Source organism: Stenotrophomonas sp. PS02298, assembly GCF_029959445.1.
In the GTDB taxonomy this organism is placed as follows: domain Bacteria; phylum Pseudomonadota; class Gammaproteobacteria; order Xanthomonadales; family Xanthomonadaceae; genus Stenotrophomonas.
Genome location: NZ_JASCOR010000014.1, coordinates 1 through 46,651 on the forward strand (window position 1 = coordinate 1; position 46,651 = coordinate 46,651).

Here is a 46,651-nt window from a genome sequence, read left to right on the forward strand (position 1 = left end):
CCCCGGGCCGGCCGCCCCCCCGCCCCCCCCCCCCCCCCCCCCCCCCCCCCCCCCCCCCACTACAGGTGAAGCCTAAGCCGCGAAGCTGATGGATCAACAGCGCAAAGCTGCCCTCATCCGCCCTTCGGGCACCTTCTCCCGTAAACGGGAGAAGGGAGCGACTCCGGCAAACTCGGCCCCACCGCCTCAGCCCCGCGCAGCCCACCAGCTGCGCCACAGCAGGCCCGCCGGGCTCGGCTGGTACTCACCGCCGCGAATGCGCGCCTGCTGGCGGCCACGCGCCAGCACGGCATAGACGCGACGTGGACGTGGGCCGGCAACGCGCGACGGCCAAGCCGCCTGCAGGGCCTTGTCCCATTCCATTTCATTGCTGAAGGCCTGCGGCACCGAAGCCGCCTGTTCCTGCACGCGCAGCGCCAGCATCTGCGTGGTCAACGCCTCGGCAGCAGACGGTGACGGCTTGCTACCAAACATCGCCGCCTCCACCGCCGCCGCCGCCGCGGCGTACTGCGCCAACCCCTTGCGCGCCTGCGCGGCATCGGCCACAGGATCACGCGCGTCGATCAAGCTCGGCAAGGCATCGGCCAACTGTGCCCACGGTGCACGCACCGGCTCCAGCACGCGGCCCAGCGGATGCCGCGAACGCTGCACCTCCCAGCTGCGCAGCTCCTCGCCCCACCAGGCCAGCTTGGCGTCCTGCGGCGTGGTGTCGCCACTGGCGTTCAAGATGTCATCGAATTCCTGCAACAGCGCGAACCAGGCCACGCTGCGCTCACGATCGGCCTCATCGACAAAGCGCTCCACGAAGGCCCATTCCGGCCAACGCTCACGCCACTTGTCCAGGAAGCTGTCCAGCGCACTGCTCACATCAAACCTCGTTGTTGAATCAGGCCGAAGCCGGTTGGGTAGCTGGCCATGCGGCTGGCTGCCAAAGTTCCTGCGGTAGTTCACAAATACTGTCGGCCTGCCACGTCGACGGGTCATCCCCTTCGGGACGGTAACCCCACAACACGGCCACCGACGGCATGCCCGCGGCGCGCGCAGCGATGATGTCGCGCTCGTCGTCGCCGACATAGACGCAGGCCCCGGCGGCGGTATTGATCCGCTGCGCAGCCACCTCCAGCGGCAACGGGTGCGGCTTGCGCTCGGCCAGGGTGTCGCCACCGACCAGCACTGCACAGCGCTGCTCCCAGCCCAGCTGCGGCAGGATCAGGCGCGCCAGGTACTCCGGCTTGTTGGTCACGATGCCCCAGGTGGTGCCTGCCTCTTCCAGCGCCTTCAGCATCGTTTCGACGCCATCGAACAGCGTCGCGTACTGGCCGATCAGCGCCTCGTAGATCTCAAGGAACTCCGGCACCAGCGCGTGCCGTTCGGCATCGGCCATGTGCGGGAAGGCGACCGTCAGCATCGCCCGCGCGCCCTTGGATACCGCCGGCCGCAGCTGCTCCAGCGTCACCTCGTCCATGCCGCGTGCCTGCAGCATGCGGTTGGCGGTGACGACGAAGTCCGGCGCGCTGTCCAGCAAGGTGCCGTCCAGATCGAACAGCACCGCTGTCGGGAATCTGCCCGCGCTCATGCCTGTTCCGGCTTGACCGCGTAGGCCAGGTAGTTGATGTCGGTGCGGCTGCTCAGGCGGGCACGGTTGCGCCACGGCTCGTAGGCCATGCCGCTGACGTCCTGCAGCGAGAAATCAGCAGCGCGCAGCCATGCGCCCAGCTCGGCCGGCTTGATGAATTCCTGATAGTGATGCGTGCCCTTGGGCAGCAATCGGGCGATGTACTCGGCGCCGACAATGGCCACCGCAAACGCCGCCGGGGTGCGGTTGATGGTGGACAGGAACAGCTTGCCACCCGGACGCAGCAGACGATGACAGGCAGCGATGATCGCGCCCGGGTCCGGCACGTGCTCCAGCATTTCCATGCAGGTCACCACATCGTAGCTGCCCGGCTGTTCTGCGGCCAGATCCTCAGCAGCCTGCACCCGGTAATCAACGCTGACGCCGGATTCCAGACCGTGCAAGCGCGCGACCTTGACCAGTTCCGGGGCCAGATCAATGGCGGTCACCTGTGCGCCTTCCTTTGCCAGCGCTTCGCTGAGCAGGCCGCCGCCGCAGCCGATATCCAGCACCTTGGCGCCACGCAGGGGCGCGCGATCAGCCACATACTTCAGGCGCACCGGATTCAGTGCATGCAGCGGCTTCTGCGGGCCGTCAGCGTCCCACCAGCGGGTGGCCAACGCGGCGAACTTGTCCAGTTCGGCCTGATCGAAATTGGTGGAAGTGGAAGCTGCGCTCATATCGGTTTCCTCGTGCGGCCGCGTGGGGCGGCCGGTTGCGCGGTCAGGCGCGGATGGTACGGATGCGGTCGCGCCACTGGCGCGCATTGGCTGTGATCGCGGCAATGTCCATGTCAACCAGCTGGCGCTGGACCAGCTTGGGCTTGCCGGCGATCCACACGTCGCTGACCTGGTGACGGCCAGCGGCATACACCAGCTGTGACAGCACATGGTGCAGCGGCTGGGTCTCCAGCGCGGACAGGTCCACGCAGGCCAGATCGGCCTGCTTGCCGACTTCGATCGAGCCGATGCGGTCACCGAAGCCCAGCGCACGTGCGCCGCCCAGCGTTGACGCACGCAACGTGGTCGCCGCGTCCAGGGCGGTGGCGTCATTGGCCACGGCCTTGGCGAGGATGGCCGCGGTGCGGTTCTCGCTGAACATGTCCAGGTCGTTGTTGCTGGCGCAGCCGTCGGTGCCGATCGCCAGATTGACGCCGGCCTTGACCAGCGCGCAGGCCGGGCAGAAACCCGAGGCCAGCTTCAGGTTGGACTCCGGGCAATGCACCACGCTGACACCGCGCTCGCCGCACAGGTGGATTTCGGCCTCGGTGAGCTGGGTCATATGCACCGCGATCAGGCGCTCATTGACCAGGCCAAGGCGATCCAGTCGCGCCAGCGGACGCTGCCCGTGCAGGGCGATGGAATCGGTGATTTCCTGTGCGGTCTCATGCGTGTGCAGGTGAACGCGGCTGTCGAGCTGGTCGGACAGCATCCGCACCCGCTCGAAATTGGCATCGCTCACCGTATACGGCGCATGCGGCGCGAAGGCGGTGCCGATCAGCGCATCGTCGCGCCAGGTATCGTGCAGCTCGGTGGCGCGGGCGAAATACTCGTCGTCGGTCTTGGCCCAGGCGCTGGGGAAGTCGATGATCACCGAGCCCACCAGCGCACGGAAGCCATGCTTCTTGTAGACAGCTGCCTGCACGTCGGCGAAGAAGTAGTTCTCGTTGGCGCAGGTGGTGCCACCGCGCAGCATCTCGGCGATGGCCAGGGTGGTGCCGTCGGCAACGAATTCCGGCCCGATCACCGCCGCTTCCACCGGCCAGATGTGCTCGCGCAACCAGGTCATCAGCGGCAAGTCGTCGGCAACGCCGCGCAGCAGCGTCATCGGGTTATGGGTGTGGGCATTGACCAGGCCCGGGATCAGCGCCGCTTCCGGGCGCGATACGACCTGCCTGGCGCTGAAACGCGCGCGGGCCTCGGCACGCGGCAGCACCGCGACGATGACGCCGTTGCTGACCGCTACCGCATGGTCCTCAAGCACCACTGCATGCGGCTCTACCGGCACCACGTAACCGGCTTCGATCAACAGATCGCATTGCTGGGGTTGCACTTCACTCACGGTCATCACCTTTCTGTTGCCTGGTCCGGCAAATGCCGGATGCGAACAGGCGCCGCACCCCCAGCACCGGCAGCGCGCGGCTGCGGGGTGATGGGTGGCGGCGCCTGCATCGTATTGCTTACTTGACGCGAGCCGAGTATTCGCCCGAACGCGTATCAACGCGGATGATTTCATCCTGGTTGACGAACAGCGGCACGCGCACCACGGCGCCCGACTCCAGGGTGGCCGGCTTGCCGCCGCCGCCCGAGGTGTCACCGCGCACGCCCGGATCGGTCTCGACGATCTTCAGCTCGACGAAGTTCGGCGGGGTCACGTCGATCGGGGTGCCGTTCCACAGGGTCACCACGCAGGACTCTTCGCCCTTGAGCCACTTCTCGGCGCCGTTCATGCCGGCCTTGTCAGCCTGCACCTGCTCGAAGGATTCCGGATCCATGAAGTGCCAGTACTCGCCATCGCTGTACATGAAGTTCATGTCGGTATCGACCACGTCCGCTGCATCCAGCGAATCGGTCGACTTCATGGTCACTTCCTGGGTACGGCCGTCCTTGATCAGGCGGTACTTCACGCGGGTGAAGGCCTGGCCCTTGCCCGGCTTGACGTATTCGGTGTCGATGATGACAGCCGGTTGGTTGTTGACCAGGATCTTCATCCCGTTCTTTACGTCGTTCATGCCGTAACTGGCCATGCTGAAACTCCTGAATTGGCAAAACCGCCGCGTGTTGCGGGCGGCCGGATTAGAATGGAACGCCCGCCGTCTGGTGGGCCATCTGTTTTTCTGACCGCCAATGATAACCGCAGCCCCCGTCCTCACTCCAGAAAAAGCCATCCTGACCCTGCCCGACGACCGCTGGCAGGCGCACTGGCGCCAGGCCATCCGCGATCCGGCGGAGCTGCTGGCCGTGCTGGGACTGGATGCCGAAGCGGTCGGGGTTTCGGCCGAGGCGCTGGCGCAGTTCGCGTTGCGGGTGCCGCGCAGCTTTGTCGCCCGCATGCGCCATGGCGACCCGGCCGACCCCCTGCTGCGACAGGTGCTGCCGATCACCGACGAGATGCGGATCGTACCCGGGTTCAGCTTCGACGCCGTCGGCGACGGTGCGGCCAAGAAAGCCACCGGCGTGATCCAGAAGTATCGCGGCCGCGCCCTGCTGGTGACCACCGGCAGCTGCGCGATCAACTGCCGTTACTGCTTCCGCCGCCACTTCGACTATGCCGGCGAGAACGCCGCCAAGGGCGGCTGGCGCGAGGCGGTGGCGGCGATCGCGGCCGACCCGGGCATCGACGAGGTCATCCTTTCCGGCGGCGACCCGCTGTCACTGAACACCTCCAAGCTGGCCGAGCTGACCGATGCCCTGGCCGCCATCACGCACATCAAACGCCTGCGCATCCACAGCCGCCTGCCGGTGGTCCTGCCCGAGCGCGTGGACGATGGCCTGGTGCAATGGCTGGCCAGCCTGCCCTGGCCGGTGGCCTTCGTACTGCACGCCAACCATGCCAATGAATTCGACGCCCAGGTGGATGCCGCCCTGGCCCGCATCCGCGCTACCGGCGCCCAACTGCTCAACCAGGCGGTATTGCTACGCGGCGTCAACGACGACCTGGACGCACTGGCAGCATTGAGTGAGCGCAGCTTTGCCGCCGGCGTGATGCCTTACTACCTGTACCAGCTGGACAAGGTACAAGGCGCGGCCCATTTCGAGGTCAGCGACGAGCAGGCGCTGGCCCTGCACGCCGCGTTGATGGCGCGGCTGTCCGGCTATCTGGTGCCCAAGCTGGTGCGCGAGATCGCCGGCGACACCAGCAAGCGGCCGCTCTGAGACAGAGCGGCCGGGTTTCCGCGGGCCAACCAGGCGGCCAGGTCAGCGCACCGCCGCCATCGCACCGCGTTCCAGCAGGCTCACCAGGCCAGCCGCCTCCAGCGGCCGGCCCAGCCAGTAACCCTGGACCAGATCGCAGCCACGCTGGCTGAGCAGCTCGAACTGTGCTTCCTGCTCCACCCCCTCGGCCACCACGGTAATGCCCAGCGCGTGGGCCATGGCGATGATGGCCGTGGTCAAGGCCAGATCGTCGGGATCACGCTCCATGTCGACAACAAAGCTGCGGTCGATCTTGACCCCGTCCACCGGCACCTGGCGCAGGTGGCTGAGCCCGGAGAAGCCGGTGCCGAAGTCGTCCAGCCACACCTTCACCCCGGCCCGGTGCAGCTTTTCCAACAGGGACACCGCCAGCATCTCATCGCCGATCACCGCGGTTTCGGTCAGTTCCAGATGCAGCCGCGCGGCCGCCAGCCCCGATCCGAGCAGGCTGCTTTCGACCTCCTGCAGCAGGTCACCGTTACGCAGTTGCTTGGGCGAGACATTGACCGAAATGAACAACTCCTCGCCCAGCGAATTGCGCGGCCACCGCTGGGCCTGCTCACAGGCCGCGCGCAGCACCTTGGGGCCGATTATCTGGATCAGACCGCTCTGCTCGGCCACATCGATGAACATCGAAGGCGGAATCGCCCCCAGCGCCGGGTGGTCCCAGCGCAGCAGCACTTCCACCCCACACAGCATGCGATCACGGGTACGGAAGATCGGCTGGTAAACCAGGCGCAGCTCGTTGCGTTCCCAGGCCCCGCGCAGCTCCTGCTCCAGATGCAGACGCCGCTCCACCGCATGGTCCATGGCCAGGCTGTAGTAGCGGAAACAGTTCTTGCCGGCCAACTTGGCCTGGTACATGGCGATATCGCCGTTCTTCAGCAGCGCGGTGGCATCACCTGCATCCTCGGGGAACAGGGTGATACCAATCGAACTACCGAGGAATATCTCGCGCTGCTGCACCTGCAACGGCTTGCCCAGATCGATCACCAGCCGCTCAGCCAGCTGCTTGGCGATCTCGGCGGCGCTGCTTTGGCCCTGGCTGATCAGGATGACGAACTCGTCACCGCCGAACCGGGCCAGCAAGGCGTCGTCACCACCAATCTGCTCAACGGCGCTGGAGATGTGCTGCGCAAACTGCAGCAGGGCATCGTCACCGGCCTCATGCCCCAGCGTGTCATTGACCCGCTTGAACTCATCGATATCAATGAACAGCAGCGCCAACCCGCGCCCGGCCGCCTGCGCACGCAGTAATCGGTGATCCAGGGCTTCACGGAAAGCGAGCCGATTGGTCAAGCCGGTGAGTGCATCGGTATAGGCCATCTGGCGCACGTCACGATCGTGCCGGGCGATGCTCTGGCTCATGCGGTCGAAGGTGCGCAGCAACTCCCCGACCTCGTCGCCGCGTCGGGTCGCCTGCGCCTCGATCAGGTAATCGCCGCGCTCGATACGCTGCGCCGCCGCGCCCAGCCAGCGGATCGGCCGCACCAGCGTGTACTGCACGTAGAACGCCATCACGCAGACAAAACCGAGCAACAGCAGCATCAGGCCCAAGGCCCAACCCAGCTCCCGTCGCTGCGTCTCGCGCATGCGCTGCTCCAGGGCCTGCATGGACTTGGCCTCCTGGGCACGCACCGGCGCCAGATTCATGCCCACGCGCAACCCGCCCAGCGGCTGGTCACCAATCGCCAGCGGCACATCCACCTCGAGTATCGACGGCGACTCTTGTACCAGCGACTTGCGCGAACGCACCGCCGCCTTGGCCAACGGATCATTCATCGGCTGGCCATAGCCGGCCACATCGAACGAACCGTCGTGGATCAGCCGACCATCCGGGTCGTACACCAGCACGTAGCTGACCGATTTCTGCCGTGCGGTATTGCGCACTGCCGCACCGATGGCAGCAAAATCGGCGTAGTAAAGCGGATTTATCAGCGTGTCGGCCAAGGCATTGGCCAGGGCGGTACCACGCTCACGCACGCCCTGGTCGAACACCTGGCTCAGCACCTCGCCACTGTTGCGCAAGGCCTCGCGCTGGGCGGCAGCCTGGCGCACCAGCATCAGTCCGACAATCGCCACCACCACCAGCAGCACCACGGCACTGGCGGCCAGGAAGCGGGCCTGCAATCCAAAACGAGGCGTGCTCATTCCACCTCCATCCGGATACGGACCAGACCACGGCGCAGACGCTCCAGCGCGCGCAGGTTGTCCGGATCGACGGGGTGAAAGCCCGTGGTACCAAAAAACTTGGCCAGCGCCGGCCCGGCCACCGGGTCGCTACTGGCCTGCAGCAACACCTGCTGCAGGCGATCACGCACCGCCGGATCGAGGTCGGCGCGCACCATTTCCACTGCACGCGGGATCGGCTCGCTGCGGTACAGCACCCGCATGTCCTGGCGGAAGGCTGGCGGCATGGCCTGGTCGTCACTCCAGTCGATGCTGCTGATCACCCCGGCATCCACCACCCGCTTGTGTACATAGGTGGAGATGTTCAATTCCGTGCGCACGAACACGTACCCCACCGAATCCTCGACCGGGGTGTCGCGCGGGTCCAGCAGGATTTCAGGCTGCAGGTCGTGGTCGAGCAGTTCCATGGCCGGCACCAGGTAGGCACTGGTGGACAGCGCGCTCTGCATTGCCAGGGTGCGCCCGCGCAAACCCTCCAGTGTCGCGATAGGGCTATCGCGGCGCACGAAGAACACGCTGTGATACGCGCCCACGCCATTGCGCTCGGTCAGCAGCAAGGGCTTGGCGCCCGCCCGCTGGCCTAGCGCCATCGCCGTGCCGGAAGTCTCGGTGACCCAATCGACCCGGCCACGCCGCAGATAGCTGCCCATCTGCTGCGCGTCCTTGGCCATCAGGATGCGTCCTTCGACGATCCCGACGTCACGCATGCGCGGCACAACATAATCCAGCAGCGGCTTGAGTTGGTCGTAATGCGACTTCGGATCATCGCTGATCCGCCCCAAGACCAATACCGAACGATCAACCGCCGCTACCGCTACGGGCTGCAGTGCAGCCAGTGTCAGTGCGGCTCCCCAAAGCCATCGCAAGACACCCAAAACGACACCCCCTAATCCATCCCCACAGAGTACCGCTTTTAGCAAAGGGTGATGCAGTCCTCAGCCTTTGTCCGCCGAGGCCAGGCGGGCCATACGCTGGGCATCGGACAGGATGCCGCGCATCAGCCTGACCTCCTGCTCGGACAGGTCGGCCTTCATGAACAGACGACGCAGCTTGCGCATGGCCGATTCCGGGGCGCGACCCTTGTGGAAGTCAATCTGGTCCAGGGTATCGCCCAGCTGGCCGAACATCCCTTCCAACTGGGCATGGCTGGCAGGGGCTTCGTCCCGGCCAGGCTCAGCCACTACCGGCGCTGCCACGCCGGGCTGCGCTTCCAGCACCGCCATGCGAACCTCGTAGGCCAGGACCTGAACCGCGGCGGCCAGGTTCAGCGAGCTGAACTCGGGATCGGACGGGATGTGCACGGCGGCATGGCAGAGCTGCAGCTCCTCATTGGTCAAACCGGTGCGCTCGCGACCGAACACAAAAGCCACTTCCGCCGGTTCGGCTGCCTTGGCCACGGCGCGTTGGCCGGCCACTTCAGGCAGCAGCTCCTCCAGCTGTACTCGTCGCGCGCGCGCAGTACAGCCCATCACCAGGCGGCAATCGGCCACCGCTTCGGCAAGGCTGGCGAACACCGGCGCATCGCCGAGCACGTCCTCGGCACCGGCCGAGCGCCGGAAGGCGTCCTCGTCCAGGGGCTTTTCCGGGGCCACCAGGACCAGCCGTGCCAGCCCCATGGTCTTCATCGCACGGGCCGCCGCGCCGATGTTGCCGGGGTGCTGGGTGCCAACAAGAACGAAGCGAATATGAGCGGAAACAGACATGGCGTTAAAAAATCAGGAGCGAGACAGCTGTAGATGGTAAACTGCGCGGCCGGTCAATGCGCCGGACCCGCTCTTTTCCCCCGCCAATCCGATCTCTGCCTTCACGGGAGCCTTTCGCCATGCAGAAACCCGCCGTAACCGTCATGGTCAAGGCCGCCCGCCTCGCCGGCAACGTCCTGCTCCGCAACATCAACAAGCTTGAAGCCCTCAACGTGGTACAGAAGGGTCGGATGGATTACGCCAGCGAAGTCGATGCCGACGCTGAGAAGGTGATCGTCAAGGAACTCAAGCGCGCCTACCCGGAATACGGCATTTTCGGTGAGGAAGGCGGCATCCAGGGCGTCAACCGCATGATGTGGGTGATCGACCCGCTCGATGGCACCAGCAACTACCTGCGCGGCTTCCCGCACTACTGCGTCTCCATCGCCCTGGTTGAAAACGGCGAGCCGACCGACGCGGTGATCTTCGACCCGCTGCGCAACGAGCTGTTCACTGCCTCCAAGGGCAATGGCGCCGTGCTCAACGACCGCCGCCTGCGCGTGGCTGACCGCAAGGACCTGGAAGGCACGATGATCCACACCGGCTTCGCCCCGCGCGAACGCAGCCGTGCCAGCACCCAGCTCAAGACCGTCGACACCCTGCTGGTGCAGGCTGAAGACGTGCGCCGCACCGGCTCCGCCGCGCTGGACCTTGCCTACGTGGCCTGCGGCCGCGCCGACGCCTACTTCGAGGCTGGCGTGAAGGCATGGGACATCGCTGCCGGCGTGCTGCTGGTTCGCGAAGCCGGTGGCAAGGTCTGCAACTACCGCGGCGCGCCACTGGACCGCATGGACTCGCGCGGCCCGGAGACCCAGCAGGTCGTGGCTGGCAACATCAAGGTGTGCGAAGCCCTGCAGAAGGTCATCGTCAACACCGGCTACGCTGCCGAGTTCGACCCGAAGTTCTGATTCAGCTGCCATCGCAGTGAATCATCCGAAATCCGATGCCAGTCTCCTGGCATCGGATTTTTTGTGGGCAAAGCTCTGTTCACCGATTTTCTTGTGGGAGCGGCGTAAGCCGCGAAGCAGGAAATCCATCAGATGACACAAACCGCCGGCGCCGCAGCAATGCCGGCTTCGCAGCTGACGCAGCTCCCCCAACGTCGGCCCAATCAGCCGGCCGACACCGCAGGAAGCACCGCACCAGCCACAGGCTGCCGGCCCCAGCCATAGCGGGCGGCCAACCAGATCTCCAGCACTACCAGCACCATCACGATCAGCAAAGGCAACAGCAAGCCAAAGTAGATACCCGGCATCATCGAGCTGATCTGCGCCTTCAATAGACGGATCACGCCCTTGGTATGCAGCAGCTCGCTCATGCGCATGCCCAGCGCCTCGCGGACCACGGCTTTGTCCAGCCCGCTGCGGCCACCAACCTCCTTCACCAGGCTGTCCTCCACCCAGCGCAGCATCACTTCGCTGCGCAGTTGTTCGATGCCCTTGCGCATCCAGCGCTGCGGCAAGCTTTCACCGCTGAGCATGCTGATATCGGCAAGCCTGTGCTCACCCAGATAGGACTCCACGGCCATGCGCGCGGCTTCGTGCGCGGAAACATCATCGCGCAGCATCGCCTCCAACTCCGGCGTATCCAGCGACCGTCCGAACTCGACCAGCCAATGCTCGGTCGCTGCCTGCAGATGTGGCTGGAAGTGATCGATCTGCTTGTACAGCGCACGCTGCCCGCCGGCCACCAGCCCCACCTGTAACCCAATGAAGGCAAACAACAGCGGCAGCACCACCACATAGCTGCCAATCAGCCAGTGATGCCAACGCCGTCGCCGGGCGAGGCAACCCCTGCGCGCCAGAGCGACCCACACGGCGACCCCCAAGGCCAGGCCCAGAGCCGCCCCGAGCAACGAGCCGCCAATCAGGTCCAGCACGCTCAGCCCATTCCAGAACTCCATTGCCCAATACTGCGCGTCCTGCACCATAAGCTCCTTTGCCTGCAGTGCCTGGAGGGCAGGCACAACTGCAGCCGTGGCCGCAAAACAGACAACGCCCCTTGCGGGGCGTTGTCTTCAATCACCTACGAAGCTTGCTGGAACCCGGACAGTTGCTGCCCGCAGCAACTTCAATCGTCAACTCAGGCCACCGTCGAGGAACGCAGCGCAGCGATGCGCTCTTCCAGCGGCGGATGGCTCAGGAACAGCTTCTTGGCAGTGGAGCCGGCAATGCCGAATGCCGCGATCTGGGTCGGCAGGGTGCTCTGGCCGTGGTTGAGCTTCAAACGCTCCAGTGCGGCGATCATCTTCTGGCGACCCGCCAGCGACGCACCGCCATGGTCGGCGCGGAACTCACGACGGCGCGAGAACCACATCGCGATCATCGTTGCGAACAGGCCGAACACCATCTCCAGCACGAACACGATGATGTAGTAAGCAAAACCACGGCCGCCGCCTTCGCGATTGCCCGACAGCGCGCTGTCGATGACGCCGCCGACAACACGCGCCAGCACGATGACGAAGGTGTTCAACACACCCTGCAGCAGCGCCATGGTGATCATGTCGCCATTGGCGACGTGGGCGATTTCATGGCCCAGCACCGCCTCGGCCTCGTCCTCGCTCATGTTGTGCAGCAGGCCGGTGGACACCGCCACCATTGCGTTGTTGCGGTTGGCACCGGTCGCAAAGGCATTGATCTCGGGAGCGTCGTACACCGCCACTTCCGGCATGCCGATGCCGGCCGCCTTGGCCTGGCGAGCCACGGTGTCCAGCAGCCAGCGCTCGGTCTGGTTGCGCGGCTCGGTGATGACGACCGCGCCGGTGCCGCGCTTGGCCATGAACTTGGACAGCAGCAGCGAGATGATCGAGCCACCGAAGCCAAAGATGGCTGCCATGACCAGCAAGCCGCTCATCTTCGAGGGGTCAGTCCCCAGCAGAGACATGACGACGCTGGCCAATGCCAGCACTGCCAAGTTGGTCAGAAGAAACAGCCCGATACGGGTAAACATGGGAAACAGATCCATAAGGATTGGAGATAGAGGCAATTTGCGGCGCAGACAGCTTGAATTCAAGCATTAATCTGACCGACGATTCAGTTTCGATGCCAGCTATTCCCTACCGCGGCCGCTTTGCGCCCTCCCCGACCGGTCCTTTGCACCTGGGCTCCATGCTGGCCGCCTTCGGCAGCTGGTTGCTGGCCCGCCATGCCTGTGGCCAATGGCTGGTGCGCGTGGAGGACGTAGACCCCCCTCGTGAAGTCCCCGGCGCGGTCGATTCACAGCTGGCCACGCTCAGCGCGTTCGGCCTGACGTCGGACTTTCCGGTGCAGTTCCAGAGCCAGCGCAACGCCCTTTACCAGGCCGCCGTCGAACAACTGCTGGACCAGGGCAAGGCCTTTGCCTGCCACTGCAGCCGCGCCGACCTCGCCAGCCAGGGTGGCATCCACCGGCGCTGTGTCGCCGGCCAGCAGCGCCCGCAACCGGCAATCCGTCTTCGCGTGGCCGACGGCAGCCACGTCAGCTTCGACGACGCCCTGCAAGGCCGCCAGCAACAGGACGTGGACCGCGACGTCGGCGACGTGGTCCTGCTGCGCGCCGATGGTTATTGGGCCTATCAGCTGGCCGTGGTGGTGGACGACGCCGAGCAGGGCATCACCCACGTGGTGCGTGGCGCTGACCTGATCGACTCCACTGCCCGGCAGATACTGCTGCAGCAGGCGCTGTGCCTGCCCACCCCGCACTACCTGCACCTGCCGTTGCTGCTGGACAGTGCCGGACAGAAGCTGTCCAAGTCGCAGGCCGCCATCCCCGTGGACAGCGCCCAGCCCCTGCCCGTGCTGCGCTGGCTGTGGGCGGCACTGGGCCAGCCGCCGCCTGCCCTGGATGCGGCAACCAGCGTTGCCGAGGCGCTGCGGCACGCAGCCGCCGCCTTCGAGCCGACCCGGCTGCAAAAAACCTCGCTTCTGGCCCCGCTGCAGCCCCCGGGTTGAGCGCAGTTTCATTAGAATCGGGGACTGCCCTGCACATCTGCCCTGGAGTTGAGCCCATGACATCGCGCGTCGCACTGGTCACCGGTGGTACCGGCGGCATCGGTACTGCCATCTGCCAACGCCTGGTCGATCAAGGGCACCGCGTCGCCACCAACTACCGCAACGCCGAAAAGGCGCAGCAGTGGCAACAGACCATGCGCAGCAAGGGCTATGACATCGCATTGTTCGAAGGCGACGTGGCGCACCCGGACAGCGGCCGCGCCCTGATCCAGGCCGTGGAAGCCGGACTGGGACCGGTGGAGATCCTGGTCAACAACGCCGGCATCACCCGCGACACCACCTTCCACCGGATGAGCCCGGAACAGTGGCATGAGGTGATCAACACCAACCTCAACTCGGTGTTCAACGTCACCCGTCCGGTGATCGAAGGCATGCGCAAGCGCGGTTGGGGCCGGGTGATCCAGATCAGCTCGATCAACGGCCTCAAGGGCCAGTACGGCCAGGCCAACTACGCCGCCGCCAAGGCCGGCATGCATGGCTTCACCATCTCCCTGGCGCGCGAGAATGCCGGCTTCGGCATTACCGTCAACACCATCTCGCCGGGCTACGTGGCCACCGACATGGTGATGGCCGTACCCGAGGAAGTACGGGCAAAGATCATTGCCGACATCCCCACCGGGCGCCTGGGCAAGCCGGAGGAGATCGCCTACGCGGTCGCCTTCCTGGTTGCCGAGGAAGCCAGCTGGATCACCGGCTCGAATCTGGACATCAATGGTGGTCACCACATGGGCTGGTGACAACCGGCTGCTGACCGCCCACGCCATGTTGCACAACATGGCGATTCATGTTGCGCAACAAACCTGGAGTTCCCCGACGCTTGCAACCTGTACTTTTGGCGGTTGCAAGCCCTGCTGCACTGCGCCATGCTGCGCACCTACCGTGACGAGTGACTGCTTAATGGCTGCGACCCGCATCATCAAGAAGTATCCGAATCGCCGGCTCTACGACACCGAGATTTCCAGCTACATCACCATCGAAGACGTCCGTCAGTTGATCCTCGACGGTGAGGATTTCGAGGTCCGCGACGCCAAGAGTGGCGACGACCTGACCCGTTCGGTGCTGCTGCAGATCATTGCGGACAAGGAGCAGGACGGCGAGCCGATGCTGTCCACCCAGCTGTTGAGCCAGTTGATCCGGTTCTACGGTGACTCGTTGCAGGGCTTCATGGGCAATTACCTGGAGCGCAGCATGCAGGTGTTCCTGGACCAGCAGCAGCAGTTCCGCCAGCAGATGGGCAACCTGCTCGGGCAAACGCCGTGGGCGATGATGAACCAGCTCACCGAGCGCAACCTGGAGCTGTGGCAGGAATTCCAGCGCAACATGGGCGGTGGTTTTGGCGGCACCCGCCCACCGGCAGGCACCAGCAAGCCAACCGATCCGCCGCCGGGCGGCACCGGAAGCAAGACCCGCAGCGGTCGCTGAGGGCAACGAAAAGGCCGACGCAAGCGTCGGCCTTTTGCTTTGTAGCGCTTTGTTTTTGTAGGAGCGGCGCAAGCCGCGAAGCTATTGCAGCATCAGACCCAACGGCTTCGCGGCTTACGCCGCTCCTACAAAAGCTACAGCAGCCCACGCACTCAACGCTTGCAGGCGCTGCAGATCCGCTCGACCTTGTAGCCCTGCGCGCGCAACTTCTCGACCACGCCATCGCTGCCCAGCAGATGCAGTGCACCGACTACCACCAGCGTATTTCCGCGCCCTGGCTGCAACCACTGCTGCAGGCTGGGCAGCCAGGCATTGTTGCGGTCCACGTTGATCCGCTGATACAGGCCCGGGTACTCGCGCTTCATCTGCGCGGCCATGTCCCGCCACAACATCACATCATCGCCACGGCGCCAGGCATCGTGCAGCTGGCGGCTCTGCTCGTCGCCCTTGTCGACCTGCTCCAAGGCTTCACGCAGCAACTGACGCTGCTCATCGATGCTCATGCTGTCGAGCATGGTGATCTGCGATGCCGCGCTTTCAAGCCCGGAAGCCGGCTTGTTGGCCTGCGCGGCACGGTCCATCAGATGCCGGTCCAATCCGGACTTCGGGTCCAAGCCCTGTTGGGTCATCTGCGCGACGCTGATAGTCAGGCCGACGAACCAGGGTTTGAATCCAGCCAGCCGATCGACCGGCATGTTGTTGGCCGCCCCCCATCGTTCCAGCTGCTGCCAGGTGGCCGGATCAAGATCATCCTTGAGTTGGCGACCGTCACGACGCAGCGCCGCCTGCATCATCTGCGCGGCCAGCTGCGGCGAGTTCATTTCCTCCGGCGACAGCTCGAACAACAGGCGCTGCGCTCCTGCGAACGCGCGGTCGACATCGGCGGACAACGGATAGTCATCGGCCTTGAGCAGATGGAAGGAACCCAGCAGATACAGATCGCTGCCCTGGCCGCCGCTCACTTTCCACAGCAGCGGTACCGGTGGCTGCTTCGCGGCCGGCTTGGGCGTGGCTGCACTTGCCAACAACGGTGCTGCAACCAACAGGCCGGTGGCCAGCAACATGCCCATACGCGTGATCCACTTCATGCGGCTGGCTCCTGCTTGTGCTTGGCATAGGATTTTTCACCCGCCGTCACTTCCATGTCCAAGCGGTTCTCCGGCGGCGGCAACGGGCAGGTCGCAAACGGGGTGAATGCACACGGTGGGTTGTAGGCACGGTTGAAGTCAATCACCACCTGGCTTTCTGCATCCGGCACATCCACGTCGATGTAGCGCCCGGCCGCATAACTGCCGCGGCCACTGGTACGGTCAGCGAAGATCACCTGCAGCGGACGCCCGACATCACCCAATGCCTCCAGCCGCCAGGTTCGTCCGTCACGTTCGAACTCGATCACCCCGGCATTGGCCAGTTCACTGGTCAGCCCAGTGATATCGACAATCGGAATGGTCTTGTTGACGTCATGCGGCACGAACCGCGCGGTGATGCGCCAACTCGGATCCGCCGGCCAGTAATCCAGATGGGTGAAATCCACACGTGCAGGTGCATCGGCATGCTTCACCCGCAGCCCGAAACGCGGCCCACGTTCGATCAGGCTCAAGGTGCCCTTGTCATCATCGAAATGGATCAGCGTCGGCGCATCGGCATGGTCACTGTGCAACGGGATGCGGCCCTTCACCACCTGCCCGTCCACCTTCACCGGGACACCTGCCTCCGGTGTAAAGAACCATCCCTCACCTACGCGCGTGACCATTCCCATGCGCGGTGGACCCGCCGCCAGGCGGACGCCACTGGTACTGCCGCTGCCGATGTAATGCGCTTTCAGGTCCAGCCAATGCAGGCCGACCAGACTGGTCCAGCCATCCGGAGCCAGCAATTCGGTCAGCCGTTGCTCGCGCCAGCGTTCATTGTCATGCGCGAACGCCGGATCAACCTTCGCCGTCGGCGCTGCGTTCCTCGCGTCATCGCCACAGCCACCGAGCAGCATCGTGGCGAGCAATGCCACACACCCCATTACGTGTTTCATCAACGCCCCCGCAGGAACCAGCGATCAATTTCAGTCAAGGAAAAGCGCGCCCAGGTCGGGCGGCCGTGGTTGCATTGCCCGGAGCGCTCGGTGATTTCCATATCGCGCAGCAAGGCATTCATTTCCGGAATGGTCAGGCGCCGGTTGGCGCGCACCGCACCGTGGCAGGCCATCGTCGACAACAGTTCGTCGCGCGCGGTGGCGATGCGGCGGCTCTGGCCGTGCTCGCGAAGATCGCCGAGCACATCGCGCAGCAGGCCTTCCGGCTCGGCATTGGCCAGCAGCGCCGGAATGCTGCGCACATGCAGCGAGCCGGGCCCGGAACGGGTGACCTCGAAACCCAGCGCCGCCAAGGTGGCCGCTTCACGCTCGGCGGTATCGGCATCACGCTCGCCCACCGCCAGGGTCATCGGCACCAGCAACGGCTGCGCATGCAGGCCGATGCCGTCGTGCGCGTTCTTCAGGCGTTCGTAGCCGATGCGCTCGTGGGCGGCATGCATGTCCACCACGATCAGGCCTTCGGCGTTTTCGGCCAGGATATAGATGCCGTGCAACTGGGCGATCGCGTAGCCGAGCGGTGGCACGCCGGCATCATTGGAGGTCGCTGGCAGGGATGGACCAGCATCCATCTGCCGCGGCAGATCCGCATCGCCATTCACGGATGAGTACAGCGCCGCATATGCCGAGGGCGCTTCTGCCACCTGCAGGCCCAGCGGCGACTGCCGAGCCTGCCAGTTGCCATTGCCACCACCACCTGCACTGCCGCCAGGGCGCGACAGCATGTAGCCAGCTGCGCTGTAACCGGGCGCCGGCTGCGCCTGTGGGTCAGCCGGGTGTGCCTGCGCTGCGGCTGGCTCCATGCCGGCACGGGTTTCCGCCAGCGCATCCTTCAAGGTGCGGTAGACGAAATCATGGATCAACCGCGAATCACGGAAGCGCACTTCGTGCTTGGCCGGATGCACATTGACGTCGACCCGGGTCGGATCCAATTCCAGGAACAATACGTAAGCCGGCTGCCGGCCGTGGTACAGCACATCGCCGTAGGCCATCTTCACCGCATGGCTGACGCTGCGATCACGCACCGAGCGACCATTGACGTAGAGGTACTGCTGGTCCGCGCTGGCGCGCGAATACTGCGGCTGCGCAATCCACCCATGCAGGCGCAGGCCGGCCGCACTGTGATCAACGCGCAGCGCCTGACGTGCGAAGTCCTCGCCCAGGGTTTCGCCCAGACGCGCATCCGAATACAGATCACCGGGCTTGTAGCGGCGCGAAGGCTTGCCATTGTGCGAGACACGAAGCTCCACGTCTGGACGGGCCAACGCCAGTGAACGCAGCCACTCCTCGATGTGGCCAAGCTCGGTGCGTTCGGCGCGCAGGAACTTGCGCCGTGCCGGCACGTTGTAGAACAGCTCGCGCACTTCAACGGTGGTACCGGGCGCATGCGCACGCGGGGTGACATCACCGAGCTTGCCACCCTCGATCTGCAACGCGGAGCCGTGCTCGTCATCGGCACGGCGCGAAGCGAGGGTGAACCGGCTGACCGATGCAATCGACGGCAGCGCTTCACCACGGAAGCCCAGCGTGGCCACCGATTCCAGGTCATCCAGACTGGCGATCTTGCTGGTGGCGTGACGCGACACTGCCAGTGGCAGCTGCTCGGCGGCGATGCCACCACCGTTGTCGCGGATGCGGATCAGGCGTACACCGCCCTCCTCCAGGTCGATATCGACACGGGTAGCACCGGCATCGAGCGCGTTCTCGACCAGCTCCTTGACCACCGAGGCGGGACGCTCAACCACTTCGCCGGCGGCGATCTGGTTGATCAGGATTTCCGGCAACGGACGGATCGCATTCATGCCGCACCGCCGGTCAATAGCAGGGCTGTGGCGCGATACGGGAACGAGATTTGGCGGGGGATCAGGCTGACTTCATGCATGCCGACGATGATAGCCGAGCACGGGCCGAACACCGAGATTGGTGCTGGCCAATCGCCATGGCCGGAGGCACCGCAGCGGCCGCGAGCCACTCCCTTCTCCCTTCGGGAGAAGGTGCCCCGAAGGGGCGGATGAGGGTGCGTCTGCTAGCGTTTCCGCCCGCAGCGGCCGGAAATGAACTGCCAGTTCACCACTACTGTTTCGCCCCACCCTCACCCCAACCCCTTACCCGCAGGGAGAGGGGCTCAAAGCAAGTACCGCCTTACTTGCTACCACCCGCAACGGTGCCAGCGGCGGCATCCATCTCGGCCTGGGCGCGGGCGGCGAACAAGGTGCCCGGTGGTGGCTGACGGCTGAAGAAGGTGTGCACGCCATCGAGCACGGCACCGGCGATGCGGCGCTGGTAGGCCGGATCAATCAGGCGGCGCTCTTCATCCGGGTTGGAGATGAACGCGGTTTCGACCAGCATTGCCGGCATGTCGGAGGTGCGCAGCACGGCAAAGTTGGCCCGCTCAAGGTTGGGCTTGTGGTTGTTGCCGATACGCTTGAGGCCACCGAGCACATGCCCGGCCGCGTCTTCCGACGCCTTCATGTTGCCGCTCTGGGCCAGATCCAGCAGTACGTTGGCCAAGGTGCCTTCGGTACGGCTGAGGCTGACGCCACCAATCAGGTCGGCGGCGTTCTCCTTGTCCGCCAGCCAACGCGCACGCTGCGAGGACGCGCCCTTGGTCGACAGGACATACACCGATGAACCCGTCGCCGAGCGATTCTCGGCGGCATCAGCGTGGATCGAGATGAAGATGTCAGCCCTGGCCGCACGTGCACGCTGGGCGCGCATCGGCAGCGGGATGAACACGTCGGTGTCGCGGGTCAGGAACGCGCGCAGGCCCGGCGTTGCATTGACCTGGCGGGCAAGTTCACGTGCAACCGCCAACGTCACGTCCTTCTCGCGCTTGCCAGTGGGGCCGACGGCACCCGGATCCTGGCCACCGTGACCCGGATCGATGGCAACCACCAGATTGCGCATGCCCGGCGCCATCCGAATTCGTGACGCGTCACTTGGCATGACCGGACGCGGCGCAGGCGTCTGTGCTGCAGCGACCGGTGCGGGTGCGGCTGCCGCAGCAGCCGGACTTGCCACGATCGGAGTCGGCACGCCGGTAGCGATGGTGGTGCGGACCGGGGTGCCCTGCCCATTGAGGATCGCAGCCGGTGAAGAGGTCGAAGCGACAACCGGCGTATTGCCGCTGCTGGCGACGACGGTCGTCGCGCCTGCAGCTGCCGGACCTGGAGCCGCCTGGACCGGCACCGGTGGCGGCGTGGTCGCCTGCTGACGCACGGCTGCGGTCAATGCAGCGGTGGCGCGGGCGGCTTCAGCACGTGCCTGCTCTGGATTCACCACGGGAGCGGCCGCTGGCACCAGCGCTGGGCTGGACCCGGCAGCAACAGCTGCCCGCGGCGCGGTTTCACCCGGCCATTCGATCAGCAACTTGGATTCGGCGCCCTGCCCCTGCATCTGCGGCTTGAAGGCAGCCACGGATTCGGCCAGGTCGAACACGATGCGGAAGGTACCGGGGACCGGGTTCCCGGTGCGCACGGCGGTGACCACACCCGCAGGCGCTGGCAACTTGAGGCCGCGCACGCCGGTGGATTCGGGGAAGTCGATGACCAGACGGTTGGGGGCAGCCAGGCTGATGGTCTTGTAGCTGCCACCACCGGCCAGCTGGATCTCGGCGCGGGTGCCGGTTGCGCCAGCACTCAAACCGAGCCCACGGACCTCACCGGCCCACGCGGAAGCGCTGGCCAGGCACAGGCCGGCAACGGCGACAGACAATGCGAACAGGCGGTTTCCCGTAGTCATGAGCGGATTCAATCACCGGATTTCGGTAATTGCAACATTTTTTCCCTTAATAATCCGCAACCTGCCGTAACTTCCTGTTGTTACAGGGCAGAAAGCCCCTGCAAGTGTTCCGTTTTGCGCAGCCGCTGCAGCCAGGCCTCACCGATCGGGCTATGTGCCTGCAGACGCGCACGGCGGCCATGGCCATCGATCTCCAGCGCCACCACCAGGTCCAACGGCGGCAAACCGCCTGCCCCGCGCTCGGGCCATTCGATCAGCCACAGGTCGGCGCTGGCATCGTCCAGACCGAGGAAATCCAGCTCACCGGCGTTGCCGATCCGGTACAGGTCCAGGTGCCAGGCCTCGCCGGTATCCAGCGGGTAACGCTCGATCAAGGTGTAGGTCGGGCTGCGGATCGGCCCCTGCACGCCCAGCGCGCGCAGCAGGGCCCGGGCCAAGGTGGATTTCCCGGCGCCAAGATCACCTTGCAGGTGAACCACCGCCTGCGCGGGCCGGGTCTGTGCCAAGGCCTGACCCAGCAGGTCGGTGCTCTCGGTGTGGGGCAAAGACAATTCGATCATGGGAGACATTATGGATTGGCCAGCGCCCGCAGGTGCGGCAATAGATCGCGCGGCAACAGCCCGCGCTCACCTTCGGCGGCTGCCGCATCGCCGGCCAGGCTGTGCAGCAAGGCGCCGGTGCTGGCTGCATCAAACAGCGACAGGCCCTGCGCCAACACGGCAGCGATGGCGCCGGTCAGCAGATCGCCCATGCCGCCAACCGCCATGCCCGGATTTCCCGCGGCAATCACCCGCGGCAGCTGCCCGGGCGCGGCGATCACCGTACCGGCGCCCTTGAGCACTACCACTGCCGCATAGCGCGCTGCCAAGGCATGCGCTGCAGCAAAACGCTCACGCTGGATGCTGGCGGTATCGGTGCCGAGCAGGCGCGCCGCCTCGCCCGGGTGCGGGGTGAGAATCGCCTGCGGCAGCGGCCGCGGATCGGCGGCAAGCAGATTCAAACCATCGGCATCCAGCACCAACGGCTTGCCGCTGGCCAGCACCGCCGACCACAAGGCATGCGCCCAATCATCCTGACCCAGTCCAGGCCCCAGCGCGATGACAGTGGCGCGTGCCAGCAATGGCGCGAAGTCCCCGGAACTATCAACGGCGTGCACCATCGCTTCGGGACAGCACGCCAACAACGGCGCCACATGCAGCGCGCGGGTTGCAACACTGCACAGACCGGCACCACTGCGCAGTGCAGCCTCGGCTGCAAGCATCACCGCGCCGCCACTGCCATGGTTGCCGCCGACGCACAGCACATGCCCGGATTCGCCTTTATGGGTATTGAGCCGACGTGGTGGCAGCATCCGCAGCAACTGCGGCCTGGCCCAGCGCAGCGCACTCGCACTGACACCGTCGAACGCGACCGCGGGCACCTCCAGATCAGCCAGCAAGCGCTGCCCAGCGTGCTCCAGCGCCGCACCGGTGTGCAGCCCTTGATGCGGCACGATGAACTGCAATACCCGCGCCGCACGCACCGCGGCACCCGTTACGTTACCGCTGAGCGCATCAACGCCACTGGGCACATCCAGCGCGAACACCGGCGCAGACGCAGCATTCATTGCTGCAATCAGGGCCGCGTCTTCGGTATCTGGCGCGCGGCTGAAGCCGATGCCATACAACGCATCGACGATCAGATCGGCCTGCTGCAGGCAATGCGACGCAATCTCAACGTGGCCGCCAATGGCCAGATAATCGGTACAGGCGCGCTGCGCCAAGGCCGTGCGCGGCGACGCGTCCGGCAGGTGCAGCACACTGACGTCACGTCCGGACTGGCGGGCGTGACGGGCCAGCACATAACCGTCACCGCCATTGTTGCCCGGCCCGCAGACCACCACGATGCGCCGCGCCTGCGGCCAATACTGCAGCGCGATCTGCCACGCAGCGTGGCCAGCGCGCTGCATCAGCAGGTAAGCATCGCCGCCCAGGGCAGCGGTCGCTTGCCCATCAATCTGGCGGGCAGCGGCGATATCGAACAATTCGACGGGCTCTGACATGCCGGCAATTCTATACTTGCGCCATGTCTGAAGCCGTTACCGCCGCAAATCCGGCGCAGTTGTCGCTGCGCATCCGCCAGCTTGCCCGTGAGGCGGGCTTCCAGCGCTGCGGGGTCAGCGGCATCGAGCTGGGCGAGGATGAAGCGCACCTGGCCGACTGGCTGGGCAAAGGCCTGTACGGGACGATGGAATGGATGGCGCGCCACGGCACCTTGCGGGCACGTCCGCAGGAACTGCTGCCCGGCACGCTGCGGGTGATCTCGGTTGGTCTGGATTACGGCCACAAGGACGATGCCGAAGCCTGGGCAACCTTGAATGATGGCGAGCGCGCCTATGTGGCGCGCTACGCGCTTGGCCGCGATTACCACAAGCTGATGCGCAACCGCCTGCAGAAGCTGGCCGAGCGCATCGCTGGCGAGATCGGGCAATTCGGCTACCGGGTCTTCGTCGACTCCGCTCCTGTGCTGGAACGCGCACTCGCGCGCAATGCCGGGCTGGGCTGGATCGGCAAACACACCTGCCTGATCGACCGCAACGGCGGCTCCTGGTTCTTCCTCGGCGAGATCTACGTTGACCTGCCGTTACCGGTGGATGTGCCGGCCACCGCGCACTGCGGCAGCTGCACGCGCTGCATCGATGTCTGCCCCACTGCCGCCATCATCGCCCCGCACCGGCTGGATGCGCGCCGTTGCATCTCCTATCTGACCATCGAGCATGAAGGCGCGATTCCGCTGGAAATGCGCCCGCTGATGGGCAACCGCATCTATGGCTGCGATGACTGCCAGCTGGTGTGCCCGTGGAACAAGTTCGCCCGGCGCACCGACGAGCCGGACTTCCGCGCCCGCAACAATCTGGACACCGCCACCCTGCCCGAGCTGTTCGCCTGGGAAGAAGACGAGTTCCTGCGCCGCACCGAAGGCAGCCCGATCCGCCGCAGCGGCCACGAACGCTGGCTGCGCAATATTGCCGTGGCGCTGGGCAATGCCGCGCCCTCTCCTGCCGCAAGGCAAGCGCTGCAAAGCCGCCAGACGCATGCATCCGAGGTGGTGCGCGAACATGTGCAGTGGGCCTTGCAGCGGCATGCAGACGCCACGCAGAAGCCCTGATCCCGTTTCGATATCGCCGGCCGACGCAGTCGCTCCCGTAAGATAGCGGCCGTCAGCTCACCTGCGCCGTCGGCACAGTTGGGCGCCCCACCGGCATAGCAGTTCAACCATGACCTCCAGCAACGACGTCCTCACCCCCAACCAGCTCAACACCTTGGCGCGCGATCTTCTGGAGAGCACGTTCCCGATGGTCTGGGTGGAAGGCGAACTGGGCAGTGTCAGCCGGCCCGCCTCCGGGCATCTGTACTTCACCTTGAAGGACGCGCGCGCCCAGGTGCGCGCAGCGATGTTCAAGCCCAAGAGCCAGTGGCTGAAGTTCCTCCCGCGCGAAGGCATGCGCGTGTTGGTGCGTGGCCGTTTGACGCTGTACGAAGCACGCGGCGACTACCAGCTGATCCTCGACCACATGGAAGAAGCCGGCGAAGGCGCGCTGCGCCGCGCCTACGACGAACTCAAGGCCCGGCTCGAAGCCGAGGGCCTGTTTGACCCAGCACGCAAGCGTCCGCTGCCAGCGCACGTGCGCCGGCTGGCAGTGATCACCTCACCCAGTGGCGCGGCGGTGCGCGACGTGCTGAGCGTACTGGAGCGGCGTTTCCCGATGCTGGAAGTCGAACTACTGCCATCGCTGGTACAGGGCGCCACCGCCGCTCCGCAGATCACCTCGCTGCTGCGCCAGGCCGATGCCAGTGGCCGTTACGACGTGATCCTGCTGACCCGCGGCGGTGGTTCACTGGAAGACCTGTGGGCATTCAACGATGAACAGCTGGCGCGTGCAGTCGCCGCCAGCAACACGCCGGTCGTCTCGGCGGTAGGCCACGAAACCGACTTCAGCCTGAGCGACTTCGCCGCCGATCTGCGCGCACCGACGCCTTCCGTGGCCGCCGAGCTGCTGGTCCCGGACCAACGCGATCTTGCGCTGCGGGTACGCCGGTTGGCGCAACGCCTGCAACAGCTGCAGGTACACGCTATGAGCCAGGCCATGCAGCGCGCCGACCGTGCAGCCTTGCGGCTGCAGGCGCATAGCCCACAGGCACGACTGAACCTGCTCAAGCACCGACAGGAGGTTGCCTTCGCACGCCTGCACGCTACCTGGCAGCAGCAACAGGAACGCCGCGCATCTCGACTCCGCCACGCTGCCACCGTGCTGCGCAGCACCCAGCCGCAGCGACGCTTGAACGCATTGGCCGAGAAGCTGGCAACCCTGGCACCGCGCGCCCATGCGGCGATGGCGCGCCAGTTGCAGCGCGATGCATTGCGTCTGCGCGGCGTCGCCCGCTCACTGGAAGCGGTGAGCCCCCTGGCTACCGTGGCGCGTGGTTATTCGATACTGACCATGCTTGAGGACGGTGCCCTGGTGCGTAGCGCCGAGCAGGTCAAACCCGGCGAACAACTACGCGCCCGCCTGGCCGAAGGCGAACTGCAATTGACGGTTGAGCAGATCAGCGCCAATCCCGCGCCCGGCGATTCCACTCAGGGCTGAGCCGGCCCCGCATCCAAACGATCGACAATGATCCGCGCCAGCCGGCCCGGATCATGATCGAAGCAGCTGCCAGCACAACCAATCGCTTGGGCATTTCCACCAAGGGCGGCGCCAGCCGCGCTGCCACGCACCAAGCCGGCACATCGCATCCGAACCTCTTGCCACAAGCAAGAACGCCGGCGAGCACCCACCGGCGTTCATCAGGCCTCCTGTGCAGCCCCCGTGATGTTTGCTACCGGGCCGCCGCTCCAGCGGTACAGAAGCGCTGCTTGTACTCCTGCGCCTTGGGCATCAGCGCCTGCAGGTTCTGGATGCGGGTGCCGGGATTTGGATGGGTGGAGGAGAATTCCGGTGGCGCTTGCCCGCCACTGGCCTGGCTCATGCGCTGCCATAGCGGCACCGCTTCTTCCGGGTTGAAGCAGGCAGCTGCGGCCAGCATCAGTCCGACTTCATCTGCCTGGGTTTCATGCGAGCGCGCATACGGCAGCAGGTAGCCGTAGCCCATGGCCGACATCATCATCTGCTGCTGCTGAACATCCATGCCGCTGGCCGCGCCAGCCATCTGCCCGATCTGGGTCAGCTTCTGCTGGGCCATGCGCTGGGCACCGTGGCGCAACAATGCGTGGGCGATTTCGTGACCCATCACCACTGCCAGGGCATCGGCGTTCTGGGCGACCGGTATCAAGCCGGTATAAACCGCCATCTTGCCGCCGGGCAGGCAGAACGCATTGGCTTCATCGGACTGCAGCACGTTCACGTCCCACTCGAAGTCCTTGGCGAAGTGCTGCGGCTGCAAGCCGTGCTCCTGCGCAAGCGAGGTTTCCACCACGTCGACCTTGGCGATCAGGCGACTGGCGATCTCGCGCACCTGGCGGGCGATCTGCGAATTGGGATCGACCGGCCGCTCCTGCGCCAGGATCTCCTGGTAGGCCTGCAGGCCCATCGCCTTCTCTTCACTGGCATTGAGCGAGCTGTCAATCAGCACCTTCTCGCCGGTATACGGGTCCACCGAGCGGTTACCGAAGTAGTAGCAGCCGCCATAGACCGCGAAGCCCAGCAGGATCACCCAGCGGATATTCCCGAACAGGCCGCCGCCACGCCGACGTTGACCGCCATTGCCTTGGTTACCGAAAGGATCTTGTCGCATGGTTGGATTCCGTCTGGGCCGGGCTGGCCTCCGCCGATGGTACCGCCAGCACAGGCCGCTGCAAGGTCAAATTCCGCGTACCAGGCGGAAACCGATGCGCGCCGAGGTGACGTCCGAGTCCTGTGATTGCCGCCACGCCGCACGGGTCTGCTCCGGCGCATTGGCCCAGTTGCCACCGCGGATCACCCGTTGCCGGCAGCCCGGGTTGTACCAGGCCGCGCCATCGGCCGGTGCGCGCCGGTAGCTGGCGTGCCAGCAGTCGGCCACCCACTCGCTGACGTTGCCGCTGATGTCGTGCAGGCCCCAGGCATTGGCACTGAACATCGCCACCGGCGCGGTGCCCCAGAAGCCATCGCCATAGCCGATGAAGGCATTGTTCCAGTGCCGACCACTGGGCGATACATCCAGGCTGCCAGTGAAGTTGCCGGCGTTCTCCGGCGGCGTCATCGATCGCCCCCACGGATAGCGGCCCTGGCTGCCAGCCCGCAATGCGTACTCGAACTCCGACTCGCTGGGCAGGCGGTAATAGCGCCCGGTCTGATCGGACAGCCACGCCGCATAGGCTTCAGCATCGCGGACGCTGACATGCATCACCGGGCTGTTGGGCGCGGCCTTGGCACCGTTGTAATCGGACTGCCAATCCACCCCGCTGCGACGGATGAAGTTGCCGCTACGCTCGTCATAGACAATCGAATGGCCGCGCCGGGTCGCACGCGGGCGCGCCTTGGCGGCCTCCACGAAGCGACGGAAGTCGGCGACGGTAACCTCGGTGATCGACATCGCAAAACCGCGCTCGAAGCTCACCAGATGCTGCGGGCGTTCGGCATCGGCGCTGCCGATCTCGCCCTCCGTCGCTCCCATCTGGAAGCTGCCATAGGGCACCACCACCATCTGCGGACCACGACTGCCATCGGCCAAGGCATCGCTGAACACCTGCCCCGGGCGGAAGCTGCCGTAATGGGTGACCAGCTCGATGCGCTCGCGCAGCAGGGCCACGGTGCGGTCGCCGGGCAGCGCGATGCGCTCGGCCTGGGCCAGCTTCAGCCGCGCATCCTTCAGCCCCTTGGATGAGACCAGATCACGCAGGCCGCCTTCGCGCAGCGCATCAAGCTGGGCGGTGCGGATGCCTTCGATGCGCGCACGTGCATCCTTCAAGGTCACGGCCTCGCCACGGATGGTGGTGGCCTTGTCCAACCAGCGCGCGGCCGCCTCGAAGTCCGAGTCCATTGCCGCGGCATGTTCGGCGCGGCGGATCAGGCCGCTTTCCACCGCCGCCAAGCCCTGCCGGGCGCGTCTGTTGAGTGGATCGGACGCCAGCACTTCGCGGAATGCCGCCTGTGCGCCGCCGCCATCCTCGCCAAACTGGTGTTGGCTCAGGGCCTGTTCGCCTGCGCGGTTCAGTGCCAGCAACCGCCGCGCCACTGCGATGCGCTGCTGCAAGTCCTGCTCGGCCCTGCCCTCGGGCGCCAACGCAACCGCTACGCCAGCGATCTCGGCAGCCTGGGCCAGGGCCTGCCGTTGATTCTCCGGTTGCGCCATCAAGGCGCTTGCCTGCGCGCGCAGACGCTGCCGGGCCTTGTCCAGGCCGCGCTGCGCGGCCCGGTCCTTCGGCTGCTGGGCAAGGATCGCCAGGTAGAGCGGAATGGCATCCTCGGCCTCGCGGTACAGCCTGTCCTCGGCCAGCGCCTGGTCGGCCGCTTTGCGCGCTTCGGCCAGTTGCCCGGGCTGCAGGCTGACTTCCGGCGCGCTCCAGACCGGCAACGTGATGTCCTCAAGCTGCGGGGTGGGATCCGGTGTTGCGGGCTCGCCCTTTGCTGCCGCAGCCGCCTCGGCCTTGGCTTCGGCACGTGCCTCAGCCCTCGCCTCCAGCCGCTTGGCCAGGCTTGGCTTCTTCGCTGGCTCCGCATTTGGCGCAGCCAACGGCGCTTGCGGCGCGCTGCCGCTGCACCCCGCCAACGCCAGCAACAGCGCCGTCAGACCCAACAATTGGCCGGTTTTACCCAAAAACGCCTCCATTACCTTGCACACTTTCCCGGGAGCGGCCCGACGTTAGGCTATTCTCGCCTGCCTGAGCAAACCCTGCAGTTGACGGAACCCCACGTGGCTTACTGGATCAAACACCCGGCGGAGTTGGAAGAACGCTACCGCCAGCGCCCGAGCCGGATCGGGCTGGACACCGAATTCATCCGCGAACGCACCTACTGGCCGCAGCTGGCCCTGGTACAGATGGCCGTTGGCGATGAAATCCTGCTGATCGACCCGCTGATCCCCGGCATGTGCGAGGCACTGAAGCCCTGGCTGACCGATACCTCGATCACCAAGATCATGCACAGCGCCAGCGAAGACCTGGTCGCCTTCAAGTGCGCCTGCGACGCGCTGCCGCGGCCGCTGTTCGACACCCAGATCGGCGCCGCGCTGGCCGGCATCGGCGGCGGCATGGGCTACCAGAAGCTGGTCGCCGAGATCACCGGCGTTACCCTGCCCAAGGGCGAGACCCGCTCGGACTGGCTCAAGCGCCCACTCAGCGACGCACAGCTGGAATACGCCGCCGACGATGTCGAATACCTGTTCGCCATGCACGACACCATCAGCGCCAAGCTGCAGGCTGCTGATCGCATGCAATGGCTGCAGGACGATGGCGAGCGCCTGCTGGCCAGCGTCGAGGATGACCAAGGTGAGCACTGGCCGCACCTGTCGATGCGCTCCTCGCAGGTACTGGAGCGCGATGCGCAGCTGCGGCTGCTGCGCCTGTTGCGCTGGCGCGACCAGCAGGCCCGCAGCAGCGACAAGCCGCGCAGCTGGATCCTGGACAATGAACTTGCCAACGTGCTGGCGCGCACGCCGCCCGCCGACTACGACAGCATGCTCAAGCTGTTCGGCCGTTTCCCCAAGGCCCCGCGCAAGCTGGCCCAGCAGGTATGGGAAGCACTGAACACCCCGCTTGCCGACGAAGCCGACGCACCGATGGCTCTGCCGGCCACCGACAGCAACAAGAGCGCACTCAAGCGCCTGCAGGACGCCGTCAGCAAGCGCACCGCCGAGCTGGGACTGCCGGACGGCCTGCTCGCCTCGCGCAAGCACCTGGAGGCCCTGCTGGAAAGCGGCAACTGGCCAACCGCCCTCGCCGGCTGGCGCCGCGAACAGCTGGAACCCGTACTGCGCCCATTGCTGCCAAGCAACTGAGCATCACAGCCCCGACCAAATCGGGGCCGCGTCAGCTGTAGTGCCGAGCCATGCTCGGCAGAACCACCAAAGAACCCGCAGATCCGCTCTTGTAGCAGCGGCGTAAGCCGCGAAGCAAACGATCCATCAGATCGCAAGCTCGCACTGCAAACTCGGCAACCCCAGCTTCGCGGCTCAAGCCGCTCCCACAAACCGCAAACCCAAAGCACCAACACAACCGCAATCGGTGCAAATCCGGTGCAAAACAAACAACAAAAAAAGGGCTCGCATTTCTGCGAACCCTTGAAATTTTGGTGGCCGAGGACGGAATCGAACCGCCGACACGGGGATTTTCAATCCCCTGCTCTACCAACTGAGCTACTCGGCCACTTTGTTTTGTTTTCGTCGGCGTTGCTGCCGTCGAGGAGGCGTATATTACGGAGCTATTTCGGTTTCGGCAAGCCAATTTCACAAAAATTTTCACATCCGCCGAAAATTCCTCGAAATGCCTTGTGTAGCGAGACTTCCGCCGCTGCAGCCATCTCGCCACATGGCGAAAATTTCGCCAGAACGCCCACTTCCAGCGCAAAAACGCAAAGAAGCCGCATCATCCGATGCGGCTTCTTTGCTTGAAGACTTGGTGGAGCGGAGGAGGATCGAACTCCCGACCTTCGCATTGCGAACGCGACGCTCTCCCAGCTGAGCTACCGCCCCACACGGTGAACCGAGCATAGCGCTGTTGCCCGCGTCACGCAAAACGCCACGGCCCGGCATCGAAGACGACGGGCGATAGACCCGCCGCTGCACAGAAGAAGGACCCTGGCCCCAGTGCTTTTGTAGGCTACAAAAATGGACAACACTGAGGAAGCGCTCGACTACACCGGACAACCGCTGAAAGGCTTCCAATGATTCTTGTCCACCACCCCGCGGCAAGAACCAGCCTGGTTCTCCTGCTGCTTGCAGGCTGCGGCGATGTAGACCGCAAGTATCAAGTGGGTCAACCTGCCCACGTGTATTGCCCTCCATCCGCTTCCGACATCACTCCAACGCGGCTGGCAGGTGGTGAACTTGAGAATGGCGGCTTCGCCGTCAGGGGCTGCTCGCGTGCAGCCTCGGCCTGTGAAAAGCGACTGAAGAATGTGTTGGCCGCCTGGGTCGACACGCCTGATGGTCCAGAGGGCGCCCCTCTAGGCGGACATATCCAGGCCTTGGCGAATTCCGGCCGACGAGAGCCGTCGTCGGACCCAGCTCTAAACCGCTTTCTGGTTCGCGACGGGACCAAACAACGCTACATTTTCAACGCTGACGACAACACCTTGATCGCAATTTGCGATGGTCAAGTGTGCACCCGAGGTTTTCGCCACGCTGGAATACAGTACGGGTACACATTCCAGACCCCAGAGAAATTTGCTGGAGAGGTAACCCCCTTGGATCACTTGCTCGTGGAGGTTGTTCGTAGCTGGCAGTGCGATGAATCACGCAAAGCTCCCTAGCCAGCTCTGGCCATGCCCGCGTTCAACGAACACGAGCGACGACCCGATGGAGGGGATCGGGTCGCCGCCCGAGGGCGCGATGGGCTACCCAGCAACATCACTCCGGCCGCCACCTTGCCCACGCAGCGGTGAAGCCCGCGTAGAACCAAGATTGCAATCGCGCGACAGCGTGCCTCAGTCCTTGGTCTTGCGCCGGTAGTCCAGCGGCGGCGCATCCCGCTGCAGCAGCGGCACATAGCGGAAGCCTGCGCCGCGGCGCTCGTCGAACTCCTGCTTGGCCTTGGCTACCAACTCCGGCGACTGCAGCAGCTGCACGCCGGCAAGGGCCATTACCTTGGCGGCGTTCAACGCACCTTTGTTACCGATCGACATGCCCGATGCGGCAACTGCCTGCCAGCTGTGTGCCGGAGTTCCGGGCACCCAGGTGGCTGTGCTGACGCCAGCCGTGGGGACGTTCCAGCTGACGTCGCCAACATCGGTGGATGCGCTGCCTGCCTGGTCTGCCCGGTAGGGTTGCAGCTGTGTTGCCACCTGCAGATCCGGGCGCTTTTCCAGGCTCTCCTGCAGCTTCTTCGCGAATGCCTGCTCGGCCGGATCGTACTGCACGCCGCCAACCTGCTGCAGCGCTGCCTGCATCACCTGCCCAAGCGTGTCATTGGGCAACAGCGAGTACACGCCACCGGTCGGCTCGAATTCGACCGTGGTACCCGTGCCCATTGCCGCGCCTTCGGCTGCCTTCTGCAGGCGTTCGATCACATCGCGCACCACCGCCGGGTCGGTATGGCGCACGTAGTAATACGCCTCCGCCGCATCCGGCACCACGTTGGGAGCGGCGCCGCCGTTGCTGATGACGTAATGGATGCGAGTGCCGTCGGGCACATGCTCACGCATCAGATTGGCCATGTAGTTGAAGGCCTCAACGCCGTCCAGCGCGGAGCGGCCGCGCTCGGGAGCGATGGCGGCATGGGCGGCGCGGCCGTGGAAACGGAACTTGCCGCTGATATTGGCCAACGTCGTGCCTTGCGCAGCGGAGTTCTCGGCGGACGGATGCCAATGCAGCACCACGTCCACATCATCGAACAGCCCCGCCTTGGTCATGTATACCTTGCCGGAGCCGCCCTCCTCCGCCGGCGTTCCGTACAGCCGCACTTCGCCGGGCGTACCGGTCTGCTGCATCCACTGCGCCAAGGCGCGGGCTGCGCCGACCGATGCCGCACCAAACAGATTGTGGCCACAGGCCTGGCCGGCATCCTGGCCGGCAATGACGCTGCGCACCGGCGTCGCCGCCTGGGCCATGCCGGGCAGCGCATCCATTTCTGCCAGCAGCCCGATCACCGGGCCCTTGCTGCCATTACGGAAGCTTGCTACGAAGGCGGTCGGCATGCCGGCAACATTGGCCTGGATATGGAAGCCTGCCTGTTGCAACTCCTTCTGCAACAGCGCGGATGATGCATGTTCCAGATAGCCGAGCTCTGGCTGCTGCCAAAGCTGCAGGCCAACCTCAGCCTGCCGTTGCGAGTAACCATCCAGCGTACTGATCACGTCCGCGGCAAACGCCGTTCCTGCAAGAGGAAGCAACGCTGCCAGCAACGCGGCACGCAGATAACGGGTCTTCATCCAGCCAGCCCCACGCATCAATAGAAACTGACGTTGTCGATCTCGAACCACAGCTTGCTGCCGGGTTCGCCGCTGCCGGAGACAACCAGCTGCTGCAGGTCATCGCCCTTCCACACCGCCACGGGTGCCTTGGCGCGATACGGCGGCTGGCCCTGCAGTGCGGTGAACGGAATCTCCACCGTCTGCCATTGTGCTCCGGCCTGCAGCGGCGCAATGAAGCGGCGATTGCCCAAGGCCCGCACTTCCAGCTGCAATTCCGGTGCGCTGCCACGCAGCTCCAAGCGGATGCCACGATAGGCGCGCGCATCCACCGGCGCCACCGAACCACGGCTCAACGGCAGGATCGTCGCAGCGAAGGCAGTGTCCTTGCTGGACAGCTTGGCCTGGGTCGCCAGTGCGTTGCCGCCGGTTTCGCGCGCGACGATCTCGGTGACCTGCGCGGTGCGGTCATTGCCACCGTCGGCCTCGTCCACGCGCAGCGTGTCCAGCGCGGTACGGCCATCGGCGCGCTCGAAGTCATCAACCAGGGCCTGCACCGGCTGCGCTGGCAAGGCCAAGGCCTTGTTGCCGGCCGGCAACACCGCGCCCTTGCCTTGCACCTGACGACCGGCCACGTAGACCTGCTGCGTATTGCGAACGTCGCCAATGCGCTCCCACGGGCGACCGCTTACCAGCAACAAATCCGCGCGCTTGCCAACTTCGATGCTGCCGCGGTCATTCACGCCCAGCGCCTTGGCGCTGGCCGAGGTACCAGCCAGCAGCGCCTCGCTCGGGGTCAGCCCAGCCTGCACCAGCAGCTCCAGTTCGCGCAGGGTCGAGGTGCCATGCGGGGTGCCGGTCATGCCAGCATCGGTGCCCACCACTACCGGGATACCGGCATCGTGCAGCGTCTTGACGTTGTGCAAGGCGTTGGCGAAGTTCTGCTCGCGCTGGGCCAGCACATCCGGCTTGCCGTTGTTGCGTCCGCTGCCATCGACGCGCTCGGGCAGATACACCGCCAGCGAGGGTGCATAGGCGGTACCGTGCTCGCGCATCAACGCGATCAACTCATCGTCAACCGCACCGTCCTGCACGCTGTGCGCGATCACGTCCACTCCCGCCCGTGCGGCGGCCTTGCCGCGCTTGACCATCACCGTATGGGTGAACACCTTGAGGCCGTTCTTGTGCGCCTCGTCGACCAGCGCGGTGAGGGTTTCCTCGTCCATGCTGCTGTTGTCGGCGGCATTGGAATAGCGCCAGCCATCGGTGAAGGCCTTGATGAAATCCGGCTTGTAGGCAGCCACCGCACGCACGCCTGCACGCGCGGCCTCGGGTGAATTCACCCAGCGGGTGGTGTTCTCGTCCCCCCAATCCGCGCCATGGCCAAGCGGCGTGCTCATGCGCGCGGCGAACTTGACGTCGGGTGCGGCAATCGAGGCCAGCCATGCGCGGCGCGGCGCATACGCTTCTGGCGGCTCGTGGAAATCGCTGACCGTGGTGACGCCGGCCGCCATGTAGAGATTCGCCACCTGCGGCAGTTCCGACGGCGTGGCGTTCGGCGTCCAGTGCGTGTGCAGATCGAACAGACCCGGCAGCAACGCCTGGCCCCGTGCATTGACCACACGTGCGCCCTTGGGGGCCGTCAGTTCAGCGCCGATAGCAGCAATGCGACCGTCCTCGACCAGCACGCTGGCCGCATAGGGTGCGCGGCCGGTGCCATCGAAGACCATTGCGTCGCGGATCAACACAGCCTTGTCACCGGCAGTAGCGGCCACACTGGCCTGTCCTGCCCCCAGTAATGCAGCGGTGAGCACCGCCAAGGCGAATCCACGCTTGCTGTTGTAATGCATGTCTTTATCCGGATTCACTGCATGGACCGCGCCGCCTGCGGCGCAGCATCAGGGGAGCTCAGCCGCACCACGTCTCCGCGCTGCTGCACCACCAGGCCAAGGCTCAGCGCGACACTATTGGCGAAGCCGCGCGGGTCACTGGCCGAATACAAGCCAACGATGCGGCGACTGCCAACCAGCGGGTCATCGATGACGATGCGGGTATCGCTGTAGCGCAGGAACTGCGCCGCCGCCACCGACAAAGTATCGCCGTTGAAGGACAACATGCCTTCGCGCCAGGCCAGTTGCTGATCCACATCATCCGTGGGCACCGCCTCGATGCGGATGCCGTGGCTGCGGTTGGCCAGCGCTCGATAGTTGGCTACCAATCGTGCAGGGGCGACCGCGCCCTGGGTATCGGTCACATCGACGATGCCTTCGCGTACCAGCACTTCCACGCCGCCGCTGCGGCGCTCGGTGAGGCTGACCGCGAAACTGGTGCCTACCGCGGTGACATCGGTTTCCTCCGCGCGCACCACGAATGGGCGTTGCGGATTCTTGGCCACATCGAACAAAGCCTCGCCCTGCAGCAGATGGATATCACGGCGGGTCGCGCTGAACTGCACCCGCACCTGCGAGTCCGAATCCAGCGTGATCGCCGAACCGTCCTGCAGCGGTACGCGCAGTATCTCGCCCTTGCGGGTGGCGAAGTACTCAGCCCCATCGTCCTGGCGTTGCACGCCGATGGCGAGCACGCCAACCACGGCAGCCAGGCCCATTGCCCAGCGCAGTACGCGCCGCGCCCGTCGTGGCGCGCGTGCGGTGAATGCACGGTCCATTTCGCCGGCCGACAGCGCGCGCGCGCGATCGGTACGTGCCAGCACTGCATGGGCGCGGGCATAAGCGCCAAAGTGGCGCGTATCGGCTTCCAGCCAGGCATCACGTTGCGCACGTTCCTCCACCGTGAGTTGCGCGCGGTCCTCGCGCGCCACCCAACTGGCGGCTACATCATCAATACTCGCATCAGCGCCGACGCGCATGCCTTGCTCCTTCCGCGGCGAACCGCTCACTACTCTTCTGCATTACGTCGTCATCACGCTTCATCGAATCCATCAATACCCGGATTCCCTTGCAGATGTGTTTCTCCACGGTGTTCTCGCTGATCTGCATGCGTTCGGCGATCTCGCGCTGCGAGTAGCCCTCCACACGCCGCAGCACGAACGCCTGCCGACACTTGTCCGGCAGGCTTTCGATCAAGGCGCCTATGCGCGCCAGCTCCTGTCGTGACGACGCCATCCGCTCCGGGCTGACTTCGTCGCCAACAATGGCGACACGGTCGATCTCGGCAACGGCCTCGATCGACACCACCTGTGCGCGTCGCAACTGCTGCAGCACCACCGAGTGGGCGACCGAGTACACGTAGGCCTTGGGCTGCAGGATGTGCGATACATCCGCCATTCCGGCGAGGATGGCGTAGGTCTCCTGGATCACGTCATCCACGTCCTGGCGCAGCGACAATCGCCGCCGCAGCCAGTCCCGCAGCGCGGGCTCGCAAGGCAATATGTGCTCGGCCAACCAGCCGGCACGCTCCCGCGCAAGCGCCGCCTTCATCGCGGCACCTGCCCGGCTCCCGCCACATGGCGGAATGGAACGTTTTTCTGCATCAGAACGCCTTGCTCACGTTGACGTACCAGTAGCGCGGGTTGGCCTGGTAGACACCCGACGGGTAACCGAACACATCGTCGGAGATCGGCGGGCGCTTGTTGGCGATGTTGTTGGCACCGACCTTGACCGCCACGTTGTTGAGCCAACCTTCGCGTGCGAAGTCGTACTTGACGAAGGCATTGGCCAGCGTCTGCGACTTCACCGTCCACGGCGTGCCATCGGCCAGGGTCAGGCCATTCTCGACGTAGGAGCTGGCATAACGCGCGCTCGCGCCCACCGACAGCTGCTGGTAACGCCAGGTCAGCGTGCCGGACCACTTCCATTCCGGGTTGCCGCCATTGCCGATCAGGTCACCGCCACCGGTGATGCGGATCGACGGATCCACCAGTCCTGCGGACTTGGCATCTTCCAGCGCCTGCAGTGCCGGCGAACGCTGGCGGTAGAACTCGATCAGGTGGGTACCGGTAACCGAAAGATCGAAGCGGCCGATCGCGGTTTCCGGCGAGTTCCAGCTGAAGTTGTAGTCAACGCCACGCAGGGTCTGCGGCTCCAGGTTGACGTACTGGTCGGTGACGTACAGCACCTTGCCGGCAGCAGCCAGACCGGTGCCGGCGAAGCGGGCGATGTCGTCAGCGGTCGCATCTGCACGCACCACCGCCGAGTTGCTACCGCCCTGCTGGCGCAGCATGTAGTCCAGGATCAGCGCATTGCCTTCGCCGAACAGGCCGATGATGCCCTCCTGCTCGTACTTGTAGTAATCGACGGCGAAGGTGAAGCGACCGTAGTTTTCCGGGATGAAGCGCGGCTGGAAGACCAGGCCGGCGCTGGTGTTGGTCGAGGTTTCCGGCTTCAGGTCCGGGTTGCCCGAGCGACGCGCGGTGGTGGAGTAGCTGTAGCCGCCGCAGTTGGCGAACGCCGGCTGTGCACCGCTGCGCTTGTCCGCCTCGCACTGGATGTAGTCGGTGCGGGTGTTGGAACGGCTGACCACCGTGGCGTTGATCTGCTCCAGGTTGGGCGCACGGAAGCCCTTGGCCCAGGACGAACGCAGGGTCAGTCCGTCAAACACCTGCCAGCCCAGCGCGAGCTTCGGCTTGGCGACATTGCCGAAATCGTTGTAGCGCTCGGCGCGGCCGGCCACCTGCAGGTCCAGCGAGCGCACCAGCGGGATGTTCATTTCCGGCGACACCAGTGGCACCGAGAACTCGGCGAACAGACCCGCGACAGTGCGCGAGCCATAGGTGTCCGGGGTCGGGCTGACGCCGTACATGTCGCTGGGATAGGCAACGCCAGTGATCGCATCGGTGAAGGTCACCGAACCATCGACGCGTGCATCACGGTCATCGCGCTGGGTTTCGTGGCGCACTTCCAGGCCCGCGGCCATGCCGACATCGCCGGCCCAGGTCTTGAACAGATCCGCGCGCGAGGCCTTGAAGTCCCACAGGAACAGCTCGGTCTTGCTCTGGCGCTGCGCCTTGTAGAAGAACTGGTCCAGCTTGTCCCAGTCATTGCAGCCGCCGCAGAACGGGTTGTAGGCCGACGCAGTTGGATTGGCCAGGGCCTGCTGGAACAGCGACATGCTCACTGCATCCTGGGTGTCCTTGACCCTGGCTGCCGAGTACAGCGCAGCGCTTTCCCAGTCAAAGCCGTAGTGGAAGCCACGCAGGCCGGCCAAGGCACGCACCTGGGTGTTGTTGACCTCGATGCGGGTCGGCCGCTCGAAGCGGTAGCTGGTGATGGTCACCGGCACGCCGTTGGCGTCGATGTTCAAACCCTGCAGGCGGTTCGGGTTGAGCGAGCCGTCGGGCAGGTACATCGCGCCGAAGGGGTTCCAGTAGTTGCTGGCTGCCACCGTCATCGGCAAGGCGGTGATGGTGTTGACGCCGTTCTGCAGGCTGTAGGCGCGCGAGTTGTAGATGCCAGCCTCGCTGAAGAACGACAAGCCGTTATCGAAATCATGTTTGCCGGTGACGAACAGGTTCAAACGACGCACATCCGGGCTGATCGACAGCGGATATTGGCCCTGCTGGTTGTCGCGCAGGTTGGCGTCGGCACCGGAAGTCGCCTTGCTGCCGGACTGCACGCACAGGCCATCGGCAATGGTCGCCGCGCAACCGCTGTTGCTGGTGGGCTGCACATGGAAGGCACCGGCGGTGGTGGTCAACCAAGTACCGTTCTGCGACACGCGCGGGCCAACCACGGTGAAGTTGCCCCACGGGCTGTTGGTGTTGCGGTTGTCGGTGCCGGCCAGGCCTTCAAACGGCGTGCCGAGGAAGTCGGCCGCACGGTTACCGTTTTTGGTCCAGTCCTGGTCCAGCGAGTTCAAGCCGGTGGTGTTGTAGTAATTGAAGGCGATGGTGATGTTGGAGCGCAGGTCTTCGGAGTTCTTGCCCCACATGCCGTTGACGCCGATATCGCGCAGGTCGGTGCCTTCACCGAAGCCCTTCTGCACGCTGATGGTGCCACCGTCCATGTCATCGCGCAGGACGTTGTTGACCACGCCAGCCACCGCATCGGTGCCGTAGATGGCGGCCGCGCCGTCCAGCAGCACTTCAACGCGACGCAGGTTGGACACCGGCACCGCATTGGCGTTGTAGGTCAGCACCGGTACCAGATTGCCGTCGGCCTGGCTGGTGGGGTGCACCACGGTGCGGCGGCCGTTGATCAGCAGCAAGGTATTGCCGACGCCAAGGCCGCGCAGGTTGACCGAGGCGATGTCGCCGCGGGCGTAGTTGGAGCTGTTGCCGCCATTGGTGCCACTGAACGAGACATCGCCCATCTGCGGGATGGAGCGGTACAACTCGTCGCCGGACACGGCGCCGGTTGCCTCGATCTGCTCGGCCTGCAAGGTCGCCACCGGCAGGATCGCGGCGGTCTTGGCGCCCTTGATCTGGCTGCCGACCACGGTGATCTGGTCCAGCGTGCTGACGCTGGGGCTGGCCGCTGCTGGCGCGGGTTCAGCGGCTTCCTGCGGCGCAGCCGGAGCTGCAGCCTGCCCTGCGGCCAGACCGCCCAATCCACCGAGCGAGGCCAACATCGGCGTGGCCGCGCGCAGGGTAATGGTGCGGCCGTCGTCCGAGGCCACGCTCAGGCCGGTGCCGGTGAGCAGACGGGCCAGCGCCTGGCGCGGCTCCATCTGCCCTTTCAACTCGGCCACTTCAATGCGCTGGGCGCCACCTGAATGCGCCGGGGCGATGATCTGCACGCCGGCCTGGCGGGCGAACTCCGGCAATACATCCTCGATGCTGCCGGCCTGAAGATCGAACTGTGGTGGCGCTGCCAGCGCCGGAACGGAGGCGCACAGCGCCACAACTGCCAGACCGCCGCGGATAGCGCTTGCAAGCGGCAACAACTTGAATGAACGCATTGATGAATCCCCAGAAAATGACGCGAATGACGGCAACCTCTGCCCCCTGCATGACTCGATGCATGACCGCGCCGGTTCCGCCATCCCTCCGTCATATTGGCTGATCTGGCAGCCCTGTACCCAACAGGCCGCCATACGCCGTAGTATTCTTGGGAGATAAGCTCAGGACCCGAGGACCACGCCCCATGCGTTTTCGCCCCCAGTACGCCTTGATGGCCGTACTCGCACTTGTACTTACCGCCTGCGGCAATGGCCCGGTGAAGCGCGTCTCCGAACCGGCTGCCAGCATCCAGCAGCTGAGCGTCGGCAACGACGGCAACTGGGAAGTGGAACTGCGCCTGCGCAACTACAGCTCGATGCCGATGCGTTTCGACAACGTGTCGCTGGCAGTGAAGGTTGGCGATGAAGCCGCCGGCACGCTCAACGCCAGCCCGGCGCTGTCGATCGGCCCGGAATCGGCCGACGTCATCAAGGTCCGCCTGCAGCCATCGTCCTCGGCGCGCATCGTCGTGGCCGATGCGCTGGCCGGTGGTCGCTCGCTGTTCTACGAACTGGAAGGCAGCGTCAGCGCCACCCCGGAAGAAAAGAAGCAACGCAGTTTCGACATCAAATCGCGCAACAGCCTCAACCAGGCACCGGGCCTGCCCGGCGTGCTGCGCTGATCCCCCATCCGTTCCCGCATCGTTCGAGAGCCGTCTGATGAGCAACTACAAAGCCCCTGTTACCGACCTCCGTTTCGCCCTGCACGACGTATTGAAGGCCGAGTCCCTGTTTGCATCGTTGGGTTTCGAAGACGCCACCGCCGACCTGATCGACGCGGTGCTTGAAGAAGCCGGCCGCTTCAGTACCAGCGTGCTTGCCCCGCTCAATGCGGTGGGCGACCAGACCGGTTGCAAGCTCGACAAGGCCACCAACGAAGTCACCACCGCACCCGGCTTCAAGGAAGCCTATGCACAGTTCGTCGAAGGCGGCTGGACCGGCCTGACCGCGTCGCCGGATTTCGGCGGCCAGGGCATGCCGGAAACCATGGGCATGGCCTTGAGCGAAATGGTGTCCTCGGCCAACCTGGCCTGGAGCCTGTTCCCGATGCTGTCGCACGGCGCTGTTGAAGCGCTCAAGCACTACGGCGAAGACTGGCAGAAGGAAGCCTTCCTCAAGCCGCTGGTGGCCGGCAACTGGACCGGCACCATGTGTCTGACCGAGCCGCACGCCGGCACCGACCTGGGCCTGCTCAAGACCCGCGCCGAGCCGAACGCCGACGGCAGCTATTCGATCACCGGCACCAAGATCTTCATCACTGCCGGCGAGCACGACCTCGCCGACAACATCGTGCACCTGGTGCTGGCCAAGCTGCCCGACGCCCCGGCTGGCCCGAAGGGCATCTCGCTGTTCGTCACCCCGAAGTACAAGGTCGACCGCGACGGCAAGCAGGGCGAGCGCAATGAACTGCATTGCGGCGCGCTGGAACACAAGATGGGCATCCACGGCTCGTCCACCTGCGTGATGAACTTCGACGGCGCCCAGGGCTACCTCGTCGGCCAGCCGCACAAGGGCCTGCAGGCGATGTTCGTGATGATGAACTCCGCCCGCCTCGGCGTTGGCGTGCAGGGCCTGGCGCAGTCCGAGCGTGCCTACCAGGGCGCACTGGCCTATGCCCGCGAGCGCCTGCAGTCGCGCGCCCCCAAGGGCGCCGTGCAGCCAGACAAGCCGGCCGACCCGATCATCGCCCAGCCCGATGTGCGCCGCATGCTGCTGACCACCAAGGCACTGACCGAAGGTGGCCGCCTGCTCGCCGCACACGCTTACACCCAGCTCGATGCCGCACACAGCAGCAGCGATGCGCAGGCGCGCGCCGACGCCGATACGCTGGTCAGCTTCCTCACCCCCATCGTCAAGGCCTGCCTGACCGAGTGGAGCATCGAGGCGACTTACAACGGCCAGCAGGTGTTCGGCGGCCACGGCTACATCGCCGAGCACGGCATGGAGCAGTACGCCCGTGATGCCCGCATCACCACGTTGTATGAAGGCACCACCGGCATCCAGGCGCTGGACCTGATCGGCCGCAAGACCGCCGCCTCGCAGGGCGCCGGCCTGAAGTTGTTCCTGGCCGAGATCGAGCAGTTCATCGCCGCCAATGCCAGCAACCCTGCCGTGGCCGAGTTCCTGCCGGTGTTGGGCGGCAAGGCCAAGGAATGGGGCAAGCTGACGATCGACGTGCTGCAGCGCGCCGCCGCCAACCCGGAAGAACTGGGCGCAGCGAGTTGGGATTACCTGTTCTACAGCGGCTACATCGCCGTGGCCTACTGGTGGGCCCGTTCGGTGGTCGCCGCACAGGCATCCAGCCACCCGGAAGCCTTCAAGCAGGCCAAGCTGGAAACCGCGCGCTTCTACTACGCCCGCATCCTGCCGCGCACCCTGAGCCACGCCGCCGGCATCGCCGCTGGCGCCGACTCGCTGATGGCGATGGATTCGGTCCGCTTCGGCGACTGATCCAACAGCAAAAGCAGGGCAAAGCTCCCCTCATCCGCCCCTTCGGGGCACCTTCTCCCGCAAACGGGAGAAGGGAACGATCAGGAAAGCCTGCGACCCTGAAGCCCCTCTCCCGCGTGCGGCAGAGGGGTTGGGGTGAGGGCAGCTTCTGCTTCTGTCCCCTCCCCTGCGCCGAAGGCGGAGGGGAGGGCTGGGGAGGGGTAAGCTCTCAGGCGTCCGAAACACCCCCAGCTTCGCGGCTCACGCCGCTCCCACAAAACCGCCGGCCGCCACCCGCCTTTACACAAACTGTCACGCATCGTGTATAAGCTGTTAACCCGATGGAGACAGACACTACACCGCGTAGTCTGATCGATACCGGAGCCGGGACTTCCGCTCCGACAGACGGGTTTTCACTTCCGCCCTCCCTGCACCGCCTCGGCTCCGTGCGACTGCTGTCGCTGGATGCGCATGGCCGCGTGCTGGACTGGATCAACTGGCAGGATGCCGCCTGCCTGTATGCACGCGGCGCCGTCGCCTGGACCATGGGCGATCCCTGCCTGCACGTACACGGCGCAATATCGCGGCTGACCGGCCTGCGCAGCGGCATGGACCTGCACCCGATCATCGCCTCGCGTGGCCACGCCCGCTCGCGCGCGATCGACCCCACGCCCAACCTCACCAATCCCGCACTGTTCGCGCGCGATGCCCAGCTCTGCCTGTATTGCGGCCAGCACTTCAGCCGCCCGCAGCTGACCCGCGACCACGTCCTGCCCGTCTCCAAGGGCGGCAAGGACACCTGGGAAAACGTCGTCAGCGCCTGCTTCCACTGCAACTCGCGCAAGAGCAACCGCACCCCGGCGCAGGCCAACATGCCGCTGCTGGCGGTGCCCTACCGGCCCAGCTGGATCGAGCATCTGATCCTGTCCAATCGCAACATCCTCGCCGATCAGATGGCCTTCCTGAAGTCGCAGTTGCCGCGCAAAGCCTTGCAACGCGGGCTCTGAGCCCCACACTGCGGTCTCGCGTATTCATGCGAAACAGTCATCCAGGCTGAACACGGCCTTCAGCTTGGTGCCAAACCACCTCATCCGGCACTGATTGATGATGTGCTTTGCTTGCCCCACCCTCTCCGGACGGGGAAAATACCGTTTCGAGTGAAACGCGAAGACCATGATCGACTCTGCCAGCTATCCGCGCCTGTCGCGCATCAAGACTCCCGATGACCTGCGTCTGTTCGACGAGAGCGAACTGGGGGCCATTGCCGGCGAATTGCGCGCCTACCTGATCGAATCGGTGGGCAAGAGCGGCGGTCACTTCGCGGCAGGCCTGGGCGTGATCGAGCTTACCGTTGCCCTGCACTATCTGTATGACACCCCGGTCGATCAGCTGGTGTGGGACGTGGGCCACCAGACCTACCCGCACAAGATCCTCACCGGTCGTCGCGACAGCATCCACACCGTCAAGCAGAAGGACGGCGTTGCGCCGTTCCCCAAGCGTGAGGAAAGCGAGTTCGACACCTTCGGCGTCGGCCACTCCTCGACCTCGATCTCCGCCGCACTGGGCATGGCCATCGCGCGCCAGCGCCAGGGCGATGACCGCAAGGTGATCGCGGTGATCGGCGACGGCGCGATGACCGCCGGCATGGCGTTTGAAGCGCTGGCCCACGCAGGCGGCATGGACGACGAGCCGAACGTGCTGGTCATCCTCAACGACAACAACATGTCCATCTCCGAAGCCGTCGGTGGACTGACCAAGATGCTGGGCCGGGCAACCGCCAGCCGCACGCTCAACGCCCTGCGCGAGAGCGGCAAGAAGATCCTCGGCGACAAGCGCCACAGCCCGCCTGCGCGCTTCGTGAAGCGCTGGGAAGAACAGTGGAAAGGCATGTTCGTGCCGTCCACCGCCTTCGAGCAGATGGGCTTCCATTACACCGGCCCGATCGATGGCCATGACCTGCCGCTGCTGGTATCGACCCTCAAGCACCTGAAGGATGCCAAGGGCCCGCATCTGCTGCACATCATGACCACCAAGGGCAAAGGCTACGAGCCGGCCGAGGACGACCAGATCGGCTACCACGCCGTCGGACCGTTCGACCCGAGCAAGGGCCTGCCGGAAAAAGGCGCACCCAAGAAGCCGACCTATACCGATATCTTCGGCGACTGGCTGTGCGATGCCGCCGCGGCCGACCCGAAGTTGCTGGCAATCACCCCGGCCATGCGCGAAGGCTCGGGGCTGGTGCGTTTCAGCAAGGAATACCCGCAGCGCTACTTCGACGTCGCCATCGCCGAGCAGCATGCGGTGACATTGGCCGCCGGCATGGCCACACAGGGCGCCAAGCCCGTGGTCGCCATCTACTCCACCTTCCTGCAGCGCGCTTACGACCAGCTGGTACATGACGTCGCCACCCAGGATCTGGATGTGCTGTTTGCCATCGACCGCGCCGGCGTTGTCGGCCCGGACGGCGCTACCCATGCCGGCAATCTCGACCTGAGCTACCTGCGCTGCGTGCCCAACATGGTGGTCATGGCGCCAGGCGATGAAGCCGAATGCCGACAGATGCTCAGCACCGGCCTGCAGTACAAGGGCCCGGCGGCAGTGCGCTACCCGCGCGGCACCGGTCCCGGTGCAGCCGTTGGCAAAGACCTGTCCACGCTGGAAATCGGCAAGGCGCAGCTGCGCGTGCAAGGCAGCCGCGTCGCCATCCTCGCCTTCGGTGCCAGCGTACCGGCAGCCGAACAGGTTGGCCGCGAACTCGGCCTGAGCGTAGTCAACATGCGTTTCATCAAGCCGCTGGACAAAGCGATGCTGCTGGAGCTGGCGCGCACGCACGACGGCTTTGTCACCGTTGAAGACAACGTGGTTGCCGGCGGCGCTGGTTCGGGCGTCTCCGAATTGCTCAACGCTGAAGCCGTGCTGATGCCGATGCTGCACCTCGGCCTGCCTGACAGCTATCAGCACCACGCCAGTCGCGAAGACCTGCTGGCCGAGGCCGGGATTGATGCAGCAGGTATTCGCGTCGCCATCCTGAAGCGTTGGCCGAAGCTGCAGGACAGCACGGCACCGTTGAGTGCGGCGAGCTGAGCTGGACTCCAATTTGCGACTATCCCGAAATCCGATGCCAGCCCCCTGGCATCGGATTTTTCTTTGTGGGAGCGGCGTAAGCAGCGAAGCAAAAGCACCATCCGGCGATACGAAAACTGGCTGCTCGCGCCATCCCAGCTTCGCGACTTACGCCGCTCCCACAAACCAGCAACACCGTAGCCCGGGTAAGTGCAGCACACCCGGGCAAATCATTCTCCAGCGGCCTCTCAGATCACCGCGAACTGCCCCGGGTGCGCTCCCGCTTACCCGGGCTACTTGGTGTGTGCCCGCCGTCCTTGCATCAGCTCCGTGCTGCCACCTCAGCACTGCTCTTCAGGGCGACTCAACCTCATACCCACGCGCCTGCAGCGCTGCCAGATAGCCATCGGCTTCCAGCAACCGATCCACCGGCAACATCGCAAACGTTTCTTCATTGCGCTGCACGGCAGTCTCCGCAATCGACAACCAATGCTGGCGCACACCCGCCTTCAGATCACCGAAGCCACGATTGCGCACGAAACCCGACTGGGTGATCGCCTGCATGCAGGCCGCACCCGCGTCCTCATACGGTGAGCGCCGCAACGCCTCCACATCGCCCATTGCCCAGGCATTCGCACGCTCGACCAAGGTCGGCAGATCGTTCTCAACCAAGTCCACGGTCCGTTCCAGGCACACCGCATCATCCATGCCCCCCTCGCGGAACTCGCGGACCGCTGCCTTCGGGTCCTCGATCTTGATCTTCCAACTCGTTGAGGTTGGCGTGATACCCGCCGCCTTCGCGGCAGCTTCCACCACCGGCCAGACCACCGGCTTCTGACCAAGGCCGATGGATTTCATCGCCGCCGCTTGCAACTCACCGGCGGCGAACATCGGCCGCTTGCGCTCGACCCCGCCATCGCGCGGCAGGTAACGTTGTTTCACCGCACGCCAGCGCGCATACAGCGGCGGCGCCAGCATATCGCCCAGCTCCGCGCCGTCTTCGTTGCGCATCACCTTCCAGATCGATGGCGCCAACGCCAGCTTGCCAAAGAAGCCCACGTCAGCATCAAACACCACGCCGGGTGACAGCAACACCTGCCCCGAGCGTGCGATCACCGCTCGCACCTCATCGGCCCGCCAATCAATCTGGTTGGGCAAGGGCGACACCGTGCCCAGGATCCAAAGCACATGCCCGTCCTTGCTGGCCCGCCACAAGCCAGGCCCGGGCTGCACGCCATGGACGACGACCGCGTCCATATCGCGGATCGGTGCCGCTCCGGCGTCCGCAGGCACGTCCATCGCTTCCTGCGCCGAAACCCCTTCTGCAAGCAAGCACATCAACAGACAGCAACCACGCAAGCTCTGCACTACCGACATACCTGTCTTCCTGGGGACGATCTGGCTGGCGACATTAGCCATTTCGTTGCAGCAATGCGTTAGAACATCGTTCTTCAAGTGCAATAAATTGCCAGCCAACCATGTAGTGCCGAGCCATGCTCGGCAAGGGGCGTTCCCCGGAAAGTCCCATGCCGGGCATGGC

Annotated in this window: 37 protein-coding genes and 2 tRNA genes; 12 read left to right on the forward strand and 27 right to left on the reverse strand. The window is 65.2% G+C overall.

Features of this window, described 5'->3' with window-relative positions; translation table 11 throughout:
• Positions 1-186: 186 nt before the first annotated feature.
• The 5 genes from QMX78_RS03890 to efp all read right to left on the reverse strand — a co-directional run bounded on the left by QMX78_RS03890 (position 187) and on the right by efp (position 4,361).
• Entirely contained in the window at positions 187-867 is a 681-nt protein-coding gene (locus tag QMX78_RS03890) for a phytoene/squalene synthase family protein (RefSeq protein ID WP_282266733.1), read from the reverse strand.
• A 19-nt stretch (positions 868-886) separates the two neighbouring features.
• Positions 887-1,576 carry a phosphoglycolate phosphatase gene (locus QMX78_RS03895; RefSeq protein WP_282266735.1) on the reverse strand — a complete coding sequence of 230 codons (690 nt, stop codon included), beginning with the start codon at positions 1,574-1,576 and terminating at the stop codon, positions 887-889.
• Positions 1,573-2,295, reverse strand: coding sequence for a bifunctional 2-polyprenyl-6-hydroxyphenol methylase/3-demethylubiquinol 3-O-methyltransferase UbiG (ubiG, locus tag QMX78_RS03900; RefSeq protein ID WP_282266737.1), 723 nt, complete (start codon positions 2,293-2,295; stop codon positions 1,573-1,575). The genes QMX78_RS03895 and ubiG overlap by 4 nt, the downstream gene beginning before the upstream one ends.
• A 43-nt stretch (positions 2,296-2,338) precedes the next feature.
• On the reverse strand, positions 2,339-3,682 hold the full coding sequence (locus QMX78_RS03905) for a TRZ/ATZ family hydrolase (protein WP_343239165.1): 1,344 nt from the start codon (positions 3,680-3,682) through the stop codon (positions 2,339-2,341).
• A gap of 112 nt (positions 3,683-3,794) precedes the next feature.
• Complete coding sequence (gene efp, locus QMX78_RS03910; RefSeq protein ID WP_282266739.1) at positions 3,795-4,361, reverse strand: elongation factor P; 567 nt, start codon at positions 4,359-4,361, stop codon at positions 3,795-3,797.
• A gap of 100 nt (positions 4,362-4,461) precedes the next feature.
• On the opposite strand from efp, the gene epmB reads away from it, so the two are divergent.
• Positions 4,462-5,490, forward strand: coding sequence for an EF-P beta-lysylation protein EpmB (gene epmB / locus QMX78_RS03915; RefSeq protein ID WP_282266741.1), 1,029 nt, complete (start codon positions 4,462-4,464; stop codon positions 5,488-5,490).
• 42 nt (positions 5,491-5,532) lie between these two features.
• On the opposite strand, the gene QMX78_RS03920 is transcribed toward epmB, so the two are convergent.
• The 3 genes from QMX78_RS03920 to QMX78_RS03930 form a co-directional block, all read right to left on the reverse strand.
• The gene (locus tag QMX78_RS03920; RefSeq protein WP_282266743.1) at positions 5,533-7,680 is read right to left on the reverse strand and encodes an EAL domain-containing protein; all 2,148 of its coding nucleotides are present in this window, start codon (positions 7,678-7,680) and stop codon (positions 5,533-5,535) included.
• On the reverse strand, positions 7,677-8,561 hold the full coding sequence (locus QMX78_RS03925; RefSeq protein WP_282266793.1) for a phosphate/phosphite/phosphonate ABC transporter substrate-binding protein: 885 nt from the start codon (positions 8,559-8,561) through the stop codon (positions 7,677-7,679). Before QMX78_RS03925 ends, QMX78_RS03920 begins: the two co-directional genes overlap by 4 nt.
• A gap of 93 nt (positions 8,562-8,654) precedes the next feature.
• On the reverse strand, positions 8,655-9,422 hold the full coding sequence (locus QMX78_RS03930) for an RNA methyltransferase (RefSeq protein ID WP_282266745.1): 768 nt from the start codon (positions 9,420-9,422) through the stop codon (positions 8,655-8,657).
• A gap of 119 nt (positions 9,423-9,541) precedes the next feature.
• Here QMX78_RS03930 and QMX78_RS03935 point away from each other — a divergent pair, with 119 nt between their 5' ends.
• On the forward strand, positions 9,542-10,369 hold the full coding sequence (locus QMX78_RS03935) for an inositol monophosphatase family protein (protein WP_282266749.1): 828 nt from the start codon (positions 9,542-9,544) through the stop codon (positions 10,367-10,369).
• A gap of 203 nt (positions 10,370-10,572) precedes the next feature.
• Here QMX78_RS03935 and QMX78_RS03940 read toward each other — a convergent pair whose 3' ends face one another.
• On the reverse strand, positions 10,573-11,388 hold the full coding sequence (locus QMX78_RS03940) for a hypothetical protein (RefSeq protein ID WP_282266751.1): 816 nt from the start codon (positions 11,386-11,388) through the stop codon (positions 10,573-10,575).
• Between the two features lie 155 nt (positions 11,389-11,543).
• On the reverse strand, positions 11,544-12,410 hold the full coding sequence (gene htpX / locus QMX78_RS03945) for a protease HtpX (RefSeq protein ID WP_282266753.1): 867 nt from the start codon (positions 12,408-12,410) through the stop codon (positions 11,544-11,546).
• Between the two features lie 92 nt (positions 12,411-12,502).
• Here htpX and gluQRS point away from each other — a divergent pair, with 92 nt between their 5' ends.
• From gluQRS to phaR, 3 genes are all read left to right on the forward strand, one after another.
• On the forward strand, positions 12,503-13,390 hold the full coding sequence (gene gluQRS / locus QMX78_RS03950; RefSeq protein ID WP_282266795.1) for a tRNA glutamyl-Q(34) synthetase GluQRS: 888 nt from the start codon (positions 12,503-12,505) through the stop codon (positions 13,388-13,390).
• Positions 13,391-13,446: 56 nt separating this feature from the next.
• On the forward strand, positions 13,447-14,187 hold the full coding sequence (locus tag QMX78_RS03955) for a beta-ketoacyl-ACP reductase (protein ID WP_282266756.1): 741 nt from the start codon (positions 13,447-13,449) through the stop codon (positions 14,185-14,187).
• Between the two features lie 160 nt (positions 14,188-14,347).
• Entirely contained in the window at positions 14,348-14,872 is a 525-nt protein-coding gene (phaR, locus tag QMX78_RS03960) for a polyhydroxyalkanoate synthesis repressor PhaR (protein ID WP_282266758.1), read from the forward strand.
• Between the two features lie 152 nt (positions 14,873-15,024).
• Here phaR and QMX78_RS03965 read toward each other — a convergent pair whose 3' ends face one another.
• The 7 genes from QMX78_RS03965 to QMX78_RS03995 form a co-directional block, all read right to left on the reverse strand.
• Complete coding sequence (locus QMX78_RS03965) at positions 15,025-15,960, reverse strand: TraB/GumN family protein (protein ID WP_282266760.1); 936 nt, start codon at positions 15,958-15,960, stop codon at positions 15,025-15,027.
• A complete protein-coding gene (locus tag QMX78_RS03970; RefSeq protein WP_282266761.1) occupies positions 15,957-16,898 on the reverse strand; it encodes a DUF1684 domain-containing protein in 942 nt (313 codons plus the stop codon). Before QMX78_RS03970 ends, QMX78_RS03965 begins: the two co-directional genes overlap by 4 nt.
• Entirely contained in the window at positions 16,898-18,757 is a 1,860-nt protein-coding gene (mutL, locus tag QMX78_RS03975) for a DNA mismatch repair endonuclease MutL (protein ID WP_282266762.1), read from the reverse strand. The genes QMX78_RS03970 and mutL overlap by 1 nt, the downstream gene beginning before the upstream one ends.
• Positions 18,754-18,927, reverse strand: coding sequence for a hypothetical protein (locus QMX78_RS03980; protein WP_282266764.1), 174 nt, complete (start codon positions 18,925-18,927; stop codon positions 18,754-18,756). Before QMX78_RS03980 ends, mutL begins: the two co-directional genes overlap by 4 nt.
• Positions 18,928-19,097: 170 nt before the next feature.
• The gene (locus tag QMX78_RS03985) at positions 19,098-20,696 is read right to left on the reverse strand and encodes an N-acetylmuramoyl-L-alanine amidase (protein ID WP_282266765.1); all 1,599 of its coding nucleotides are present in this window, start codon (positions 20,694-20,696) and stop codon (positions 19,098-19,100) included.
• Positions 20,697-20,776: 80 nt separating this feature from the next.
• Positions 20,777-21,256 carry a tRNA (adenosine(37)-N6)-threonylcarbamoyltransferase complex ATPase subunit type 1 TsaE gene (gene tsaE / locus QMX78_RS03990; protein ID WP_282266767.1) on the reverse strand — a complete coding sequence of 160 codons (480 nt, stop codon included), beginning with the start codon at positions 21,254-21,256 and terminating at the stop codon, positions 20,777-20,779.
• A gap of 8 nt (positions 21,257-21,264) precedes the next feature.
• Positions 21,265-22,737 carry an NAD(P)H-hydrate dehydratase gene (locus tag QMX78_RS03995; RefSeq protein ID WP_282266769.1) on the reverse strand — a complete coding sequence of 491 codons (1,473 nt, stop codon included), beginning with the start codon at positions 22,735-22,737 and terminating at the stop codon, positions 21,265-21,267.
• A 23-nt stretch (positions 22,738-22,760) separates the two neighbouring features.
• Between QMX78_RS03995 and queG the strand changes: the two genes are divergently transcribed.
• Positions 22,761-23,843, forward strand: a complete 1,083-nt coding sequence (gene queG, locus QMX78_RS04000) for a tRNA epoxyqueuosine(34) reductase QueG (RefSeq protein ID WP_282266770.1) — start codon at positions 22,761-22,763, stop codon at positions 23,841-23,843.
• Positions 23,844-23,952: 109 nt separating this feature from the next.
• Positions 23,953-25,323, forward strand: coding sequence for an exodeoxyribonuclease VII large subunit (gene xseA / locus QMX78_RS04005; RefSeq protein WP_282266772.1), 1,371 nt, complete (start codon positions 23,953-23,955; stop codon positions 25,321-25,323).
• A gap of 232 nt (positions 25,324-25,555) precedes the next feature.
• Here xseA and QMX78_RS04010 read toward each other — a convergent pair whose 3' ends face one another.
• On the reverse strand, positions 25,556-26,470 hold the full coding sequence (locus tag QMX78_RS04010) for a M48 family metallopeptidase (protein WP_282266774.1): 915 nt from the start codon (positions 26,468-26,470) through the stop codon (positions 25,556-25,558).
• A 66-nt stretch (positions 26,471-26,536) separates the two neighbouring features.
• On the reverse strand, positions 26,537-28,237 hold the full coding sequence (locus tag QMX78_RS04015; protein WP_282266799.1) for an SUMF1/EgtB/PvdO family nonheme iron enzyme: 1,701 nt from the start codon (positions 28,235-28,237) through the stop codon (positions 26,537-26,539).
• 333 nt (positions 28,238-28,570) lie between these two features.
• On the opposite strand from QMX78_RS04015, the gene rnd reads away from it, so the two are divergent.
• Complete coding sequence (gene rnd, locus QMX78_RS04020) at positions 28,571-29,653, forward strand: ribonuclease D (RefSeq protein ID WP_282266776.1); 1,083 nt, start codon at positions 28,571-28,573, stop codon at positions 29,651-29,653.
• 291 nt (positions 29,654-29,944) lie between these two features.
• On the opposite strand, the gene QMX78_RS04025 is transcribed toward rnd, so the two are convergent.
• The 7 genes from QMX78_RS04025 to QMX78_RS04055 all read right to left on the reverse strand — a co-directional run bounded on the left by QMX78_RS04025 (position 29,945) and on the right by QMX78_RS04055 (position 39,579).
• A tRNA-Phe gene (locus QMX78_RS04025) sits at positions 29,945-30,020 on the reverse strand.
• A 250-nt stretch (positions 30,021-30,270) separates the two neighbouring features.
• A tRNA-Ala gene (locus QMX78_RS04030) sits at positions 30,271-30,346 on the reverse strand.
• A gap of 953 nt (positions 30,347-31,299) precedes the next feature.
• Positions 31,300-32,742 (reverse strand): amidohydrolase, encoded by a 1,443-nt coding sequence (locus QMX78_RS04035; protein ID WP_282266779.1) that lies wholly within the window; start codon positions 32,740-32,742, stop codon positions 31,300-31,302.
• Positions 32,743-32,759: 17 nt separating this feature from the next.
• A complete protein-coding gene (locus tag QMX78_RS04040; protein ID WP_282266781.1) occupies positions 32,760-34,571 on the reverse strand; it encodes an amidohydrolase family protein in 1,812 nt (603 codons plus the stop codon).
• Between the two features lie 14 nt (positions 34,572-34,585).
• Entirely contained in the window at positions 34,586-35,590 is a 1,005-nt protein-coding gene (locus QMX78_RS04045; protein ID WP_282266782.1) for a FecR domain-containing protein, read from the reverse strand.
• Positions 35,574-36,161 carry an RNA polymerase sigma factor gene (locus QMX78_RS04050; RefSeq protein ID WP_282266783.1) on the reverse strand — a complete coding sequence of 196 codons (588 nt, stop codon included), beginning with the start codon at positions 36,159-36,161 and terminating at the stop codon, positions 35,574-35,576. Before QMX78_RS04050 ends, QMX78_RS04045 begins: the two co-directional genes overlap by 17 nt.
• Positions 36,162-36,213: 52 nt before the next feature.
• Positions 36,214-39,579: a TonB-dependent receptor gene (locus QMX78_RS04055; RefSeq protein WP_282266784.1), complete on the reverse strand. Its 3,366-nt coding sequence runs from the start codon at positions 39,577-39,579 to the stop codon at positions 36,214-36,216.
• 185 nt (positions 39,580-39,764) lie between these two features.
• Here QMX78_RS04055 and QMX78_RS04060 point away from each other — a divergent pair, with 185 nt between their 5' ends.
• The 4 genes from QMX78_RS04060 (at position 39,765) to dxs (ending at position 45,132) form a co-directional block, all read left to right on the forward strand.
• Positions 39,765-40,241: an LEA type 2 family protein gene (locus QMX78_RS04060; RefSeq protein ID WP_282266785.1), complete on the forward strand. Its 477-nt coding sequence runs from the start codon at positions 39,765-39,767 to the stop codon at positions 40,239-40,241.
• 37 nt (positions 40,242-40,278) lie between these two features.
• Positions 40,279-42,069: an acyl-CoA dehydrogenase C-terminal domain-containing protein gene (locus QMX78_RS04065; protein WP_282266787.1), complete on the forward strand. Its 1,791-nt coding sequence runs from the start codon at positions 40,279-40,281 to the stop codon at positions 42,067-42,069.
• A gap of 320 nt (positions 42,070-42,389) precedes the next feature.
• Positions 42,390-43,055, forward strand: coding sequence for an HNH endonuclease (locus QMX78_RS04070; protein WP_282266789.1), 666 nt, complete (start codon positions 42,390-42,392; stop codon positions 43,053-43,055).
• Between the two features lie 166 nt (positions 43,056-43,221).
• Positions 43,222-45,132 (forward strand): 1-deoxy-D-xylulose-5-phosphate synthase, encoded by a 1,911-nt coding sequence (dxs, locus tag QMX78_RS04075; protein ID WP_282266790.1) that lies wholly within the window; start codon positions 43,222-43,224, stop codon positions 45,130-45,132.
• A 333-nt stretch (positions 45,133-45,465) separates the two neighbouring features.
• Here the strand turns inward: dxs and QMX78_RS04080 are convergent, their stop codons facing one another.
• Positions 45,466-46,410, reverse strand: coding sequence for a TraB/GumN family protein (locus QMX78_RS04080; protein WP_282266791.1), 945 nt, complete (start codon positions 46,408-46,410; stop codon positions 45,466-45,468).
• Between the last annotated feature and the right edge of the window lie 241 nt (positions 46,411-46,651).

Excerpts from the sequence above, each read along its gene's own strand:
- QMX78_RS03935 (WP_282266749.1), top strand. The coding sequence starts at position 9,542 with ATGCAGAAACCCGCCGTAACCGTCATGGTCAAGGCCGCCCGCCTCGCC.
- QMX78_RS03920 (WP_282266743.1), bottom strand. The coding sequence starts at position 7,680 with ATGAGCACGCCTCGTTTTGGATTGCAGGCCCGCTTCCTGGCCGCCAGT.
- QMX78_RS03955 (WP_282266756.1), top strand. The coding sequence starts at position 13,447 with ATGACATCGCGCGTCGCACTGGTCACCGGTGGTACCGGCGGCATCGGT.
- QMX78_RS04035 (WP_282266779.1), bottom strand. The coding sequence starts at position 32,742 with ATGAAGACCCGTTATCTGCGTGCCGCGTTGCTGGCAGCGTTGCTTCCT.
- gluQRS (WP_282266795.1), top strand. The coding sequence starts at position 12,503 with ATGCCAGCTATTCCCTACCGCGGCCGCTTTGCGCCCTCCCCGACCGGT.
- dxs (WP_282266790.1), top strand. The coding sequence starts at position 43,222 with ATGATCGACTCTGCCAGCTATCCGCGCCTGTCGCGCATCAAGACTCCC.
- QMX78_RS03965 (WP_282266760.1), bottom strand. The coding sequence starts at position 15,960 with ATGAAGTGGATCACGCGTATGGGCATGTTGCTGGCCACCGGCCTGTTG.
- xseA (WP_282266772.1), top strand. The coding sequence starts at position 23,953 with ATGACCTCCAGCAACGACGTCCTCACCCCCAACCAGCTCAACACCTTG.
- QMX78_RS04045 (WP_282266782.1), bottom strand. The coding sequence starts at position 35,590 with ATGCGCGTCGGCGCTGATGCGAGTATTGATGATGTAGCCGCCAGTTGG.
- QMX78_RS03895 (WP_282266735.1), bottom strand. The coding sequence starts at position 1,576 with ATGAGCGCGGGCAGATTCCCGACAGCGGTGCTGTTCGATCTGGACGGC.
- ubiG (WP_282266737.1), bottom strand. The coding sequence starts at position 2,295 with ATGAGCGCAGCTTCCACTTCCACCAATTTCGATCAGGCCGAACTGGAC.
- htpX (WP_282266753.1), bottom strand. The coding sequence starts at position 12,410 with ATGTTTACCCGTATCGGGCTGTTTCTTCTGACCAACTTGGCAGTGCTG.
- QMX78_RS04055 (WP_282266784.1), bottom strand. The coding sequence starts at position 39,579 with ATGCGTTCATTCAAGTTGTTGCCGCTTGCAAGCGCTATCCGCGGCGGT.
- QMX78_RS04070 (WP_282266789.1), top strand. The coding sequence starts at position 42,390 with ATGGAGACAGACACTACACCGCGTAGTCTGATCGATACCGGAGCCGGG.
- tsaE (WP_282266767.1), bottom strand. The coding sequence starts at position 21,256 with ATGATCGAATTGTCTTTGCCCCACACCGAGAGCACCGACCTGCTGGGT.
- queG (WP_282266770.1), top strand. The coding sequence starts at position 22,761 with ATGTCTGAAGCCGTTACCGCCGCAAATCCGGCGCAGTTGTCGCTGCGC.
- QMX78_RS03995 (WP_282266769.1), bottom strand. The coding sequence starts at position 22,737 with ATGTCAGAGCCCGTCGAATTGTTCGATATCGCCGCTGCCCGCCAGATT.
- QMX78_RS03905 (WP_343239165.1), bottom strand. The coding sequence starts at position 3,682 with ATGACCGTGAGTGAAGTGCAACCCCAGCAATGCGATCTGTTGATCGAA.
- QMX78_RS03985 (WP_282266765.1), bottom strand. The coding sequence starts at position 20,696 with ATGACTACGGGAAACCGCCTGTTCGCATTGTCTGTCGCCGTTGCCGGC.
- QMX78_RS04040 (WP_282266781.1), bottom strand. The coding sequence starts at position 34,571 with ATGCATTACAACAGCAAGCGTGGATTCGCCTTGGCGGTGCTCACCGCT.
- QMX78_RS03930 (WP_282266745.1), bottom strand. The coding sequence starts at position 9,422 with ATGTCTGTTTCCGCTCATATTCGCTTCGTTCTTGTTGGCACCCAGCAC.
- mutL (WP_282266762.1), bottom strand. The coding sequence starts at position 18,757 with ATGAATGCGATCCGTCCGTTGCCGGAAATCCTGATCAACCAGATCGCC.
- QMX78_RS04060 (WP_282266785.1), top strand. The coding sequence starts at position 39,765 with ATGCGTTTTCGCCCCCAGTACGCCTTGATGGCCGTACTCGCACTTGTA.
- efp (WP_282266739.1), bottom strand. The coding sequence starts at position 4,361 with ATGGCCAGTTACGGCATGAACGACGTAAAGAACGGGATGAAGATCCTG.
- QMX78_RS04050 (WP_282266783.1), bottom strand. The coding sequence starts at position 36,161 with ATGAAGGCGGCGCTTGCGCGGGAGCGTGCCGGCTGGTTGGCCGAGCAC.
- epmB (WP_282266741.1), top strand. The coding sequence starts at position 4,462 with ATGATAACCGCAGCCCCCGTCCTCACTCCAGAAAAAGCCATCCTGACC.
- QMX78_RS04080 (WP_282266791.1), bottom strand. The coding sequence starts at position 46,410 with ATGGACGTGCCTGCGGACGCCGGAGCGGCACCGATCCGCGATATGGAC.
- QMX78_RS04065 (WP_282266787.1), top strand. The coding sequence starts at position 40,279 with ATGAGCAACTACAAAGCCCCTGTTACCGACCTCCGTTTCGCCCTGCAC.
- QMX78_RS04010 (WP_282266774.1), bottom strand. The coding sequence starts at position 26,470 with ATGCGACAAGATCCTTTCGGTAACCAAGGCAATGGCGGTCAACGTCGG.
- phaR (WP_282266758.1), top strand. The coding sequence starts at position 14,348 with ATGGCTGCGACCCGCATCATCAAGAAGTATCCGAATCGCCGGCTCTAC.
- QMX78_RS03970 (WP_282266761.1), bottom strand. The coding sequence starts at position 16,898 with ATGAAACACGTAATGGGGTGTGTGGCATTGCTCGCCACGATGCTGCTC.